This is a genomic window from Pseudomonas sp. GW823-FHT04A03, assembly GCF_058796615.1.
Map to the genome: position 1 here is coordinate 170497 of NZ_JBXAIV010000011.1, position 48009 is coordinate 218505.

Here is a 48009-nt window from a genome sequence, read left to right on the forward strand (position 1 = left end):
TCTTTGCCTCCAGCACGCTGATTATCCTGGCGGGCATCCTGACCGTGCTCGGTGCTTCCGAGCGCGCGGTGTCGCTGCTGGCGGATATTCCGATGGTGCAACAGGCCTCGCAGGGTATGTCGGAGATCAAGTTGCTGTGCCTGGCGCTGGTGTTCGTCTACGCCTTCTTCACCTTCAGCTGGTGCATGCGCCAGTACAACTTCGCCGCCATTCTGGTCGGCTCGGCCCCGATGATCGGTGAGCGGCAGGTGTCGGAGCAGGAGCGCAAGGCATTCGCCTCACGTGCTGCACGGGTGATTTCGATGGCGGCCAACCAGTTCAACTTCGGTCTGCGTTCCTACTACTTCGGGATGAGCATGCTGGCGTGGTTCGTCAGCCCGTGGCTGTTCATGTTGATGAGCGCAGGCGTGGTGCTGGTGTTGTATCGCCGGGAGTTTCATTCCGACGTGCTCGATGTAATGGTCTATACCCCTACAGAGGCGCCATTGCCCGAAGCGAATAAAGAGGCCGCTTGATGAGTATTCCGTTCTGGTGTGTGTTTATCAGTGCATTGTTGATCTACGTGGCGCGTATGCCGGTCGGCAAGGCCATGAAAGAGCAGGGCGGTTACAACAACCACCTGCCGCGTCAGCAACAGGCGCAACTCACCGGTTACGGGGCCCGGGCGCTGGCGGCACATCAGAACAGCATCGAAGCCTTCATCCTGTTTGCCGTTGGTGTGCTGATGGCGCATACCACGCAGACGGCGGGATGGCTGATCGATACATTGGCGATCATCTTCGTGATCTCGCGGATTTTCTATCTGTGGTTTTACCTGGCGGATATTCCCACGCTGCGCAGTCTGGTCTGGCTGGTCGGCTTAGTGTGTTCTTTGTTGCTGATGATTAGTCCGACTTTTAGAACTGTCTTGCTCTAAAGCGGCACTGGCAAAAAATGACAGGCAAAAGAAAACCCGCACTTGGCGGGTTTTCTTTTTTGCCATCGAGAAGCGGCTTATTGCTTCTTGGCAGCTTCTTCTTGCGCTGCAGCGTTCGATTCGGCCTGAGCTTTGGCAGCTTCGGCGTTTTCTTTCGCTGCGTCGTTCACTTTATCCTGAGCTTTGTTCATGTCTTGCTGAGCTTGTTCAGCATGTTGGTTGGCATCTTGAGCTTTGTCCTCGGATTTTTTATCGCAGGCAGCGAGACCGAGGGAAGCGGTCAACATCAAGGCAATAGCTAAAGTCTTACGCATGGGGTGTTTCTCCTTATGGAAAATAACTACTGGCCTTAAGAGCTCAGGCCCAAGGCTTAAGTTCCTCATTTCTTTCAGATATATAAGTTTGTTTTGCAATGGAACTTTTGCTGTTCTTTCCACTACTGGGAATAGCGACTAACAAGAGTAATTATCAAATGGCCGAAAACCCCGTTTTTGAGCGTGCGACACGGTTTCTCTCGGCCTTGCGCCACTGTCAGGTGCTGGGATTGAAAGTGCACAGCGCAAGTAGCGAAGGTCTGACGGTGGTGCTGCCCTACAGTGCGCAAATCGTTGGCAACCCGCTGACCGGCGTCGTCCACGGCGGGGCGATCACGTCGCTAATGGACACCGCGTGCGGCATGTCGACCCTGTGCGTCCTACCGGAATTCGAAGTCTGCCCGACCCTCGATCTGCGCATCGACTACATGCACGCCGCCGAGCCGCATAAAGACGTGTATGGCTTCGCCCAATGTTATCGAGTCACCACCGATGTGATCTTCGCTCGCGGTTTCGCCTATCAGGATGATCCCGAGCAACCGATTGCCCATGTCGTCGGCACCTTCATGCGCATGGGCAAGGGCCTTAAAGGCACCAAAGGCTTTGGTGGCGCGATCAAGGGAGAAAACCCATGAGCGATGATTTCAAGCAGCAACTGCAAGAGGCGCACGAGAGGGGTGACTACGCGCCGCTGTTGAAACTGATTCCCTACGCCGGACTCATCGGTGTCGAGTGTTCGCGGGTCGGCGATGACTTGCTGTTCAAGCTGCCGGCAAACAAGGACAACATTGGTAACCCTTTATTGCCGGCAATTCACGGCGGGGTGATTGCCGGGTTCATGGAGTTGTCTGCGGCCCTGCACCTGCTGATTTTCACCGGCGCGCCCGGTGTGCCGAAGATTATCGATTTCTCCCTCGATTACCTGCGGGCCGGGCAGTTTCGCGATACCTGGGCGCGGTGTCAGGTCTGCCGTCAGGGCCGGCGGGTGGCCAATGTGGCGGTCACGGCCTGGCAAAGCACCGAAAGCGAACCGATTGCCACCGCCCGCGCGCACTTCAAAATCGATGAGCCCTTGAAATCCTGAACCACGCCCCCAACTCACAGAACAACCCGCCGCCGACCAGCAAGGTCGCGGCCAATGCCATCTGATTGGAGTTTGATGACCATGAGTGTGGAAACTCAAAAGGAAACCCTGGGCTTCCAGACCGAGGTGAAGCAACTGCTGCACCTCATGATCCATTCGCTGTATTCCAACAAGGAAATCTTCCTTCGCGAATTGATCTCGAACGCCTCCGACGCCGTCGACAAATTGCGCTTCGAAGCCCTGGCCAAGCCTGAGTTGCTCGAAGGTGGCGCTGAACTGAAAATCCGTGTGAGCTTCGACAAGGACGCCAAGACCGTCACCCTCGAAGACAACGGCATCGGCATGAACCGCGACGATGTGATCACTCACCTCGGGACCATCGCCAAATCCGGCACCGCCGACTTCATGAAAAACCTGTCCGGCGATCAGAAGAAGGATTCGCACCTGATCGGCCAGTTCGGTGTGGGCTTCTACTCGGCCTTCATCGTCGCTGACAAAGTTGACGTGTACAGCCGTCGCGCCGGCACCGCCGCCAGCGAAGGCGTGCACTGGTCGTCGAAAGGCGAGGGCGAATTCGAAGTCGCCACCATCGACAAGCCAGAGCGCGGCACCCGCATCGTCCTGCACCTGAAATCCGGTGAAGACGAGTTCGCCGATGGCTGGCGTCTGCGCAATATCATCAAAAAGTACTCCGACCACATCGCGCTGCCGATCGAGCTGCCGAAAGAAGTGGCCGCTGCCGAAGGTGAAGAGCAGCCTGCGCAAGAATGGGAAACCGTCAACCGCGCCAGCGCCCTGTGGACCCGTCCTCGCACTGAAGTGAAGGATGAGGAATACCAGGAGTTCTACAAACACATCGCCCACGACTTCGAAAACCCGCTGTCGTGGAGCCACAACAAGGTCGAAGGCAAACTCGAGTACAGCTCGCTGCTGTACGTGCCGGCCCGCGCACCGTTCGATCTGTACCAGCGTGAAGCGCCGAAAGGCCTCAAACTGTACGTGCAGCGCGTGTTCGTGATGGATCAGGCCGAGTCGTTCCTGCCGCTTTACCTGCGCTTCATCAAAGGCGTGGTCGACTCCAACGACCTGTCGCTGAACGTGTCGCGGGAAATCCTGCAGAAAGACCCGATCATCGACTCGATGAAGTCGGCGCTGACCAAGCGCGTGCTGGACATGCTGGAAAAACTGGCGAAGAACGAGCCTGAGCAATACAAGGGCTTCTGGAAAAACTTCGGTCAGGTCATGAAAGAAGGCCCGGCCGAAGATTTCGCCAACAAGGAAAAGATTGCCGGTCTGCTGCGTTTCGCATCGACCAATGGCACCGACGGCGAGCAGATCGTCGGTCTGGCCGAGTACCTGGCGCGCGCCAAGGAAGGTCAGGACAAGATTTACTACCTCACCGGCGAAACCTACGCGCAGGTAAAGAACAGCCCGCACCTGGAAGTCTTCCGCAAGAAAGGCATCGAAGTGCTGCTGCTGACCGACCGCATCGACGAGTGGCTGATGAGCTACCTGAGCGAATTCGACGGCAAGAGCTTTGTCGACGTCGCCCGTGGTGACCTGGACCTGGGCAACCTGGACTCGGAAGAGGACAAGAAGGCCGCAGAAGAAGTCGCCAAGTCGAAAGAAGGTCTGGTCGAGCGCCTGAAAACCGCACTGGGCGATTCCGTTGCCGAAGTCCGGGTTTCCCATCGCCTGACCGATTCGCCGGCCATTCTGGCCATCGGCGAGCAGGACCTGGGTCTGCAAATGCGTCAGATCCTCGAGGCCAGCGGGCAGAAGGTGCCGGATTCGAAGCCGATCTTCGAATTCAACCCGAGCCACCCGCTGATCGCGAAGCTCGACAACGAAACCAGCGAAGAGCGTTTTGGCGACCTGTCGCACATCCTCTTCGACCAGGCCGCGCTGGCGGCTGGCGACAGCTTGAAAGACCCGGCCGCTTACGTGAGCCGCCTGAACAAGCTGCTGGTCGAGCTGTCCGCTTGATCAAACTGTAGAAAAACCCGCTTCGGCGGGTTTTTTCATTCTGGTGTTCAACCAATCAGGAGTCAGAAATGAGCCAAGTCACTGTACGTTCCGTGGTCTATCAGATTGACGGCCAGCCTTATGAAGGTCGCCTGGCGTTCGACGCCGAGCACAAAGGCGCACGTCCGGGTCTGTTGATGGCGCCGAACTGGATGGGTGTCAGCGCTGGCGCTGAAGAGATCGCCAAATCGGTGGCGGCCAAGGGTTATGTGGTGCTGATCGCTGACGTGTATGGCCAGGCCGTGCGTCCGCAGAATGCCGATCAGGCCGGTGCGGCAATGATGCCGCTGAAGAATGACCGCGCGCAGCTGCGCAAGCGTATGCAGGCCGCGTTCGAACAGTTGCAGAAGCAGGGCGAGGCGGCGGTCGATACCTCGAAACTGGCGGTATTCGGTTTCTGCTTCGGCGGCTGCTGTGCGCTGGATCTGGCCCGCACCGGTGCTGCAGTGAAAGCGGCAGTGTCGTTCCACGGCACGCTGGACTCGCCGAACCCGGCGGACGCGAAGAACATCAAGGGCTCGGTGCTGGTGTTGCACGGTGCTTCCGACCCATTGGTGCCGAAAGAGCAGTTGCCGGCATTCGAGGACGAGATGAACGCCGCCGGTGTGGACTGGCAGTTGCTGAGCTACGGCGGCGCGGTGCACTCGTTCACCGATCCGCACGCCAATGTTCCGGGCAAGATGATGTACGACGCGAAGACCGCAGCGCGGGCGTTCAAGTCGATGCATGACTTGCTGGAAGAAGTGTTCAAGGGCTGAATCGGCTGAACATACTCCCACGCCTGGCGTGGGAGTATTGGTTTACAGCGGTGTCGGTTCGCTGCGCGATTTAGGCAGTTCGATCCGCTCGACTTCCCCTGGCACTGTCGGCCAATCCCCGGCCGCCCACTTGCGCCGCGCTTCATCGATCGCTGCCGGATCACTCGCGACAAAATTCCAGTTGATCCGCCGTGGCCCGTCCAGTGGCGCACCGCCGAACAACACTGCGTGACTGTCGCTCTCGGCAAACAGGCTCATCTCTTCCCCGGCCGGAAATACCACCAGCGCATGGGGTTCGACCGCTTCGCCATTCAGCTGCACATCACCACTCAACACGTACAGCGCCCGCTCTTCATGCTCGGTCGGGATCAGCAGTGTGGTCGCGGTTTGCATCTTCAGTTCGGCATACAGCGTAGGAGAAAGCACCGGTACCGGTGATTCCAGGCAAAAGCCTGACCCGGCGATCATGCGGATCTGCACGCCGAGGTTATCGCTGACCGGCAAGGTCGCGGCCGGGTGGTGGCTGTAATGCCCCGGGCCTTGCTCGTGATCCTTGGGCGAGGCGAGCCAGATTTGCAGGCCGTGCATCTTGAAGCTTTGTTCCCACAGCGGTTCAGGTGTGCGCTCGACGTGAGCGATCGCCGTGCCGGCGGTCATCCAGCTGACATCGCCGGCGCTGACCACTTGATCCGAACCCAGGCTGTCCTTGTGCTGGATCTGCCCGTCGAACAAATACGTGAGGGTCGACAGACCGATGTGCGGGTGTTGTCGGATGTTCATGCCTTTGCCCGCCGGATAAACCGTTTCGAGCATGTGGTCGAAAAACACGAAAGGCCCGACGCTGCGGCATTTGGCTGACGGCAGCGGGCGCAGAATCGGCTGGCCTTCGACGTCTTCGGCGCGCGGGCGGATGATCAGGGGTTGGGTGTCCATGTTCCATTCCAGGCTTGGCGGGTAATGCGTGGAGCATAACCCGCCGGTGTCGTCGGGGTGATTACTGGCTGTCGAAGCCGACTGGTGCGTGGGTTTCGATGGTGACTTCGCTGGCGGTCATCAGCTTGTGGATCGGGCAACGATCGGCGACGCGCAGCAGTTCTTCGCGCTGGGCATCGGTGAGCACGCCCTTGAGGGTGAGAGTCACGTGCAGGGCGTATTTGCCTTTCTGTTCCTGGCTGTTGTCGCGTTTGACCTCAACGCCGACGCCGGTCAGCGGGATGTCCTTTTTCTTCGCGTACAGCTTCAGGGTCAGGGCCTTGCAGGCGCCGAGGGCGGCGTCGAAGTAATCGTGCGGCTCCGGCGCCGAGCCTTCGCCGCCGGCAGTCGTCGGGACATCTGCAAAAAGTTCATGCTCATCGATCTGTACGGTGTGGCGAAAACCTTCGGCGGACACGGTATTGACGGTAACGGTCATGTGAACCTCGCAAGCTGTAGGAAAAGGGTTTCGATCAAAAAAGACCTTGCAGGTATAGAGCATTCCCACACAGGCGCGTTCCACTTTCTTGCCGGGTGAACCCTCGTCGCCCGGCGAGGGTCTAGGCTATGCCTGTCTGCCGGAGAATGCTTGTGTCCGTGTTTCGTTTGAGCCTTGCCTGCCTGATGGTTTTTACCGGCGCCGCCAGTGCCCGGGATTACACCTACAGTGATGCGCACCTGCATTACGTGGATTTTTTCCAGGAAACCGCCGGCATGCCGAAATTGCTGACGGCCATGAAGGAAAACTCCATCGAGCACGTGATGATTTCCGGCATTCCCGTGGCGAAGAAATGGCACGAAGACGAGCCGAAGCGTCCGCGTTACTACGCCGGTGACGATGCCGATGCCTATTGGTACAGCGCGACTGACGTGATCGTCGCCGACGCGGTGCAGAAACTTGCCCCGGAGCAGCGCCAGTACTTTCACCCGTTTCTTTCAGGCTTCAACCCCAACGACAAGAACTCCGCCGCGCACATCCAGCGCATGCTCGATCTGTATCCCGGTATGTGGCAGGGCATCGGCGAGGTCTTCACCCGCCACGACGACCTCACGGCACTCACCTCGGGTGACACGCCGCGCGCCAACAACGAAGCCATGACCCGTATCTATCACCTGGCCGCCGAAAACGATCTGCCGGTGATGCTGCATTCCAACATCACCTCCAAGCGTGAGAAGAATCCGCTGTACCTGAAGGAAATCGAAGAGCCGCTGCGTAATCATCCGCACACCCGGTTTATCTGGGCCCATGCTGGCACCAGTGCCGAAATCCATCGTCATCAGACGCAGCTGGATTTTCTGCTGCCGACCCTTTCGCGAATGCTGGAGGCGTACCCGAACCTGTTCATTGATCTGTCGTGGAGCCTGCTGACGCCTTATCTGCTGGACGAAAAGGGCCAGCCGCGAGCTGAGTGGGTGCAACTGGTGGAGCGCTATCCGGATCGCTTCATGATCGGTTCGGACGTGGTCGGACGATTCAACAAACTCGGCAAGGAAATCCATGGCTTCAAGCCGTTTCTCGATGCCTTGCCTGAGGCCGTGGCGGAAAAAGTCGCAAGGGACAACTTCCTGGCGATCTTGCCGCGAACAGCGCTCAAGTCCGGCAAACCCGCGCTGAATCGTTAATGCGCCAGGTTCGAAGTATCAAGGCCTTTTGATATCACGTTTTGGTCTTACGCAATTTTCCAAAGGGCCGATACCTTCTAGAGCAACCAGCTGCAGGGTTGATGCAGCGCTTTTGGAAGGAACCAGAGCAATGAGTATCCGTAGTCTCAATATTGCGCCCCGGGCCGGGCTGGGTTTTGGCGTGCTGGCGCTGATGGTGTTTGCCCTTGGGGCGTTTGCCTTGCTGCAGATGTCGAACATGCGCGCGCAGTCCGACGAGGTCGACAATAACTGGCTGCCCAGCGTGATGGCGGTGGGCGAGATGAGCCAGGACATGTTGCGCCTGCGTGCGCTGACCATGCGCCTGTTGCTCAATCGCGATCCGCAGGCGCTGGATCAGAATGTGGCCAAGCTCAATGATTTGCGTGGTGTGCTGAGTGAAGCCCAGCAGCGTTACGACATCCTGATCGTCTTGCCCGAAGAGCGCGCGCTGTTCGACCGCTTCAAGGTTGCCGAACACAAGTACCTGGAGCTTCAGGCGCAGGTGATGACGTTATCTGCTCAGGGAGGAGTGGAAGAGGCGGCCGCCATTCTCAACGGGCAGATGAGCCCGCTGGCGGATGAAATTGCAGTGACCCTGCGTGAACTGGTCGAGCTGAACAAGCACAATGCCAACCTCGCCACTGAGGCCGCACGGCTGGTGTTCACCAACTCGCGGGTGTGGGTCGGGGTGATGATCGGCATCACCGCGCTGATTACCATCGCCCTGGCGTTGTTGCTGACCCGCAGCATCGTGCTGCCGCTGTCGCAATCGCTCAATGTGGCGGAAGTGGTGGCCGGTGGCGATCTGACCGGCGATATCAGCATTTCCGGAAAGGACGAGCCGGCGCGGCTGCTGCACGCGCTCAAGAGCATGCAGCACAACCTGCGTGACACCATCCGCCGGATCTCGGAGTCCTCCAGTCAGCTGGCTTCGGCCTCGGAAGAGTTGAGTTGCGTCACCGAAGACGCGACGCGGGGGCTGCACCAGCAGAGTCTGGAGATTGAACAGGCCGCCACGGCGGTCAATCAGATGACCGCTGCCGTGGAAGAGGTGGCGAGCAATGCCGTCGCGACTTCCGAGGCTTCCCGTGAGTCGGATCGCATTGCCCAGCATGGTCGCGAGCAGGTGCAGCAGACCGTCTCGTCCATCGAGTTGCTGGTGGACGATGTCACCGCCAATGCCTCGCAGGTGGAGGATCTGGCGCAGAAGGTCTACAGCATCAGCAAAGTGCTGGATGTGATCCGCTCGATTGCCGAACAGACCAACCTGCTGGCATTGAACGCGGCGATCGAGGCCGCGCGTGCAGGGGATGCCGGGCGGGGTTTTGCGGTGGTGGCGGACGAAGTGCGGGCGCTGGCCCATCGCACTCAGCAGTCGACGCAGGAGATCGAGCAGATGATCGGCGGCATCCAGCAGGGCACCGATTCGGCGGTCAGTTCGATGCAGCAGAGCAATGTCCGGGCGCGCTCGACGCTGGAACTGGCGAAGGCTGCTGGCGTGGCGCTGGAGGAAATCGCTTCGGCGTTCACCTTGATCAACGAGCGCAATCTGGTGATTGCCAGTGCGTCGGAAGAGCAGGCCGCCGTGGCGCGGGAAGTCGATCGCAACCTGATGAACATCCGTGACCTGGCGATGCAGACCTCGGCGGGGGCCAATCAGACCAGCGCCGCGAGCCAGGAGTTGTCACGGCTGGCGGTGGACCTGAACAGCATGGTGGCCAAGTTCTCGGTCTGATCAGCGTTCGACAGGCGAAAAAAAGCCCCGCGTTTGCGGGGCTTTTTGATTTTGCGTCGGATCAGCTGCCTTTGACCGTCTTGCCGTTGACCGTGCCGTCGAGGAGCATGATGTTGTACTCCTTGCCGTCGGTTTCGACCTGTTGCAGGCGAACCAGCAAGTAATCCCAGTCCTTGGCGAACCACAGGACGGTGATGCGCTTGCTTTGTGTCGGATCGCGGACGCGCTCGACCTTGATCGCATCGATCTGGCCGGCCTTGGTTTCGACTTTTTCCGAACCCAGCACGCGGAAGTCGTAGGTATCGACTTCGCCATCATCAACCACCTGATAGCTCATGCTTTTCTTGCCGGCGGCCACGTCATGCTGCAGCGCCAGTTGATAGGTGGATTTGTCGACCATGCCGCGGTTGAGCGGGATTTTCACCGCGTCGCCGCGGTCGGTGCCGGTCACCAGCTTGTTGGCCCAGTCGAAATCCAGGTCAGCCTTTTTCGCCTTGCCCAGACCACCGCGTTCGAAGTGGTAGGACTGTGGCAGCAGGGTGTCCTTGTCCAGGGTCAGGGTGCTTTCCTCGGACAGGCTGGCAATCATCATCGAGGCCTTGAAGCTGAGCTTCCAGACGCCGTTGGCTTCCTTGGTCAGGCTGCGTTCGGCAGTGCCGCTCATGGGCAGCTGCTTCCAGTCGGCAGTGTAGCTGGCGGAGAACGGTTGAAGGTCTGCTGCCTGGGCAAAAGGCAGGGCGAGCAGAGCGCAAGCGAAGAGCAGGGCGCGACGCATAAAATCTCCTAGTTTCGAATCAAGTGACCGCTGGCCCCGAGTAACTGGCCATCCAGTAAAGCACCTTGCTCGCCGAGGCTCAGCCGTCCTTCGGCGAACCAGCGTATGGCCATCGGGTAAATCAGGTGCTCCTGAGCGTGAACCCGTTGCGCCAGACTTTGCGGCGAATCGTGCAACTCTACCGGTATTACTGCCTGTACGACCAGTGGTCCGCCATCGAGTTCCTCGGTGACGAAGTGCACGGAGCAGCCGTGTTCGGCGTCGCCGGCCTCCAGCGCACGCTGATGCGTGTGTAACCCTTTGTATTTGGGTAGCAGCGACGGGTGGATGTTGAGCAGGCGACCCTGGTAGTGACGGACGAAGTCAGCGCTGAGAATACGCATGAAGCCGGCCAGTACCACGAGTTTGGGGTTGAATTCGTCGATCAGTTCGATCAGGGCGGTATCGAAGGCCTCGCGGCCCTCGAATCCCTTGTGATCCAGCGAGCGGGTGGCGATACCCGCGTCACTGGCGCGTTGCAGGCCGTAGGCGTCGGCGCGGTTGGAAATCACCGCAGCGATGCGGACCGGGCTGTCGCCGGTCCGCGTGCTGTCGATCAGGGCCTGCAAGTTACTGCCGGTGCCGGACAGCAGCACCACGACATCACAGGTCTGGGACATCAGTGAGCCTTGAGGTTCTTCAGTTCGACCTGAGCCGCGCCTTCGGCAGCGACAGCGATCTGACCGATGACCCAAGGCTGCTCGCCGGCGTCACGCAGGGTGTTCAGGGCAACTTCAACGTGCTCCTGAGCCACGCAGATCACCATGCCCACGCCGCAGTTCAGCACGCGGTGCATTTCGGTTTCGTCGACGTTGCCTTTCTCTTGCAGCCAGTCGAAAACGGCCGGGCGGTTCCAGCTGGCGACGTCAACCACGGCTTGAGCGCCTTTTGGCAGAACGCGCGGGATGTTGTCCAGCAGGCCGCCACCGGTGATGTGGGCCATGGCCTTGACGGCGCCGGTGTCCTTGATCAGCTTGAGCAGCGGCTTCACGTAGATGCGGGTCGGAGCCATCAGCAGTTCGGTCAGCGGCTTGCCGTCGAGCTGAACGGTTTCGATGTCGGCGCCGGACACTTCGATGATCTTGCGGATCAGCGAGTAGCCGTTGGAGTGCGGGCCGGACGATGGCAGGGCGATCAGGGCATCACCGGTGGCGACTTTCGAGCCGTCGATGATTTCGGCTTTTTCCACGACGCCGACGCAGAAACCGGCCAGGTCGTAGTCTTCGCCTTCGTACATGCCAGGCATTTCAGCGGTTTCGCCGCCGACCAGCGAGCAGCCAGCCAGTTCGCAGCCTGCACCGATACCGGTAACCACGGTGGCCGCTACGTCGACATTCAGCTTGCCGGTGGCGTAGTAGTCGAGGAAGAACAGCGGTTCTGCGCCGCACACCACCAGATCATTGACGCACATGGCGACCAGGTCCTGGCCGATGCTGTCGTGCTTGTTCAGGTTCAGCGCCAGGCGCAGCTTGGTGCCGACGCCGTCAGTACCGGAAACCAGCACCGGCTGTTTGTAACCGGCCGGGATCTCGCAGAGGGCGCCGAAACCGCCCAGGCCGCCCATGACTTCCGGGCGCGCAGTGCGCTTGGCGACGCTCTTGATGCGTTCGACCAATGCTTCACCGGCGTCGATGTCTACACCGGCGTCCTTGTAGCTCAGGGAGGGTTGCTTGCTCATGATCCAGGCCTTTAGGGGAGGGGATTCAGGGGTAACGACCGAGTTCAGCGGGAACGCCGAATCCGACAGGGGCGATTGCCTCACGCGAAGTTCGGGGTGCCCGGCTGTTGCCGGTCTGCGAAGGCGCGCGATTTTATCAGGCTTGAGGGGCAGCGGCCATCCTCACGCCGACGGGCAGGGGCATATCGATGGAAAAAATTTGCAATTGACCCTGTGGATGACATCACGGGTGCCTGTATAAGGAACCGTCTATCGTTAGGACTGTGCAAAAACTTACCGACCGCGTGTGAATGTTTTGCAACGGCCTGTGGTCACAGGCTTGCCACAACGGTACACGCGGCCTGTTCCAGCCGCTCTTGTCGACGGGAATTCTCCATGCGTTTTTGTAAATTGCTGTTAGTGGGTGGCTTGTCTCTGATCAGCCTGGCGACCCAGGCCGAAAATCTCAAAGGTCTTTATCAGGTGCGCGAACCGGTCACTGGCCAGTCGCCGGAGGAGCGCGATCGCGCGACCCAGGCTGCGCTGGATACGCTGGTGCTGCGCCTGACCGGCGACCCGAAGGCCCCGCAGAATCCGGGGCTGGCGCCGGTTCGCAAGGATCCGCAGCAGATCATCAGTCAGTTCGGTTTCGATGCCGGGCCGCCTGAAGTGCTGAAAGTCGATTTCGATCCGGGCACCACCGAGCAGGCGTTGCGCCGCGCCGGGCTGGCGCTGTGGGGCGCCAACCGGCCCTCGATCCTGAGCTGGTGGCTGAACGATTCGACCGAGGGTTCGAGCCTGGTGGGCGACGGTCAGGCCAGCGCCGCGCCGTTGCGCCGCGCCGCCCAGCACCGTGGATTGCCGCTGCGCCTGCCGCTGGCGGACTTGAGCGAGCAATTGGTTGCCACGGCACCGGCGCTTGAAGGTGCCGACCCGGCGCCGTTGCGTAATGCTTCCGAGCGCTACAACGCTGACGCCTTGCTCGCCGTGCATGCCCGCGAAGAAAGCGGGCAATGGCAGGCCAAATGGCAATTGTGGCTGGGCGATAAAAAAGAGGCGGGCAACGTGCAGGGCGCGGATCAGGCGGCCGTGGCCGATGCGGTGATGCTGGCGGTGACTGAACGTCTGGCGCCACGCTTTGTGGCCAAACCGGGCGCGTCCGGCCAGCAGACCCTGGAAGTGCAGGGCATGAATCTGGAGCACTACGCGGCGCTGCTGCGGTTACTCGAACCGTTCGGCGTGCGTCTGCAAAGTGTCGATGCCGATCGCATTCTGTATCGGGTCAACGGCAGTGCCGATCAGTTGCGGGCGCAATTGTCGCTGGCGAAGCTGCAGGAACTGCCTGCCGAGGCGCCGGCTCCGGTCGCTGCGCCTCAGCCTGCGGTCGCCGGGGAGGCGCCAGTTGCTGCGCCGACACCGACACCAGCAGCGCCGTCCTTGCGGTTCCGCTGGTAGGTTTTCTTTCTTATATATAAGCAATGGAGTGTCACATGGGCGATACGCGGCGTTGGTTCTGGCTCGGTGGGGTGCTCCTGCTTTGCGCGTTTGTCTGGTTGCTGCACCCGATTCTCACGCCGTTCCTGGTGGCGCTGCTGCTCGCCTATCTGTTCGATCCGCTTGTTGATCGTCTGGAGCGCCTGGGGTTGTCCCGCACTTGGGGTGTGATCACGGTGTTCGCGTTGTTCACCCTGATCGTCACCGCGTTGTTGCTGGTGCTGGTGCCAATGCTCGCCAAGCAATTGTTGCGGCTCTATGAACTGGCGCCGCAAATGCTCGACTGGTTGCAGCACACCGCTGTGCCATGGGCGCAATCGAAACTGGGGCTGTCGGACGGCTTCTGGAAGTTCGACAAGGTCAAAGCTGCCATCAGCGAGCATATGGGCCAGACCACCGACATCGTCGGTGTGGTGCTGAGTCAGGCGACGGCCTCGAGCCTGGCTCTTATCGGCTGGCTGGCGAATCTGGTGCTGATCCCGGTGGTGAGCTTTTACCTGCTGCGCGACTGGGACGTGATGATGGCCAAGATCCGCGGCCTGTTGCCGCGTGATCGAGAGGAGCGCGTGGTGGCGCTGGCGGGTGAGTGTCATGAAGTGCTGGGCGCGTTCGTGCGCGGGCAGTTGCTGGTGATGCTGGCGCTGGGTGTGATCTACGCGGCCGGCCTGATGATTGTCGGGCTGGAACTGGGCCTGTTGATCGGTCTGATTGCAGGGCTGGCGGCGATCGTTCCATACATGGGGTTCGTGATCGGCATCGGTGCGGCGTTGATTGCCGGGTTGTTCCAGTTCGGTGGCGATCTGTACCCGATGATCGGGATCGTCGCTGTGTTCATGGTCGGTCAGGCCCTGGAAGGCATGGTGCTGACGCCTTTGCTGGTGGGGGACCGGATCGGTCTGCACCCGGTGGCCGTGATCTTCGCGATTCTGGCCGGTGGCGAGTTGTTCGGCTTCACCGGTGTGCTGCTGGCGCTGCCGGTAGCGGCGGTGATCATGGTGCTGGTGCGCCACGTCCACGATCTGTACAAGGATTCCGACATCTATAGCGGGGTGGATGAGCCGGAGTTGTAATCGTGACGCGCGTGCTGCCCGGTGGATCGCCGGGTTGGCCCGTCTCATGCAGGCCATGGCGCCAAAGAAACTGTCATAAAACCAGCACGTTAACGCAAACCTTTGATTTTGCTTGGGGTCTGTCGCATTGTGCGCTCCGCTTCACGGGTATAAACTTCGCTCACTTTACACAGAGGCCACTAACGGTTCCTTGGGAACTGTTCAGTCAGCATGAAACCGATTCAGCTGCCCCTAGGTGTGCGTCTGCGTGACGACGCCACCTTCATCAACTACTACCCAGGCGCCAATGCCGCTGCACTCGGCTATGTCGAGCGTCTATGCGAAGCCGACGCCGGCTGGACCGAAAGCCTGATCTATCTGTGGGGCAAGCACGGGGTGGGGCGTACACATCTGTTGCAGGCCGCGTGCCTGCGCTTCGAGCAGATGGGTGAACCGGCGGTGTACCTGCCGCTGGCCGAGTTGATGGATCGCGGCATCGAAATCCTCGACAACCTCGAACAGTACGAACTGGTCTGCCTGGATGACTTGCAGGTGATTGCCGGCAAGGCGGACTGGGAAGAGGCGATGTTTCATCTGTTCAACCGTCTGCGTGACAGTGGTCGGCGTCTGCTGATTGCGGCGTCCACTTCGCCGCGTGAACTGCCGATCAAACTCGCCGACCTGAAATCGCGCCTGACCCTGGCGCTGATCTTCCAGATGCGTCCTCTCTCCGATGAAGACAAATTGCGTGCCCTGCAATTGCGCGCATCCCGTCGCGGTCTGCACCTGACCGACGAAGTCGGGCATTTTATTTTGACTCGCGGTACCCGCAGCATGAGCGCGCTTTTCGATCTGCTGGAGCAGCTCGATCAGGCCTCTTTGCAGGCTCAGCGCAAGCTGACCATTCCCTTCCTGAAAGAAACCCTGGGCTGGTAAAACCGGGGCTTTCAGCCGGTTTCGGCATATTTCAGGCGCCAGAAAACCCGCTTTCCTGTGGGTTGCACAGGCCGCGTCTCGATTCAAATAGGCTTAAGCGCTTAGATGTTAACGAGAAACCGAGAAGTCACAAAAAGATCGATTGAATTTGCAAATGAGGCTGATAGCGGGCATAGTCTCGGCTTCTTTACAACTATCAGCCACGGTCGTGCCCATGCTAAAGCGCTTCGCACCCCTCGTGCCTCTCGCACTCGTCACCCTGTTGTTCGGTTGCGCTGCTCATTCACCTGTTAATCAAGAGCAGCAACAACAGGCTAAAAATTCTGCCACCGCCCAGTCTTCCGTTATTTACCAGGAAGAGCTGGACACCGAAAAAGAACTCGCCGACTTCAACGGCAAGAAGCCTTACCAGCTTCCGGTTCTGGCCGACAGCATCCTCGAACGCGGCATGTCCCTGATCGGTACCCGTTACCGTTTCGGCGGTACCTCTGAAGCCGGTTTCGATTGCAGCGGTTTCATCGGCTACCTGTTCCGCGAAGAAGCCGGCATGAACCTGCCGCGCTCCACCCGCGAAATGATCAACGTGGATGCGCCGCTGGTTTCGCGCAGCAATCTTGAGCCGGGCGACCTGCTGTTCTTCGCCACCAATGGTCGTCGCGGTCGTGTAAGCCACGCCGGGATCTACCTGGGCGACAACCAGTTCATTCATTCCAGCTCTCGTCGCAGCGGCGGTGTTCGCATCGACAGCCTGGGCGACAGCTACTGGAGCAAGACCTTCATCGAAGCCAAACGCGCTTTGGCGAACGCTCCAACCGTGGTTACCGCTCGCAAGTAATCACGTCTTTGTCGCCACGCTCGTGGCGACAAGCGGTCCTTCAGGGGCAATAGACTTAAACTTTACAAGGTGAAGTTAAAGTCTTACTTGAAGTTTGCCGCGTAGCCGCTAGAATCCTGATCTATATTGATGGCAAACCGCCTGCGTCCCAACGCAGGCGGTTTTGTTTTCTGTCGAATCGGCAGTCAAAGCCTCAGCCAGATCAGGATGTTCTGCATATGACGATGTCGGCCCGCTTTGCCTTGATGTTCTTCGCAGCGCTGCTCAGTGGCTGCGCCAGTCGCACTCCGCCGCCTGCGCCGGTGGTTCGCGCTCCGATCGTATTCGGATCCTCCCAAGCCTTTTCACCCGCTGCCGAAGACGTGCTGTTCCGCGCGCTTGGGCTGGTGGGCACACCTTATCGTTGGGGCGGCAATACACCAGATTCCGGATTTGATTGCAGCGGTCTGATCGGCTTCGTCTACCGCGATGCTGCCGGCATCAGCCTGCCGCGTTCAACCCGCGAGATGATCGTCATGCAGGCGCCGAACGTCGGCAAAGAAGGCCTGCAAACCGGCGACCTGATCTTCTTCGCCACCAATGGCGGTTCACAGGTCAGCCATGCGGGGATCTACGTCGGGGAAGGCCGCTTCGTTCATGCGCCGGCCACTGGCGGCACGGTGAAGCTGGACAGCCTGTCGAAGGCGTATTGGCAGAAAGCCTATCTGAGCGCCAAGCGTGTTCTGCAGCCGGAGCACCTGGCGCATAACCCGTAATCCAGATACATAAAAACCGTGGGAGCTGAATGGCTCCCACGGTTTTTTTATGCCTGCAACAGATTAACGGGTCGCTGAAACCCGCCACACCTTGTTCCCCACGTCATCGGCGACCAGCAATCCACCTTGCTGATCGATCACCACGCCGACCGGACGGCCCAGCGCGTTCTCGTCCTTGTCGAGGAATCCGGTCAGCACGTCCACTGGCGTGCCGCTCGGTTTGCCAGCGGCGAACGGTACGAAGATTACCTTATAGCCACTGTGCGGTTTGCGGTTCCACGAGCCGTGCTGCCCGATGAATGCGCCTTCCTTGAACTGTGCCGGCAGACGATTGCCTTCGGCGAAGGTCAGGCCCAGTGACGCGGTGTGCGGGCCGACGGCGTAGTCGGGAGCGATGGCCTTGGCCACCATGTCCGGCCGCTGTGGTTCGACGCGCACGTCGATGTGCTGGCCGTAGTAGCTGAACGGCCAGCCATAGAAACCCCCGTCCTTGACCGAAGTGATGTAGTCCGGCACCAGGTCGCTGCCAATTTCGTCGCGCTCGTTCACGGCGGTCCACAGTGCGCCGGTTTGCGGCTCCCAGGCCAGGCCGTTGGGGTTACGTATACCCGAGGCGAAGATTCGATGGTTGCCGGTCGCGCGGTCCACTTCCCAGATCGCTGCGCGGCCTTCTTCCTGATCGAGGCCGTTTTCGCCGACGTTGCTGTTCGAGCCGACGGTAACGTACAGCTTGCTGCCGTCCTTGCTGGCGATGACGTTCTTGGTCCAGTGATGGTTGAGCGTGCCGCCCGGCAGGTCGACGACCTTGATTGGCTGGCTCTTGATTTCGGTCGCGCCGGGTTCGTAGTTAAAGCGCAGCAGGCGATCGGTATCGGCCACGTACAGATCGTTGCCGACCAGGGTCATGCCGAACGGCGAGTTGAGGTTCTGCAGGAACACCGTGCGGGTTTCGGCCACGCCGTCATGATCGGCATCGCGCAGCAGAGTGATGCGGTTCGGGCTGGGAACGCCGGCACCGGCACGGCCCATGACTTTTTTCATCACCCAGCCACGAATGCCCTTGCTGTCGTCGGGTTTGGGCGGGGCGTTGGTTTCCGCCACCAGCACGTCACCGTTGGGCAGCACATACAGCCAGCGCGGGTGATCGAGATTTTCGGCAAACGCCGCCACCTGCGTGCCTGCCGCTGCCGTCGGTTTGGCGCCGGCCGGCCAGCCGATGGCCGGGGCGATGTTCACCGTCGGGATCAGGGTCTTGTTCGGTTCGGGCAATCGGGGTGACGGGCCAGTGCCGTCGGAGACTTGCAGGCTGGAGGATTCACCACAGGCGGCGAGCCCTCCGGCGAGCACGATGACGAAAACGAGCTGGGGCTTGCGCATTGCTGATCTTCCCTATGAATGCATTCTTAATCATAGAGAAGCGCACAAGCCCGATGGTTCAACCCTCAGCCGCGGGCTTCCTTGAACAGCACGGCAATGCCGGGGTGATAGTTGCCGGCTTCGCTGCGCAATTTGCGATAGGCGTAGGGGAAATACCAGGCGACGGCGCAGGTGTGTTCCTTTTGCAGGTCGTCGACCATGTCCTGCAGTTCTTCCGGGCTGGCGCTGTGCTGGGCCTTTTGCGGGGCGACGAACAGGCAGCCGAGTTTCAGGTCGCTGGCGTAGCTGATGCGCTTGGCATCGCTGGTGATATCTACCAGGGCCTGCGTCAGATTCAGGCTGGTGACGCGTGGCCAGCGTTGGGTGGCCTGAATGAAGGCGCGATCCTCGGCGCCAGCGATAAACAGGTCGGCGCGAGCGTTGCGCTCGCCTTCTTCGTTTTGTTTGCGGGTGGCGGTGTCGCGCAGGGTGACCAGTTCGGCCATCCACGCAGCGGCCGACAGCAGGCCGAGGTTGGCTTTTTCGTCGTGCCAGTAAGGTGTGTCATTGTCGCCGCGCACGGCGTTGTAGCGGTCGATACAGTCAAACCAGCGTTCCAGCACCGGGCGCAGGAATTCCAGCCGCGGATTGCTGATGATCATGCCTTGCATGGTGCTCTCCCTTGTTATTGTGATGTGCTCTCTGCAGTCAAAAAGCATGGCTCTTTGATATCACTCATGACAGTGTGGCACAAGATTGGCGTCAGTTAATTGATCGGCGGCAGTTATTCGCCGCACAAGCCCCTCTTCAATTGACGCTCCACCCCCAACCCTCTAACCTTCGCGGCTTGTTTCAGGTGCTCTGTGGCGCATGTCGACAGAGTGAAACAGGGAAGCCGGTGAGGCGGGTCATCAAGCGATGAACCCTCACGAACCCGGCGCTGCCCCCGCAACGGTAAATGAGTAAAAGCTGCGTCTGATGCCACTGCGTAAAAGCGGGAAGGCGCGCAGCCAGGCGCAAGCCGCTCATGAGCCCGGAGACCGGCCTGATCCATCCAGCGGCATCACGGTGGGCGATGCCAGGCTTGTTGCCGTCTATTCTTGTGCCTGCCCGCCGTTATCCAGCCTCAACGGAGAGCTTCCCCATGACTGATTCCCCCGAACGCGACGAGCGCCACCTGGCGCGCATGCAGCGCAAAAAAGCCGTCATCGACGAACGCATCGCCAATTCGCCAGACGAATGCGGCCTGGTGCTGGTGCTGACCGGCAACGGCAAAGGCAAAAGCAGCTCGGCATTCGGCATGCTCGCCCGCGCCATGGGCCACGGCATGCAGTGCGGCGTGGTGCAGTTCATCAAGGGCCGCAACAGCACCGGCGAAGAGCTGTTCTTCCGCCGCTTCCCCGAGCAGGTACGTTTTCATGTGATGGGCGAGGGTTTCACCTGGGAAACTCAGGATCGTCAGCGCGACATCGCCGCCGCCGAAGCGGCCTGGGAAGTTTCCCGCGAGCTGCTGCGCGATCCGTCGATCGGTCTGGTGGTGCTCGATGAACTGAACATCGCCCTCAAGCACGGTTACCTCGATCTGGATCAGGTGCTCAGCGATCTGCAGGCGCGTCCACCGATGCAGCACGTGATCGTCACCGGTCGCGCCGCCAAGCCGGAAATGATCGAGATGGGCGACACCGTCACCGAAATGGGCATGATCAAGCACGCCTTCCAGGCCGGCATCAAAGCGCAGAAAGGCGTCGAACTTTGAATCAACCACGTCACTGCCCGGCGGTACTGATCGCCGCGCCGGCCTCCGGTCAGGGCAAGACCACCGTCACCGCCGCACTGGCCCGTCTGCATCGCAATCAGGGGCGCAAGGTCCGCGTATTCAAATGCGGCCCGGACTTTCTCGACCCGATGATCCTCGAGCGCGCCAGCGGTGCGCCGGTCTATCAACTGGACATGTGGATGGTCGGCGAGCAGGAAAGTCGTCGCCTGTTGTGGGAAGCCGCCGCCGAAGCCGATCTGATTCTGATCGAAGGCGTGATGGGCCTGTTCGACGGCACGCCATCGAGCGCCGACCTGGCCCGGCATTTCGGCGTGCCGGTGCTCGGCGTGATCGACGGCACGGCCATGGCGCAGACCTTCGGCGCACTGGCGCTGGGACTGGCGCGCTATCAGCCGGACTTGCCGTTTGCTGGCGTGCTGGCCAACCGCGTCGGCACCGTGCGCCATGCGCAATTGCTGGAAGGCAGCCTCACCGAAGGCCTGCGCTGGTACGGCGCGTTGTCCCGGGAAACTGGAATCGAACTGCCGAGCCGCCATCTCGGTCTGGTGCAGGCAAGCGAACTCAATGACCTCGACGTGCGCCTCGACGCCGCTGCCGAAGCGCTGGCCGGCACTTGCGAGGTAGCGCTGCCACCGGCCGTGGAATTCGCCGCGCCTGAAATCGTTGAGACCGAAAAACTGCTCGACGGCGTGCGAATTGCCGTCGCCCGCGACGAAGCCTTCGCCTTTACCTACGGTGCCAGTCTCGACTTGCTTCGGGCGATGGGCGCCGAGTTGAGTTTCTTCTCGCCGATCCGCGATACGCAATTGCCCGACGCCGACAGTTTGTACCTGCCCGGCGGCTATCCGGAATTGCACCACGTTGCCTTGTCGCAGAACGCCGACATGCTCAAAGCGATCCGCGCGCATCATGCGGCCGGCAAACCGCTGCTCGCCGAATGTGGCGGTATGCTGTACCTGCTCGACTCGTTGACCGATGTCGAAGGCACCCGCGCTGATTTGGTCGGCCTGTTGAGTGGCGATGCGGTGATGCAAAAGCGCCTCGCCGCACTGGCGCTGCAAGAGGTCGACCTGCCGGAAGGCCTGTTGCGCGGCCACACCTATCACCATTCCCTGACCACCACCGAACTGACGCCGATTGCCCGTGGCCACAGCCCCAACGGCGGTCGCGGCGCGGAAGCGGTGTATCGGGAAGGGCGGATGACCGCCTCGTACGTGCATTTCTATTTCCCGTCGAATCCGTCGGCGATTGCCGCACTGTTGGTGCCATGACCGACAACGCCTTCACTGACGCCGAGCGCGAAGCGGTCTACCGCGCCATCGCCGAACGCCGTGACATGCGTCACTTCAGCGGTGGCGCGGTCGAGCCGGAATTGCTGCGCCGCTTGCTTGAAGCCGCGCATCAGGCACCGAGCGTCGGCTTGATGCAGCCGTGGCGCTTCATCCGTATCAGCGACCGCGCGCTACGTGGCCAGATCCAGAACCTTGTTGAAGAAGAACGTGTGCGCACCGCCGAAGCCCTCGGCGAACGCAGCGACGAATTCATGAAGCTCAAGGTCGAAGGCATCAACGACTGCGCCGAAGTGCTGGTTGCCGCGTTGATGGACGATCGCGAGCGGCATATTTTCGGCCGTCGCACGCTGCCGGAAATGGACATGGCGTCGCTGTCCTGCGCAATCCAGAACCTGTGGCTCGCCGCGCGTGCCGAAGGCCTGGGCATGGGCTGGGTGTCGCTGTTCGAACCGCAGGCGTTGGCCGATCTGCTGAAACTGCCGGCCGGGGCCAAGCCGCTGGCGGTGCTTTGTCTGGGGCCGGTCAAGGAATTCTATCCAGCACCGATGCTGGTACTCGAAGGGTGGGCGCAGGCGCGTCCGCTCAATGAGCTGCTGTATGAAAATTTTTGGGGAGTGAGTCAATGAGTGTGGCGTTGTTGAGTGTCGCCGCGGTTGCGCTGGATGCGCTGCTGGGTGAACCGAAACGCTGGCATCCGCTGGTGGCGTTCGGCAATTTTGCCGGGCGTATCGAGCAACGTTTCAACGCCGGTGGTCGCGGCTGGCGCAGCCATGGCGTCACCGCGTGGGTGATTGCGGTGTTGCCGCTGACCCTGCTGGCCACGGCGTTTTCCTGGGCGCCTTACGTGGGCTGGATCGTCGAGATTGTTGCGCTGTATTGCGCCCTCGGCATGCGCAGCCTGGGTGAGCACGTCGAGCCGGTCGCCAAGGCCTTGCGCGCCGATGACCTGGAAGAGGCGCGCAAGCGTGTGGGTTATCTGGTCAGCCGTCAGACCGATGAGCTGGACAGCACCGCCGTCGCCCGCGCCGCCACCGAATCGGTGCTGGAAAACGGCAGCGATGCGGTGTTCGCTGCGCTGTTCTGGTTTGCCGTGGCCGGTGCGCCGGGCGTGGTGCTCTATCGTCTGAGCAATACGCTCGACGCGATGTGGGGCTATCGCAACGAACGCTTCGAGCGTTTCGGCTGGGCGGCGGCAAAAATCGACGACGTCCTCAACTACATTCCTGCGCGGCTGGTGGCGTTGACCTACGCGCTGCTGGGCAAAACCCGACTCGCACTGAAATGCTGGCGCACCCAGGCGCCGAAATGGGACAGCCCGAACGCCGGCCCGGTGATGGCCGCCGGCGCGGGTGCCTTGGGCGTCGAACTGGGTGGCCCGGCGATTTACCACGGCGAGCTGCACGAGCGTCCGCAACTGGGCGAGGGCGTGCCGGCGGATGCCGATTCCATTGATCGCGGCTGGCAATTGGTCCAGCGCGGGGTATGGTTATGGCTGCTGATTCTCTGCGTGGGGGCTGAATTCTATGCTTGAGCACGGTGGCCGGTTGCGCAGGGCGGCGCTCGAATACGGCATCGCGGAAGAAGACTGGCTCGACCTGTCCACGGGGCTTGCGCCGTGGCCGTTTCCGGTCCCGGAGATTCCGTTGCGGGCCTGGGCGCGTTTGCCGGAAAACGATGACGGTCTGGAGCAGGCCGCCTGCGATTACTACGGCGCCAGCCAAGTGCTGCCGGTAGCCGGTTCGCAGATGGCCATTCAGCTACTGCCGCGATTGCGCCGGGCCGGCAAGGTCGGCGTGCTGTCGCCGTGTTATGCCGAGCATGCCGAAGCCTGGCGGCGCAGCGGCTATATCGTGCGTGAAGTGCTAGAGCAAGAAGTCGACTTTTTTCTCGACAGCCTCGACGTGCTGGTGGTGGTCAATCCGAACAATCCAACGGGCCTGAACCTGACCCCGGCGCGCCTGCTCGACTGGCATGCGCGGCTGGCCCAGCGCGGCGGCTGGCTGGTGGTCGACGAAGCGTTCATGGACAACACGCCGCAGCTGAGTCTCGCCCCGCATGCGCATCAAGTGGGGTTGATCGTGCTGCGCTCGTTCGGCAAGTTTTTCGGTCTGGCCGGTGTGCGGCTGGGCTTCGTGCTGGCCGAGCGCAAGTTGCTCCGGTTGCTGGCCGAACAGGTCGGGCCCTGGGCCGTCAGCGGGCCGACCCGAGTACTCGGCCAGGCCTGTCTGCGTGACACCGAAGGACACACCCGCCAGCGGATCCGCAGCGATGAGGCCAGCGAGCGGCTGGCTGCGCTGCTCGAACGTTCTGGTTTCAAACCGCAGGGAGGCTGCGCGCTGTTTCAGTGGCTGATCACCGAACAGGCCGCCGCGTTGCACGATTTCATGGCTCGTCGCGGCATTCTCCTGCGCCTGTTCGCGCACAACAGCAGCCTGCGTTTCGGGCTGCCCGCCGATGCCGCCGACGAGGCGCGCCTTGAGCAAGCCCTGCAAACATTCGCCCTGCAACGCTCTATGGAAAACAAACCAGCATGACCACTTTAATGGTGCAGGGCACCACCTCCGACGCCGGCAAAAGCACGCTGGTGACGGCGCTGTGCCGCTGGGCGACCCGTCAGGGCGTTGCCGTGGTGCCGTTCAAGCCGCAGAACATGGCGCTCAACAGCGCGGTGACTGCCGACGGCGGCGAGATCGGCCGCGCGCAAGCGGTGCAGGCTCAAGCGGCGTTTCTCGAGCCGCACACCGACATGAACCCGGTGCTGCTCAAACCCAACAGCGACACCGGCGCCCAGGTCATCATTCATGGCCGCGCGGTCACCAGCATGAACGCCGTCGCCTATCACGACTACAAAGCCATCGCCATGCAGGCAGTGCTCGCTTCCCACGAGCGCTTGAGCGCCGCCTATCCGCTGGTGATGGTCGAAGGCGCGGGCTCGCCGGCAGAGATCAATCTGCGCGCCGGCGACATCGCCAACATGGGCTTCGCCGAAACGGTGGATTGCCCGGTGCTGCTGATCGCCGACATCAATCGTGGCGGCGTGTTTGCCCATCTGGTGGGCACGCTGGAACTGCTGTCGCCGAGCGAACAGGCGCGAGTCAAAGGCTTCATCATCAACCGCTTTCGCGGTGACATCGCCTTGTTGCAACCGGGCCTCGACTGGCTGGAGCAACGCACCGGCAAACCGGTGGTGGGCGTGCTGCCGTACGTGATGGACCTGCATCTGGAGGCCGAGGACGGCATCGACCAGCGCCAGACCGATAAGGTCGAGCAAGTCCTGAAAGTGGTGGTGCCGGTGCTGCCGCGCATCAGCAATCACACCGATTTCGATCCACTGCGTTTGCATCCGCAGGTGGATCTGCAATTCATCGGCCCGGGCCAAGCGATTCCGCCGGCCGATCTGATCATCCTGCCGGGCTCGAAAAGCGTGCGCAGCGACCTTGCGTATCTGCGCGCCAATGGCTGGGAAACCGCCATCAGACGTCACCTCCGTTACGGCGGCAAGCTGCTGGGAATCTGCGGTGGTCTGCAAATGCTCGGCGAGCAGGTCCACGATCCGCTGGGCTTGGAAGGCGCGCCGGGTTCCAGCGCCGGTCTCGGGCTGCTGGCCTTTGAAACACAGCTCGAAGCCGAGAAACAGTTGCGCAATGTGCGCGGGCGTCTGGCGCTGGAAGACGCTGAGGTCAGCGGTTATGAAATTCATGCCGGCGTGACGACGGGATCTGCGCTGGAAAATGCTGCTGTGCATCTGGACGATGATCGTTGCGACGGCGCGCAAAGTCTCGACGGGCAGATTTTCGGCACCTACCTGCATGGCCTGTTCGAATCGCCGGCGGCCAGTGCGGCGCTGTTGCGCTGGGCCGGTCTGGATGATGTGCAGGAAGTGGATTACCACGGCCTGCGCGAACGCGATATCGAGCGCTTGGCGGATCTGGTGGAGAAGCATCTCGATACCGATCTGTTGTGTGAACTCTGTGGCATCCAGGCTGGATGTGATGACCTCTTCGCGGGCAAGCCCGCTCCCACAGGGTGCTGAGGTGTACTCAAATGCCATGTTTGGCCTAAATCCATTGTGGGAGCGGGCTTGCCCGCGAAGAGGCCAGTTGTCTCAACGAATTTTTTTCAGGATGCCTCCATGCTCCAACTGATCCTAGGCGGCGCTCGTTCCGGCAAAAGTCGTCTGGCCGAAAAACTCGCCACTGACAGCGCACTGGCCGTGACCTACATCGCCACCAGCCAGCCGCTGGACGGCGAGATGAATGAGCGCGTCGCCCATCATCGCGCCCGCCGTCCCGCCGAATGGGCGTTGATCGAAGAGCCGCTGGAACTGGCCCGTGTACTGCGCGAAACCGCCGGCCCCGAGCGCTGCCTGCTGGTGGATTGCCTGACGCTGTGGCTGACCAATCTGCTGATGCTCGATGACGCCGAACGCCTCGCCGCCGAACGCGAATCCCTGCTCGAATGCCTGGCGTCGCTGCCGGGTGAAATCATTTTTGTCAGCAACGAGACCGGAATGGGTGTCGTGCCGCTGGGCGAATTGACTCGCCGCTATGTCGATGAAGCCGGTTGGCTGCATCAAGCTCTGGCCGAGCGTTGTCAGCGAGTCGTCCTGACGGTCGCCGGCCTGCCCCTGACTTTGAAAGGACCTGCGTTATGACCCAAGCCTGGTGGCTGAACCCGTGCAAACCGGTGGATACGGACGCCGTTGAAAACGCGGCGGCGCGTCAGCAGCAATTGACCAAACCCGCCGGCTCCCTTGGGCAGCTCGAAGCGGTGGCGGTGCAACTGGCCGGATTGCAGGGCCAGGTCAAGCCAACACTGGATCAGGTCTGGATCGCAATTTTTGCCGGTGACCATGGCGTTGTCGCCGAAGGCGTTTCTGCGTTCCCGCAGGAAGTCACCGGGCAGATGCTGCTGAACTTCGTCAGCGGCGGCGCGGCGATCAGCGTGCTGGCGCGGCAACTCGGCGCGCAGCTGGAAGTGGTGGATCTGGGCACTGTGAACCCGTCGCTGAACCTGCCGGGCGTGCGTCACCTGAACATCGGCCCGGGCACGGCGAATTTCGCCAAGGGCGCGGCGATGACTCAGGCCCAGGGCGAACTCGCCTTGCAGGGCGGTCGCGACAGCGTGCTGCGCGCGAAAGCGGCGGGCGCGCAATTGTTCATCGGCGGTGAGATGGGCATCGGCAACACCACGGCCGCCAGTGCGCTGGCCTGTGCTTTGCTGGATTGCCCGGTGGCTCACTTGACTGGACCGGGCACCGGGCTGAATGCCAAAGGCGTCAGCCACAAGGCGCAGGTGATCGAGCGGGCGCTGGCGCTGCATGTGGCGCAACGTGGCGATGCGTTGCAGACCCTGTTCAATCTCGGCGGCTTTGAGATTGCGGCTTTGGTCGGCGCGTATCTGGCGTGTGCTCAGGAAGGTGTGGCGGTGCTGGTGGACGGGTTCATCTGCACGGTCGCCGCGCTGGTGGCGGTGCGGCTGAATCCGGCCTGCCGTGAATGGCTGCTGTTCGGTCATCGGGGGGCCGAGCCGGGGCATCGTCATGTGCTGGAAACCCTTGGCGCTGAACCGCTGCTGGAATTGGGCTTGCGTCTGGGCGAGGGCAGTGGCGCCGCGCTGGCGGTGCCGTTGTTGCGTCTGGCCTGCGACCTGCACGGGCAGATGGCGACCTTCGCCGAAGCCGCGGTGGCGGATCGCCCGGCATGACCTTGCGTCTGGATCTGCTGCGCCACGGTGAAACCGAACTCGGCGGCGGCCTGCGCGGCAGCCTCGACGACGCGCTGACCGAAAAAGGCTGGGCGCAGATGCGCGAGGCGGTGAGCGGGCAGGGCCCGTGGGATCGGCTGGTCAGTTCGCCGTTGCAGCGTTGCGCGCGGTTTGCTGAAGAGTTGGGCGCGCAGCGGGATCTGCCGTTATCTCTGGACAAGAATCTGCAAGAGCTGCATTTCGGTGCCTGGGAAGGGCAGAGCGCGGCGGCGCTGATGGAAACCGATGCCGAAGCGCTTGGGCTGTTCTGGGCTGATCCCTATGGGTTTACTCCACCGCAGGGTGAGCCGGTCAGCGATTTCTCTGCGCGGGTGCTGGCGGCGGTCATGCGCTTGCAGGCGGCGCACGCGGGTGAGCGGGTGTTGCTGATCAGTCATGGCGGCGTCATGCGTCTGCTGCTGGCGCGGGCCCGCGGTTTGCCTCGCGAACAACTGCTCAATGTCGAAGTCGCTCACGGCGCGCTGTTTTCGCTGATCGTCGAGGCCGACGGTTCGCTCAGGGAAATGTGCTGACATGCTGCCCCTGTGGATCGCCCTGCAATTTCTCAGCAGCCTGCCGATTCGTCTGCCGGGCATGCCGGCGCCTGAACAGCTCGGGCGCTCGTTGCTGTTTTATCCGCTGGTGGGCTTGCTGTTCGGTGTGATTCTCTGGGCGCTGAACATTGCGCTGGCGGGCGCACCATTGCTGTTGCACGCGGCGCTGTTGCTGACGGTGTGGGTGCTGCTCAGCGGCGCGTTGCACCTCGATGGCCTGGCGGACAGCGCCGATGCGTGGCTCGGCGGTTTCGGTGATCGCGAGCGTACGCTGACGATCATGAAGGATCCGCGCAGCGGGCCGATCGCGGTGGTGACGCTGGTGCTGGTGTTGCTGCTCAAGTTCGCCGCGTTGCTGGCCTTGATCGAACAGCAGCAGGGCATGGCATTGATCATCGTGCCGCTGATCGGGCGAGCGGCGCTACTCGCACTGTTCCTCACCACAACCTATGTGCGGGCCGGTGGATTGGGGCAGGCGCTGGCCGATCATCTGCCGCGCAAGACGGGTTGGCAGGTGCTGGCGGTGAGTGCGACGGCGTGTGTGGTGATCGCCGGATTCAGCGCTGTTGTGGCGCTGCTGCTGGCGGTCGTCGTGTTCATCTGGCTGCGGCATTTGATGGTGCGACGACTGGGTGGAACCACCGGTGATACGGCCGGTGCGTTGCTGGAATTGCTGGAGATGTCAGTGCTGGTCGGGCTGGCCTTGTTTTGATAAGTAACTTTGATCTGTAACTTGATTTAACACAGTCGCGGGTATATACACGCATCATGCTTCCTTCTCAGTGTTTGTGCACCAACCTGCGACGCGCCGCTCGTGGCGTCAGCAGGCATTACGACGGCGCTCTCGACGGCTTCGGGATCAACGTTGCCCAGTATTCTTTGCTGTGCAACCTGCAGCGGCTGGATCAGCCGAGCATTTCCGAACTGGCCGAAGCGATGGGCCTGGACCGCAGCACCCTCGGGCGCAATCTACGGGTGCTGGAAGGCGAGGGCCTGGTGGCGTTGGCCGAGGGCGAGGACATGCGCAACCGCATCGTCCGGCTCACCGAAACCGGTGCGCAACGCCTGGCAGCGGCCTTGCCGGCCTGGGAAGCGGCGCAACAGCGGTTGATCGACCGACTGGGTGCCGAGAAGCGTGAAACCTTGCTGCGGCTGTTGGATGAACTGGCCTGAGGGCCGGTTTTTTCCGAATCTAAGCGGGTATATACCCGCGACTGGAGAATAACAATGAGTTCGATGTGGCGTACGTGCGGTTGGGTGTTGCTGGGGAGTGCGCTGATTCTGGCGTTGTCGTTGGGCGTGCGGCACGGTTTCGGTTTGTTTCTTTCGCCGATGAGCACCCAGTTTGGCTGGGGCCGTGAGGTGTTCGCTTTCGCCATCGCGTTGCAGAACCTGATCTGGGGTCTGGCGCAACCGTTTACCGGCGCACTGGCTGACCGCTTCGGCGCGGCAAAAGTGGTGCTGATCGGCGGCGTGCTCTACGCCTTGGGCCTGGTGTTCATGGGGCTGTCGGAAACGGCGTTGGGCCTGTCCCTGAGCGCCGGCTTGCTGATCGGCATCGGTCTGTCCGGCACCTCGTTCTCGGTGATCCTCGGTGTGGTCGGCCGCGCTGTACCACCGGAAAAACGCAGCATGGGCATGGGCATCGCCAGTGCTGCCGGTTCATTCGGCCAGTTCGCCATGCTGCCGGGCACCCTCGGGCTGATCGGCTGGCTCGGCTGGTCGGCGGCGTTGCTGGTTCTGGGTTTGCTGGTGGCGCTGATCGTGCCGCTGGTGAGCATGCTCAAGGACAAACCGCTGCCGGTGCTCGGTCATGAACAAACCCTGTCCGAAGCGCTGCGCGAGGCCTGCTCGCATTCCGGGTTCTGGCTGCTGGCGTTCGGCTTTTTCGTCTGCGGATTTCAGGTGGTGTTCATTGGCGTGCACTTACCGGCGTATCTGGTCGATCAGCACCTGCCGGCCAGCGTCGGCACCACGGTGCTGGCATTGATCGGTCTGTTCAACATCTTCGGCACTTACACCGCCGGTTGGCTCGGCGGGCGGATGTCCAAGCCGCGTCTGCTGACCGGGCTGTATCTGCTGCGCGCCGTGGTGATCGTGCTGTTTCTGTGGCTGCCGGTGACGACGACCTCGGCCTATCTGTTCGGCATGGCCATGGGCTTCCTGTGGCTGTCGACGGTGCCGTTGACCAACGGTACGGTGGCGACCTTGTTTGGCGTGCGAAACCTGTCCATGCTCGGTGGTATCGTGTTCCTGTTCCATCAGTTGGGTTCGTTCCTTGGCGGTTGGCTGGGCGGGGTGGTGTATGACCGAACCGGGAGTTATGACTTGATCTGGCAAGTGGCGGTTCTCTTGAGTCTGTTGGCGGCCGCGCTGAACTGGCCGGTGCGCGAGCGCCCGGTCGAGCGCCTGCAACCGCGTGCGAGCGCTGCATGAACCATTTCTGGCCGCAGATCGTCGTCACCGCACTCGGCGCCGCGTTGCTGGCGCTGGTGTGGTGGGGCTGGCATCAGGGCGGGCTGGCGCTGATGCAGTTGGGCATGGGTGCTTGCTAGACCGGCGGGAGGGCGAGTAACGTCGAGGTCTGACGATTGCTCAAGGATGCCCGACATGCTCAAGCGCTGGTGTGCTGTTCCCGCGTTGCTGATGGCGTTGACCGGACTGGCCCAGGCCGCGGACTGTCCGGATCTGTTGCAAGGTTCGTTGCCCAAGCTGCGGGCCAAGGAATCCATCGACCTGTGTCAGCGCTACGCCGACAAACCGCTGGTGGTGATCAACACGGCCAGCTTCTGTGGTTTCGCGCCGCAGTTCGAGGGGCTCGAAGCGCTCAATCAGCGCTACAAGGCCCAGGGCCTGGAAATGCTCGGCGTGCCTTCCAATGACTTCAAACAGGAGTCCAAGGACAGCGCCGAGACCGCCAAGGTCTGCTACGCCAACTACGGCGTGACGTTCACCATGACCGAGCCGCAGAAGGTGCGGGGTGACGATGCGACTCACTTGTTCCAGGTGCTGGCCAAACAGAGCAGTGCACCGAAATGGAATTTCTACAAATACGTCATCGACCGCCAGGGCAAGGTGATCGCCAACTTCTCCAGCCTGACCAAGCCGGATGATCCGGAATTTCTCGCAGCCATCGAGAAAGCCATTGCTTCCCAGCCGCTGAAACCCTGATCGACGCCCATCAAAAAGCCCCGCCTCTGTTGAAGAGAGCGGGGCTTTTTAGTGGGCGAGGCCTCAAATGGTAAAGAGCTCAGCCTCGCCGTACAGCATCAGAAGCGGTAGGTTGCGCCGACACCGAAGCCGTTTGCCGAGTTTTCATACTGGGAGTTGTAGGTCTGGCCGCGATCGTTTTCGTTGCGGATGTTGACCTTCTCTTCCTTCAGGTACGAGTAGGCGACGTCGATGGTCAGGTCTTCGGTCGGGCTCCAGCCGGCACCGATGCTGAAGATGGTCCGGTCGCCGGTCGGGATGCGTGGCGAACGGTCGACGTTGTTGGTTGGCGACTGGTCGAAGGTCAGACCGGTACGCAGTACCCATTCCTTGTTCAGCTGGTAGGACGTACCGATGGCGTAAGCCCAGGTGTCATGCCAGTTCTGTTCTTCGGTGATCTCGCCGAACTGGCCAGCCAGCAGAGGCTGTACGCCGGAGTTCTTGACGGTGATCTTTTCCAGCTGGCTCCAGCGGGTCCAGGTAGTACCGGCGTAGACGTTCCAGCGATCGTTGATCGCCTGAGTGACCGAGAGGTCCACGGATTCAGGTGTGGTGATCTTCAGCGAAGCATCGTATTTCTGGTTCGCACCCAGGCCGATTGCGCCCAGCACGTTGTAGTTGACCTTGGTGTTGCCTTCGAGCTTGTAGTCGACTTTCGAGTGGTAGGTCAGACCCAGGCGAGTGGTGTCGGTAGCCTGTACCAGCACGCCGATGTTGTAGCCCAGCGCGGTGTCGTCACCCTTGATCTTGACCTTGCCGTCCGGCGCAGCCTGAGTGATCGACAGGTTGGATTCCAGCGCACCGTCGATACGGTTGATGGTTGGACCGAAACCGATCGACACGACGTCGTTGAATTTGTAGCTGACAGTCGGCTGGAAGGTGATGACCTGGACTTCGGACTTGCTGCCGAAGTAACGGCCGGCAAAACCGTTTTCATAGTCGGTGATCAGGCCGAAGGGTACGTACACACCCAGGCCGAATGCCCAATGCTCGTCGATCGGCTTGACGTAGTAGCCCATAGGTACGGAGGTGAAGGGCACCATATCGCCTTTGTTGCTGCCGCCGTTAGGGCTGGAGCTGCCATCGCTGATATCGGTTTTTGCGTCGAGGAATGCAACACCACCAGTGACTTGTTCGCGCGTGATGCGCGACATGCCGGCAGGGTTGCCATAAACAGTGCTTGCGTCGTCGGCAGAAGAAGATCGCCCGGCGTACCCAGTCCCCATCCCGCTGATGCTGTGTTCGTTGATGGCAAAGCCAGCTGCGAAGATCTGGGTGGATGCCACGGTTACGGCAAGGCTAAGGGTGGTTTTGAGCATGACTTTTTTCATTATTAGAACTCCTGGTGATCACCGGGGCGAAAATTACCAACATTTTCGTCCCAGCGCTATAGTCCGTATGCCTTGAGTTAGAGCGGTTTTGTAGGACAATCCGACCAGATTCGCCACCCGTTGGGCGATGTTGCGAAACCGGCGGGTCAGCAAGCGACCTGATTCAGCGGTGAAACACAGGTTTGCCAGGCGCAGGTGAAATCGCGCAGACGACCTTGAGGCTGGAAGGTCTGACGCCAGATGCGCGCCATGCCCAGCAGATCGCCCGGCTCGGGGAGGACGGGGTTTTGTTCTTCGACCAGCAGCCATGCGATGGCGGTGGCGTAACGCAGGTTGACGGTCAGTTCGAGGTGCGGGCCGCTGAGGAAGGCATGCTGGCTGGCGAGGCCCCGCACCAGGCTGGCGCGTTCCGGATCCAGCGCCAGGTAATGATCCCAAAGGGCCTGGTGACGATGTTCGGCAATCCGGTACAGGCCGTGGCCACGGCGGTCATGCAGGGCGGAACCGAGGGCGGACTGGCTGGCGGCAATGCCCAGCAACAGGGATTCGGCAGTTGCGCAGTGGCGTCCGAGGTAGATCAGCGTAGGACGGATCACGTAGCGGCACAGTTCGCTGGCAGCGATACCCATAAAACCCTCGGATCTTGTTGTCGGGCGGCGAGACCTGAAGGGGAGCTTGGCAGCTGTGGATCGACTCAGGCTCGCCGGAAGCGGATCACGCCGCTTGAGTTGAAGTGTAGTGTCATATTCGCGACGTAAAGGCCTGTTTTTAAAATATTTCCGGCGAGGCGTTATAACCGTTATATCGGTTAGTGATTAGGCAGAAATTGGCAAAAGTGAAACATCGGGCAATAAAAAGCCCCGCATTTTCAGCGGGGCTTTTGCTTTTGCAGCCATTTCGGCCTCTCAGGCGATCAATGCCTGACGGGTGCGATCAATCACGGCCTGCAGCGGTTCGGCGCTGGAGTATTGATCGGGGTACAGACGCTCGCTGTGGCGGGCGATCCCGTGTTCATTGACCACGGTGAAGCTGAAGCAGCCTTTGCGAGCGGCCATGATCAGGCAGTTCATTGGAGCAAAAGCGTTGGTTAGGGTGCGAATGGCATCCTGAGTCTGGATTTGAGTCGACATAGTTATTAGGTGTTCCTACAAATGACACGGATAAGAACCGTGCAACGTTAAAACGTTCCAGTAACGCCAACCACCATTGGTCGAACGAAGAACCCGACTGGAACAAGGCAGCCAGTTCGAGCGCTATAAAAGTTGGCGCGCTTGGGCTGGCAGGTAGGTACTTAGGAGGACAGGCAACACATCGAGGGCAGAGGTTCTGGGCCCGGGGTGAAGATCCTGATCAATTTGCAGGTTGGTTCGGTCAGAGTAAGTGGTCTTCGCAACACCCTTTGCATTCGATTCAAAGGCTGTGTTGTCGCAAGATTTACCTGGAAACCATCGAGGGGTCGGTCCCGCTTTTGTCGGTGGAGGCTTCTGTGAGAGAAGGCTGACCGTGGGGTGTGTTCGACCGGAATTGACTTTCAGCTTGGTACTAACGCCGCGGATACTAACGGAACGATCAGCAGAAGGCAAACCCCGCTGGTCAAAAAAATACGAGGATATTGCCCAGGCCCCCGGCCTGCCCCGATCTGGCTCACATCGTGACCGTCGGTCGCCACGACATGACCGGCGCTGAAGCTCGGCGCAGGCGCTTATCCCCAGCCCGAATGCCAAAACGACTCGAAAAGGCGCATCGATATAACCGTGTAACAGGTACTTGTGCACATTAGTTGCGCAGACTGTAACGGCGCTGTCACAACGATCCTGACCCCGATGACTGCCTGCATCGAAAGTTTAAGTCAATGAAAAACATCGCTTTTTTTAACTGGTGAAAAAATCGTCAGTTTGACTGCGAGCCCCATTCCACAAGGCTTTGCGGCGACTGGAGGACGGTTGTCCACTGAGTTATCCACAGCTTCTGTGGATTGTCCCGAGCGCTTGCTCTAGCACGGGCGTGCCGGGTTTTTTTCGACTTTACCTGTGCGAAAAAAAGAGTAGAGTGGCGCGCCTTCCGATCTGTCCCACAGTGCTTTATGAAGTTTCGTTCAGCTACAGAATCTGTTACCTCCCAACCCCCTCGTGTTACCGCTCCCAAGCGATTTTCCGTGCGCGTGGCCGAGTGGCTGCTGGACAGCCCGCGTCTGGGCGACAGCCAGAATGCCAAGCACCTCGCCGGCCGCCTGCTCAAGCAACCAGCCCGGGAAGGAGTGGTCGCGGCGCAAAGTCGTCTCGGTCAGTTGATGTGCCGCGAGTGTGGCAATGCCCGGGATCGCCGGATCGGCCAGGACTTGCTGCGCCAGGCCGCCCGCGCCGGTGACCGACGCGCGCAACAGGAACTCGGACTGATCGAAGACTGAGCTGTCCAAGACCTGGCGCCTTGGTTAACCTTCAGGCTTTATCGGATCGGCGGGAATCACTATGGCGATGGACTTGACCAGCATCCTGCTGGGGCTGGCAGGCGCGGCGGTGCCACTGCTGGCACTGGCCTGGCAACTGCAACGCCGGGCCAGTCAGAACCAGTCTGAAGTCGCGTTGCTCGAAGAGCGGCTGGCCATGGCACAGATGGCCCAGGACGGCCTCACTGCACAACTTGAAGCCAGCCGCGATGAAATCGCCGACCTCGGCCAGGCCAATGCCTCCAAACAAGCGGATCTTGCGGCCGTACGCCGGGAAGTCGAGCTGCTGCAGATCGAGCGCGACGACGCCCGTGACGCTGCCCACGCCTGGAACATCGAACGCGCCAACAAGGAAGCCGAATTACGGCGCCTGGACGCCCAGGCGGCTTCGCTGAATGCCGAATTGCGCGAGCAACAGGAAAGCCATCAACAACGGCTGGATGACCTGCAGGGTTCCCGCGACGAGCTGCGCGCCCAGTTCGCCGAACTGGCCGGCAAGATCTTCGATGAGCGCGAACAACGCTTCGCCGAAACCAGCCAGCAGCGCCTCGGCCAATTGCTCGACCCGTTGAAGGAACGCATCCAGTCGTTCGAAAAACGTGTCGAGGAAAGCTATCAGGCCGAAGCCCGCGAGCGCTTCTCGCTGGCCAAGGAGCTGGAGCGCTTGCAGCAACTGAACCTGCGCCTCAGCGACGAAGCGACCAACCTGACCCGCGCCCTGAAGGGCCAGAAAACCCAGGGCAACTGGGGTGAGCTGATTCTCGAGCGTGTGCTTGAGCACGCCGGGCTGGAGAAGGGCCGCGAGTACCAGACCCAGGTCAATCTCAAGGGCCCGGACGGCGAGCGTTTCCAGCCGGACGTGATCATTTATCTGCCGGGCGACAAGCAGGTGGTGGTCGACTCCAAGGTCAGCCTCACCGCGTATCAGCAATATGTCGCGGCGGACGACGAGGCCATCGGCCAGATCGCCATGAAGCAGCACGTGCTGTCCCTGCGCAGCCACGTCAAAGGCTTGGCCGGCAAGGATTACAAACGTCTGGAAGGTTTGCACAGCCTCGATTTCGTCTTGCTGTTCGTGCCCATCGAAGCGGCGTTTTCAGCCGCGTTGCAGGCCGAGCCGACGCTGTTTCAGGAAGCCTTCGACCGCAACATCGTGATCGTCAGCCCGACCACGCTGTTGGCCACTTTGCGAGTCATCGACAGCCTGTGGAAGCAGGAGCGCCAGAGCCAGAACGCCCGGGAAATCGCCGAGCGCGCCGGTTGGCTGTACGACAAGTTCGTGTTGTTCATTCAGGATCTGGACGAAGTCGGCAATCGCTTGCAGCAACTGGACAAGGCCTACAGCGCGGCGCGCAACAAGCTGACAGAAGGGCGCGGCAACCTGGTCAGTCGCAGCGAGCAGCTCAAGTTGCTCGGCGCGCGAGCCAGCAAAAGCCTGCCGGCGGATCTGCTGGAACGCGCAATGACCGACGCCGACGGCCTGGTCGAACTGCCTGAATAAGCCGCTCTGCTATAGCGGCAAATAGCGACTCAACAACGCCCGCAACGCCGCCGGTTTCACCGGTTTGGCCAGATAATCCAGTCCCGCCGCGTGCACCTGCGCCACCGTTTCCGGATGCCCGTCGGCGCTGATCACTACGCCCGGCACCGGCTCGCCCAGTCTTGTGCGCAACCAGGCCATCAGATCGGTGCCGGTTTCGCCGTGATCGAGGTGATAGTCGACCAATGCCAATTGTGGGCGCACGCCGTCGTCGAGCAGCGCCGCACATTCTTCGCGGTTGCGCGCGGTCCAGACCTGGCAGCCCCAGCGTGTGAGCAGGCTGTTCATGCCGATCAGAATGCTGTCTTCGTTGTCGATGCACAACACCTGCGCACCGCTGTGCAATTTGCCATTGATTTCCACCGCTGCCGGCGCCTGCACGGTCTGCGCTTTGGCCAACGGCACGCGGACACTGAACACGCTGCCGCGCCCCGGCCATGAACGCACGCGCAAGGTATGGCCGAGCACGCGGCACAGACCGTCGGCGATCGCCAGACCCAGGCCCAGACCTTTTTCGGCGCGGGTCTGGTGACTGTCGAGGCGTTTGAATTCCTCGAAAATCACTTGCTGTTTGTCCTCCGGAATCCCCGGCCCGCGATCCCACACTTCCAGACAGATTTCGCCTTTTCGTCGACGCACGCCCAGCAGTACCGGGCCTTTTGCGTAGCGGAACGCGTTGGTGAGGAAATTCTGCAGAATGCGCCGCAGCAACTTGATGTCGCTGTCGATGCGCAGCTGGCTGCCCCGTACCCGGAAACTCAAGCCCTGTTCCTGAGCCAGCGCCTTGAACTCCGCGCCGAGAATATCGAACAGCTCATTGACCGCGAACGGCTTGCGATCCGGGTTGATCTTGCCGTTTTCCAGGCGGGAAATGTCCAGCAGGTCGCTGATCAGGTCTTCGGCCGAACGCAGCGAGCTGTCGAGGTGTTGCACCAGTTTCTGCGCTTCGCCGCTCAAGCCGTCGTCCTGATGGGAGAGGGCGGCGGAGAACAGCCGCGCCGCGTTCAACGGCTGCATCAAATCGTGGCTGACCGCTGCGAGGAAACGGGTCTTGGACTGGTTGGCCGCCTCGGCGTTGCCCTTAGCTTCGGTCAGCGCGACGTTGAGTTGCGACAGTTCCTGAGTCCGCTCGCTGACCCGTTGCTCCAGCCCTTCGTTGGCTTCAGTCAGGGCCTGCTCGGCTTCGCGGAACGCGGTGATGTCCGTGAAACTCATGACGAAGCCGCCGCCCGGCATCGGGTTGCCGATCAGCTCGATCACCCGGCCGTTGGGGAACAGCCGCTCGGAAGTGTGGGCGCGGCCCTGACGCATCCAGTGCAGGCGCCGGGCGACGTGGACTTCCGCTTCGCCGGGGCCGCACAAACCACGTTCGGCGTTGTGGCGAATGATGTCGGCAATCGGCCGGCCAACGCTGATCAAACCGTCCGGATAGTTGAACAGCTCCAGATAGCGACGGTTCCAGGCCACCAGTTTCAGTGACTGGTCGACCACGCTGATGCCCTGGGTAATGTTTTCGATGGCGCCTTGCAGCAGCGCGCGGTTGAACTGCAGCACTTCCGAGGCTTCGTCGGCGATCCGGACGACGTCCTCCAGCTGCATTTCCCGACCTTCGATGGCGGCTTTTACTACAGCTCGCGTCGAAGAGGCGCCGAGGACACCGGCCAGCAATCGCTCGGTGTGGGCGATCCATTCGCCGTCAGCGTTCTGGTTCGGGTTGAAGCCTTTGCCCTGGCGATAGGCGAAGCGAATGAAACTCTGCCGCGCGCGCTCTTCACCGACAAAGCGCGCGGCCAGTTGCAGCAGGTCGTCGATCTGCACCGCCAGCATCGAACGTGCGCTCGGCCGTGCGTTGATTTCCTGACCGATAAAGCGTCCGGCCTGCCAGTGCTCTGACACCCGTGTACGCGACAGCACCGAGACCCAGGCGAACAACGTGAAGTTGCCCGCCAGCGACAGCACCACGCCTTGGGTCAGCGGGGTAATCGGCAGGTTCAGCGGGTTGCTGTGCAGCCAGGCGAGGCCGGGGAAACTGTCCAGCGACCAGCCGAGGCTGCGCGCAGCGATCGGCAAGATAAGGGTGTAAAACCACAGGAACGTGCCGGCGGCGAGGCCAGCAAACACGCCGCGGCGGTTGGCCTGTTTCCAGTACAGCGCGCCGAGCATCGCCGGGGCCAGTTGGGTCACGGCGGCGAAGGCAATCTGGCCGATGGTCGCCAGGCTTGCGGTCGATCCGAGCAAGCGGTAGCTGACGTAGGCCAGCAACAGAATCACCACGATGCTGACCCGACGTACCGAGAGCATCCACTGGCGGAACACTTCAAACGGGCGCTCGGCATTGTTGCGGCGCAGCAGCCACGGCAACAGCATGTCGTTGGAGACCATGGTCGACAGCGCCACACTCGCCACGATCACCATGCCGGTGGCCGCCGATGCGCCGCCGATAAACGCCAGCATCGCCAGCGCCGGGTGAGCCTGGGCCAACGGCAGGCTGATAACGAAGGAGTCGGGGATGACCGAGCTGGGCAGCATCATCTGACCGGCCAGGGCGATAGGGACTACAAACAACGCGGCCAGTGCGAGGTAGGCGGGGAAAACCCATTTGGCCAGACGCAGATCCTGCGGGTCGATGTTCTCGACCACCGTCACGTGGAACTGTCGGGGCAGGCAGATGATCGCCATCATCGCCACGCCGGTCTGCACCACCATCGACGGCCAGTTGATGGTTTCTTTCCAGTATTCCTCAAGGCGCGGGGCGAGCATTGCCTGATTGAACAGGTCGTCGAAGCCGTCATACAGGCCATAAGTGACGAAGGCGCCGACGGCGAGGAAGGCGAACAGTTTGACCAGCGACTCGAAAGCAATCGCCAGCACCATGCCCCGGTGGTGCTCGGTGGCATCGAGGTTGCGCGTACCGAAAACGATGGTGAACAGCGCCAGCACCAGCGACACGATCAGCGCCGTATCCTGGGCGCGGGTGCCCATGGCGTCGGCGCCGGCACCGATCAGCAGGTTTACGCCGAGGACGATGCCTTTGAGCTGCAAGGCTATATAAGGGAGGACGCCCACCAGACAGATCAGCGCGACGACCACCGCCAGCGACTGGGATTTACCGTAACGGGCGGCGATGAAGTCGGCGATGGAGGTGATGTTCTCCTGTTTGCTGATCATCACCATTTTCTGCAGCACCCACGGCGCACCGAGCAGCAGCAGGATCGGCCCCAGATAAATCGGCAGAAATGACCACAGTTGTTCGGCGGCCTGGCCGACCGCGCCGAAAAACGTCCAGCTTGTGCAGTAGACCGCAAGCGACAGGCTGTACACCCAGGCGCGCACCCGCGGCGGCAGCGGTGTGCTGCGACGGTCGCCGTAGAAGGCGATGGCGAACATGATGGCCATATAGGCCAGGGCGACGGCGGCGATCAGCCCGGTGGACAACGACATGGAACACTCCCGACAGAAAACGACCGGACTCGCGCCCGGTCAGACAGTCTCGCACGGGCGCGGCGGTTAGTCAGTGTCGACCAAGGTCGTGGCGCGGCGGGGTGTCGCAGGAGCAGAACCGGGCAGTTCTGTGGTCAGTCCGGTTTGAGCGCGATGTCGATAAGCCGGTGCAGTTCTTCGACTTCCAGCGGCGCTGCCGAAAACAGAATGCGGAACACCACCGGGGACACCACCAGATTGATCAGCCTATCCACGCTCGGCGCCGTTTCCTCGGGGTGGCGCTCGATGATGGTCTGCAATTGCGCGCCGATGATCGTAAAGCAATAGCCCGGCGTCGCGCTCGCCTGCACGTCGCGCATCATGTTGCGCCCGGGTTCTGAACTCATTTCGTCGAGATATTGTTCCGCCCACGCGCGGATATCGCTGCGCAGGCTGCCGGTTTCAGCCGGCTCGCTGTCGGGGCGCATGCGGGCGAGGGCGACGTCGGCCAGCAAGGCCGCCAGATCTCCCCAGCGCCGATAAATCGTCGACGGCGTCACCCCGGCGCGCGCCGCGATTTGCGGGACGGTCACCGTTGAGCGCTCCTGTTCTTGCAGAAGCGCGCGGACTGCCGAGTGAATCGACTCTTGCACCCGGGCACTGCGACCGCCGGGGCGTAAACCTTCTTTAATAGCCATGCGGCAGACCTTAACACAAAGAATTTGCTTTAAGCGGCGGCCGAGAGCACACTCCGCAAAAGCAAAAAATTAGCTTTTGCGGAGTGTGCCCATGACCAGCCTTGCTTCCCACCGTTCCAGCCTGTGGTTTCTGGCGATCACCTTACTGAGTTTTCTCGCCGCTTCCACTGCGCCGACGCCGTTGTATCACCTGTATCAGGATCAGCTGCATTTTTCGGCAGCGGTACTGACCCTGATTTTCGGCGTCTACGCGCTGAGTCTGTTGGCCGCGTTGCTGACGGTCGGGTCGCTGTCGGATCACCTGGGACGCAAACCGGTGATCTTCGCCGCCGTGACGCTCAATGCGCTGGCGATGCTGCTGTTTATCTACGCCGACAGCGTGGGCTGGCTGATCGGCGCGCGAGTGCTGCAAGGTTTCTCCACCGGCATGGCCACCGCCGTGTTGAGCGCGACACTGCTGGATACCGACCGTCAGCAGGGGCCGTTGATCAACAGCGTTGCGCCTTTGCTGGGTATGGCGTTGGGCGGCATGGGTTGCGGCTTGCTGGCCGAGTTCGCTCCGGCGCCATTGCAGTTGACCTATTGGTTACTGCTCGCGCTGTTTGTGTTGCAGGGCATTTATGTCTGGCGCCTGCCGGAAAGCGTTTCGCCGCAGGCCGGGGCGTGGGCCTCTTTGCGGCCAACCCTGCACGTGCCGGTTCAGGCGCGTTCGACGCTTTGGCGAGTGTTGCCGTTGAACACTGCGACCTGGGCGCTCGGCGGTTTCTACGCCTCGCTGGCACCGTCGCTGGTGCGCACGGCTACTGGCTCCACCTCCAACCTGATCGGCGGCGCCACCGTGGCGGCGCTGACCGTGACCGGTGCGCTGATGATCTTCACGTTGCGCAATCGTCCTGCCTCCCGGGCGCTGCAACTCGGGGCGAGCCTGCTGCCGGCCGGCATCGTGCTGATTCTGTTGGGCGTGCACAGTGCCAGTCTGTCGCTGTTTTTCTTCGGTACGCTTGTGGCTGGTTGTGGCTTTGGCTCCGGTTTTCTCGGTGCGGTGCGCAGCCTGGTGCCGCTGGCATTGCCTCATGAGCGCGCCGGGTTGATGTCGGCGTTCTATGTGCTGAGTTATCTGGCGTTCTGCCTGCCGGCGTTGCTGGCCGGGCATTTCACCCACAGCGTGGGTCTGCTGGCCACCACCGATGTGTATGGCGCGGTGCTGATTGTGCTGGCGGTTGGTGCGCTGCTGATGAGTTTTCGGACGCAAACGGCGAAGACCTGCAGCGCGCCATAAGCCTGCGGTTTCGGTTAGCCTTGGCCAGCCCCTTCTTCTCACGGATCGACGCATGAAGATTATCCGCAGCAAGACCTTCACCGCCGAGCGCGCCTGGGGCGCGCTCGACATCGCCAACATGAACGGCATCACCACGCGTCTGCACTGGACGGATCAGCCCTACAAATGGCACGTCAATGACGGTGAAGAAGTGTTTGTGGTGCTCGACGGTCAGGTGCTCATGCACTATCGCGAAGCAGGTGAGGAGAAGCAGGCCTTGCTCGACGTTGGCGATATCTTCTACGCGTACCATTGGTACTGAGCACGTCGCTCATCCTCAGGGCGCGGCGCGGATTCTGGTGATCGAAACCGAAGGAAGTGTCTGACTGCATATCTACAAAACAGATAACAGTTAGAGATATTACCCGTTATATAGATATTCGATTCGGTTCTACCATGGGCTCAACCTCACCTGAGGACAGGAGTTCATGATGATTTGCCCCAACAGCGCCAAACCCGGCATCAAGCCATTCAGCCAGCTTCAGCACCCGCGTGAAGTGATCCGCCAATTCACCCCGAACTGGTTCGCCGCGACCATGGGCACCGGCGTGCTGGCCTTGGCGCTGGCGCAATTACCCGTTTCCATTCCCGGCCTGCACGCCGTGGCCGAAGGGCTGTGGCTGTTCAACATTCTGTTGTTCGTGCTGTTTACCGCTGCCTACGCCGCGCGCTGGATTCTGTTCTTCGACGAAGCGCGGCGGATCTTCGGGCATTCCACGGTTTCGATGTTCTTCGGCACCATTCCCATGGGCCTGGCGACCATCATCAACGGCTTTCTGCTGTTCGGTCTGCCGCGCTGGGGCGGCGGTGTCATTCATCTGGCCGAAGTGCTGTGGTGGCTGGACGTGGCGATGTCGCTGGCCTGCGGTGTGCTGATCCCCTACATGATGTTCACCCGTCAGGAACACAGCATCGATCAGATGACTGCCGTCTGGCTGCTGCCGGTGGTGGCGGCAGAAGTGGCGGCGGCCAGCGGTGGACTGCTGGCGCCGCATCTGGCCGATGCCCACTCGCAACTGGTGGTGCTGGTGACGAGCTACGTGCTCTGGGCCTTTTCCCTGCCAGTGGCGTTCAGCATTCTGACCATCCTGTTGCTGCGCATGGCCTTGCACAAACTGCCCCATGAAAACATGGCGGCCTCGAGTTGGCTCGCCTTGGGCCCGATCGGCACCGGCGCTCTGGGCATGTTGCTGCTGGGCGGTGACGCGCCAGCGATCTTTGCGGCCAATGGTCTACCGGGCATCGGGGAAATCGCTTCGGGCCTGGGGCTGGTCGCTGGGATCACACTGTGGGGCTTCGGTTTGTGGTGGATGTTGATGGCGCTGCTGATCACTTTGCGTTACCTGCGTGACGGCATTCCGTTCAACCTCGGCTGGTGGGGCTTCACCTTCCCGCTGGGCGTTTATTCGCTGGCCACCCTGAAACTGGGCAGCACGTTGCACCTGACATTCTTCAGTGTGGTCGGCTGCGTACTGGTGACGTTACTGGCGGTGATGTGGCTGATCGTCGGTAAACGCACGCTGCAAGGTGCGTGGCGCGGCGAGCTGTTTGTTTCACCGTGCATTGCAGGTTTGAAGAAATAACCTGCAAAGATTAGGTAATGTGTGGCCTGGATCGCGGTTCGAGATTCTTATAAGCGTAGCCAGGCCACTCGCTACCTTCTCTTTCCAAAAACAACAGGGTCACACGGAAGATGAGTCACCCCTCACAGTTCAACCTGCTGCGCACCCGGCGCTTCCTGCCGTTTTTCATCACCCAGTCGCTGGGCGCGTTCAACGACAACGTGTTCAAGCAGTCGCTGATCCTCGCCATTCTCTATCGGCTGACCATCGAAGGTGACCGCTCGATCTGGGTCAACCTGTGTGCGCTGCTGTTTATCCTGCCGTTCTTCCTGTTTTCGGCGCTGGCCGGGCAGTTCGGGGAAAAATTCGCCAAGGATGCGTTGATCCGTCTGATCAAACTGGCAGAAATCGCCATCATGGCCGTGGGATCCGTCGGCTTCCTGTTCGATCACCTATCGCTGATGCTGGTGGCGCTGTTCGCCATGGGCACGCACTCGGCGCTGTTCGGGCCAGTGAAGTATTCGATCCTGCCACAGGCATTGCGCGAAGACGAACTGGTCGGTGGCAACGGGCTGGTGGAGATGGGCACGTTCCTGGCGATCCTGGCCGGGACCATCGGCGCCGGCGTGATGATGTCGTCGGCCATTTACGCGCCGGTGGTGTCCGCTGCGATTGTCGGCATCGCCGTGCTGGGTTATCTGGCCAGTCGCAGCATTCCTCGCGCCGCAGCGGCGACCCCGGAAATGCGCCTGAACTGGAACATCTTCAGTCAGTCGTGGGCGACCTTGAAACTCGGCCTGGGGCAGACGCCAGCGGTGTCGCGTTCGATTGTCGGCAATTCGTGGTTCTGGTTTGTCGGGGCGATTTATCTGACCCAGATCCCGGCTTACGCCAAGGAATGGATGCACGGCGACGAAACCGTGGTCACCCTGATTCTTACCGTGTTTTCGGTCGGCATCGCACTGGGTTCTATGCTGTGCGAGAAACTTTCCGGACGCAAAGTCGAGATCGGCCTGGTTCCGTTTGGCTCGTTCGGCCTGACGGTTTTCGGGCTGTTGCTGTGGTGGCATTCCGGTGGAATTCCAGAAAGTGCCGTCGGACACAGCTGGACCGAAGTGCTCGGTTTTGGCCATGCCTGGGCGGTGTTGTTTGATGTGCTGGGCCTCGGGATCTTCGGCGGTTTCTACATCGTGCCGCTGTACGCGCTGATCCAGTCGCGCACCGCCGAGAACGAACGGGCGCGGGTGATTGCCGCCAACAACATTCTCAACGCGTTGTTCATGGTGGTTTCGGCGATTGTCACCATCGTGTTGCTGAGCGTGGTCAAGTTGTCGATTCCTCAGCTGTTCCTGGTGGTGTCGCTGCTGAACATCGGCGTCAACGCCTACATCTTCAAGATCGTCCCCGAGTTCAGCATGCGTTTCATGATCTGGCTGCTGAGCCATTCCATGTACCGCGTCGAGCATCGCAACCTTGAGGCGATTCCCGATGAGGGCGCGGCGTTGCTGGTGTGCAACCACGTGTCGTTCGTCGATGCGTTGCTGATTGGCGGCGCGGTGCGTCGGCCGATTCGCTTTGTCATGTACTACAAGATCTACAACCTGCCGGTGCTGAACTTTATCTTCCGCACGGCGGGGACGATTCCTATCGCCGGACGCCAGGAAGACATCCAGATTTACGAAAAGGCCTTCACCCGGATTGCCCAGTATCTGAAGGACGGTGAGCTGGTGTGCATCTTCCCGGAAGGCAAGTTGACCGCCGATGGCGAGATCAACGAGTTCAAGGGCGGGCTGACGCGGATTCTCGAAGAGACGCCGGTGCCGGTGATTCCGCTGGCGTTGCAGGGGTTGTGGGGGAGTTTCTTCAGTCGCGATCCCGATAAAGGTTTCTTTCACCGGTTGTGGTCGCGGGTGACGCTGGTGGCGGGATCGCCGGTTGCCGTTGAAGCGGCACAGCCAGCGGAGTTGCAGGCGTTGGTCGGGGAGTTGCGCGGTACAGTCAGGTAGTTGGTTGGAAAGCCGCCATCCCTGACGGATGGCGGCAACGGCTCAGGCGCTGACCTTGAGCCCGATCAGTCCGGTGACGATCAACGCCACACTGGCCAGGCGAATCAATGCCATCGATTCGCCAAACAGGATGATCCCGGCAATCACCGTGCCCACGGCACCGACGCCAGTCCAGATCGCATAGGCCGTGCCCAGTGGCAATTCCTTCATTGCCAGACCCAGCAGGCCAAGGCTGACTGCCATGGCGGCAACGGTAAGAACGGTCGGAAGCGGACGGGTGAAACCATCGGTGTATTTAAGGCCGACGGCCCAGCCGACTTCGAACAGGCCGGCGAAAAACAGAATGATCCAGGACATGAAAGACCTCCATCGATTGACGGGGCCGTCCCCAGATTGAAAACTCGATTGAGCCGCAGGGTCGTCCCCGCGTGGCGCACATACTACCTAAAAATGTGCGCCGCGCATTGATCCGGGATCAGTCGGCCGTCTGTTGCGCCAATGTCTCTCGGTCTTCTTTTTCGCTCATCCGCCGGAAGTAGGTCGAAAGCAGCGCCCCGGAAATGTTGTGCCAAACACTGAACAACGCGCTCGGCACCGCCGCCAGCGGCGAGAAATGCGCACTGGCCAGCGCAGCCCCCAACCCCGAGTTCTGCATGCCGACTTCCAGAGCCAGGGACTTGCGCTGCGGCAGCGGCAGGCCGAACAGGCGCCCGGTGAAGTAACCCAGCAGATAACCGAAGCTGTTGTGCAGCATCACCACGGCCATGATCAGCAGGCCGGATTCGGCGATTTTCGCCTGACTGGCGGCAACCACGGCGGCAACGATGATCACGATGCTGACGACTGAAACCAGCGGCAACACTTCCACCGCGTGGCGCACCTTGTCCCCAAGCACACGTTGCGCGACCACGCCGAGGACGATCGGCAGCAGCACCACTTGCAGGATCGACCAGAACAACTCCATGAACGAAACCGGCAACCAGGCCGAGGCCAGCAGCCAGATCAGCGCCGGGGTCAGCAGCGGGGCGAGGAGGGTGGTGACGGCGGCGATGGCCACCGACAGCGCCAGGTCGCCACGGGCCAGCCAGGTCATGACGTTCGAGGAGGTGCCGCTCGGGCAGCAACCGACCAGAATCACGCCGACGGCGATTTCCGGCGGCAGATGAAAGATCTGGCAGAGCAACCATGCCATCCCCGGCATGATCACGAAATGCGCAACCACGCCCAGGGCCACACGCCACGGATGGCGGGCGACGGCGGCGAAATCGTCGAGTTTGAGGGTCAGGCCCATGCCGAACATCACCAGCCCGAGCAACGGCACGATCGCGCCTTTGAGGCCGAGGAACCAGGCCGGTTGCAGGAACGCGATCACCGCGAAAATCAGAACCCAGTAAGCGAAGGTGTTGCCGACAAAACGACTCAGTGCAGCCAGTGCGCGCATGGCCTGTTCCTTATTATGTGAAAACGCCACCGAAGCGGTGGCGTTTGAAGATAACCCAAAGACTGCGCAGAGGCTTAGATGCCCTGCGGAGTCTCTTCGCCGCCCAGTGCTTCAACCAGCGCCGGCAGGAAGTCGCCGAACGTCAGCATCATCAGGGTGAAGCTGGCGTCCAGTTGGCCGAGGGCTTCGTCGCCGCCGTCCTGTTCCGCCTGATCCTGCAACAGATCTTCGAATTTCAGGCGCTTGACGGTCATCTTGTCGTCGAGCATGAACGACAGTTTGTCCTGCCAGGCCAGCGACAGTTGAGTCACCACTTTGCCGGTGCTCAGGTGCAACTGGATTTCTTCGCTGGTCAGGTCCTGACGCTTGCAGCGCACGATGCCGCCGTCTTCGTGGGTGTCGCGCAGCTCGCACTCGTCCAGCACGAAGAAGTCCGGGGCGGCTTGCTGGGTGGTGACCCATTCGGTCATCACGGCAGTCGGCGCGGTTTTCACGGTCAGCGGACGAACTGGCAGGGTGCCGATCACTTCACGCAGGGTGGAGAGCAGATCTTCGGCGCGTTTCGGGCTGGCCGAGTTGACCAGGATCAGGCCCTGTTTCGGTGCGATGGCGGCGAAGGTCGACGAGCGGCGGATAAAGGCGCGCGGCAGGAAGGCCTGGATGATTTCATCCTTGATCTGGTCGCGTTCCTTCTTATAGACCTTGCGCATCTGCTCGGCTTCGATCTCTTCGACCTTTTCCTTGACCGCGTCACGCACGACGCTGCCCGGCAGGATGCGTTCTTCTTTACGGGCGGAGATCAGCAGAAAGTCACCGCTGACGTGCACCAGTGGAGCATCTTCGCCCTTGCCGAACGGCGCGACGAAACCGTAGGTGGTCAACTCCTGGCTTGCACATGGACGCGCCAGTTTGGTGGCCAGTGCAGTTTCCAGCGCCTCGGCATCGACAGGCAGGTCTTGGGTCAGGCGATAGATAAGCAGGTTTTTGAACCACATGGGGTGAGTCTCTCCTTTATACAAAGGGGGGCATTATTGTCTTCGCCGGGTCATAGGCCAACCCTTCTCTAAGCCTTTGGAAGGGCTAAGAAAATTAATTAAAAAAGTGCTTGCCAGAGGTTGGGTCGCTCCGTAGAATGCGCGCCACACCGAAGCGAAGGGTGATTAGCTCAGCTGGGAGAGCGTCTGCCTTACAAGCAGAATGTCGGCGGTTCGATCCCGTCATCACCCACCATTCGTTTCAAGTGTTTAGCGCAGCGGTAGTTCAGTCGGTTAGAATACCGGCCTGTCACGCCGGGGGTCGCGGGTTCGAGTCCCGTCCGCTGCGCC

48 protein-coding genes, 2 tRNA genes, 1 pseudogene and 1 riboswitch (1 of these 52 only partly in view) are annotated in these 48009 nt (G+C 61.1%); of the genes and pseudogenes, 35 read left to right on the plus strand and 16 right to left on the minus strand.

Annotation, left to right across the window (positions count from 1 at the left end; all coding sequences use genetic code 11):
- Positions 1–515, plus strand: partial view of a DUF599 domain-containing protein gene (locus AC1Q9F_RS23690; RefSeq protein ID WP_085608854.1) — the 3' portion only. The gene continues 223 nt to the left of window position 1, outside the view; 515 of the gene's 738 nt are visible here — the last part of the coding sequence; the start codon falls outside the window, past its left edge; its stop codon occupies positions 513–515.
- Positions 515–916 (plus strand): MAPEG family protein, encoded by a 402-nt coding sequence (locus AC1Q9F_RS23695; protein ID WP_127797328.1) that lies wholly within the window; start codon positions 515–517, stop codon positions 914–916. Before AC1Q9F_RS23690 ends, AC1Q9F_RS23695 begins: the two co-directional genes overlap by 1 nt.
- A gap of 77 nt (positions 917–993) precedes the next feature.
- Here AC1Q9F_RS23695 and AC1Q9F_RS23700 read toward each other — a convergent pair whose 3' ends face one another.
- Entirely contained in the window at positions 994–1230 is a 237-nt protein-coding gene (locus AC1Q9F_RS23700; protein ID WP_007959016.1) for a hypothetical protein, read from the minus strand.
- Positions 1231–1388: 158 nt separating this feature from the next.
- On the opposite strand from AC1Q9F_RS23700, the gene AC1Q9F_RS23705 reads away from it, so the two are divergent.
- The 4 genes from AC1Q9F_RS23705 (at position 1389) to AC1Q9F_RS23720 (ending at position 5097) form a co-directional block, all read left to right on the plus strand.
- A complete protein-coding gene (locus AC1Q9F_RS23705; protein WP_134825919.1) occupies positions 1389–1865 on the plus strand; it encodes a PaaI family thioesterase in 477 nt (158 codons plus the stop codon).
- The gene (locus AC1Q9F_RS23710; RefSeq protein ID WP_492620995.1) at positions 1862–2314 is read left to right on the plus strand and encodes a PaaI family thioesterase; all 453 of its coding nucleotides are present in this window, start codon (positions 1862–1864) and stop codon (positions 2312–2314) included. The genes AC1Q9F_RS23705 and AC1Q9F_RS23710 overlap by 4 nt, the downstream gene beginning before the upstream one ends.
- An 81-nt stretch (positions 2315–2395) precedes the next feature.
- Positions 2396–4300 (plus strand): molecular chaperone HtpG, encoded by a 1905-nt coding sequence (gene htpG / locus AC1Q9F_RS23715; RefSeq protein WP_179692222.1) that lies wholly within the window; start codon positions 2396–2398, stop codon positions 4298–4300.
- Between the two features lie 68 nt (positions 4301–4368).
- A complete protein-coding gene (locus AC1Q9F_RS23720) occupies positions 4369–5097 on the plus strand; it encodes a dienelactone hydrolase family protein (protein WP_179692221.1) in 729 nt (242 codons plus the stop codon).
- A 42-nt stretch (positions 5098–5139) separates the two neighbouring features.
- Here the strand turns inward: AC1Q9F_RS23720 and AC1Q9F_RS23725 are convergent, their stop codons facing one another.
- Both AC1Q9F_RS23725 and AC1Q9F_RS23730 read right to left on the minus strand, forming a co-directional pair.
- On the minus strand, positions 5140–6030 hold the full coding sequence (locus AC1Q9F_RS23725; protein WP_492620994.1) for a pirin family protein: 891 nt from the start codon (positions 6028–6030) through the stop codon (positions 5140–5142).
- 61 nt (positions 6031–6091) lie between these two features.
- Entirely contained in the window at positions 6092–6508 is a 417-nt protein-coding gene (locus AC1Q9F_RS23730; RefSeq protein WP_492620993.1) for an OsmC family protein, read from the minus strand.
- A gap of 128 nt (positions 6509–6636) precedes the next feature.
- Here AC1Q9F_RS23730 and AC1Q9F_RS23735 point away from each other — a divergent pair, with 128 nt between their 5' ends.
- Together AC1Q9F_RS23735 and AC1Q9F_RS23740 are read left to right on the plus strand one after the other, a co-directional pair.
- Positions 6637–7692 carry an amidohydrolase family protein gene (locus AC1Q9F_RS23735; protein ID WP_492620992.1) on the plus strand — a complete coding sequence of 352 codons (1056 nt, stop codon included), beginning with the start codon at positions 6637–6639 and terminating at the stop codon, positions 7690–7692.
- Between the two features lie 130 nt (positions 7693–7822).
- Positions 7823–9448, plus strand: a complete 1626-nt coding sequence (locus AC1Q9F_RS23740) for a methyl-accepting chemotaxis protein (RefSeq protein ID WP_492634788.1) — start codon at positions 7823–7825, stop codon at positions 9446–9448.
- 61 nt (positions 9449–9509) lie between these two features.
- Here the strand turns inward: AC1Q9F_RS23740 and AC1Q9F_RS23745 are convergent, their stop codons facing one another.
- The 3 genes from AC1Q9F_RS23745 to purM are packed head-to-tail and all read right to left on the minus strand — an operon-like array spanning position 9510 to position 11940.
- The gene (locus AC1Q9F_RS23745) at positions 9510–10223 is read right to left on the minus strand and encodes a DUF3108 domain-containing protein (RefSeq protein ID WP_085747072.1); all 714 of its coding nucleotides are present in this window, start codon (positions 10221–10223) and stop codon (positions 9510–9512) included.
- Positions 10224–10231: 8 nt separating this feature from the next.
- On the minus strand, positions 10232–10882 hold the full coding sequence (purN, locus tag AC1Q9F_RS23750; protein ID WP_492620991.1) for a phosphoribosylglycinamide formyltransferase: 651 nt from the start codon (positions 10880–10882) through the stop codon (positions 10232–10234).
- The gene (gene purM / locus AC1Q9F_RS23755; protein WP_007950393.1) at positions 10882–11940 is read right to left on the minus strand and encodes a phosphoribosylformylglycinamidine cyclo-ligase; all 1059 of its coding nucleotides are present in this window, start codon (positions 11938–11940) and stop codon (positions 10882–10884) included. Before purM ends, purN begins: the two co-directional genes overlap by 1 nt.
- Before the next feature lie 375 nt (positions 11941–12315).
- On the opposite strand from purM, the gene AC1Q9F_RS23760 reads away from it, so the two are divergent.
- From AC1Q9F_RS23760 to AC1Q9F_RS23780, 5 genes are all read left to right on the plus strand, one after another.
- On the plus strand, positions 12316–13374 hold the full coding sequence (locus tag AC1Q9F_RS23760) for a DUF2066 domain-containing protein (protein WP_492620990.1): 1059 nt from the start codon (positions 12316–12318) through the stop codon (positions 13372–13374).
- Positions 13375–13409: 35 nt separating this feature from the next.
- Positions 13410–14483 (plus strand): AI-2E family transporter, encoded by a 1074-nt coding sequence (locus AC1Q9F_RS23765; protein ID WP_192564041.1) that lies wholly within the window; start codon positions 13410–13412, stop codon positions 14481–14483.
- Positions 14484–14693: 210 nt separating this feature from the next.
- Complete coding sequence (hda, locus tag AC1Q9F_RS23770) at positions 14694–15398, plus strand: DnaA regulatory inactivator Hda (RefSeq protein WP_007950396.1); 705 nt, start codon at positions 14694–14696, stop codon at positions 15396–15398.
- A gap of 214 nt (positions 15399–15612) precedes the next feature.
- Positions 15613–16233, plus strand: a complete 621-nt coding sequence (locus AC1Q9F_RS23775; RefSeq protein ID WP_007950397.1) for a C40 family peptidase — start codon at positions 15613–15615, stop codon at positions 16231–16233.
- Between the two features lie 218 nt (positions 16234–16451).
- Entirely contained in the window at positions 16452–16988 is a 537-nt protein-coding gene (locus tag AC1Q9F_RS23780; RefSeq protein WP_007950398.1) for a C40 family peptidase, read from the plus strand.
- Between the two features lie 63 nt (positions 16989–17051).
- Here AC1Q9F_RS23780 and AC1Q9F_RS23785 read toward each other — a convergent pair whose 3' ends face one another.
- Together AC1Q9F_RS23785 and AC1Q9F_RS23790 are read right to left on the minus strand one after the other, a co-directional pair.
- Entirely contained in the window at positions 17052–18365 is a 1314-nt protein-coding gene (locus AC1Q9F_RS23785) for a PQQ-dependent sugar dehydrogenase (protein WP_207985456.1), read from the minus strand.
- 65 nt (positions 18366–18430) lie between these two features.
- Positions 18431–19015, minus strand: a complete 585-nt coding sequence (locus AC1Q9F_RS23790) for a hypothetical protein (protein ID WP_115077050.1) — start codon at positions 19013–19015, stop codon at positions 18431–18433.
- A 166-nt stretch (positions 19016–19181) separates the two neighbouring features.
- A riboswitch (cobalamin riboswitch) is annotated at positions 19182–19407 on the plus strand.
- A gap of 81 nt (positions 19408–19488) precedes the next feature.
- Between AC1Q9F_RS23790 and cobO the strand changes: the two genes are divergently transcribed.
- The 14 genes from cobO to AC1Q9F_RS23860 all read left to right on the plus strand — a co-directional run bounded on the left by cobO (position 19489) and on the right by AC1Q9F_RS23860 (position 30883).
- Complete coding sequence (gene cobO / locus AC1Q9F_RS23795) at positions 19489–20100, plus strand: cob(I)yrinic acid a,c-diamide adenosyltransferase (RefSeq protein WP_007950401.1); 612 nt, start codon at positions 19489–19491, stop codon at positions 20098–20100.
- Entirely contained in the window at positions 20097–21392 is a 1296-nt protein-coding gene (locus AC1Q9F_RS23800; protein WP_492620989.1) for a cobyrinic acid a,c-diamide synthase CobB, read from the plus strand. Before cobO ends, AC1Q9F_RS23800 begins: the two co-directional genes overlap by 4 nt.
- Positions 21389–22039, plus strand: coding sequence for a 5,6-dimethylbenzimidazole synthase (gene bluB, locus AC1Q9F_RS23805; protein ID WP_085608843.1), 651 nt, complete (start codon positions 21389–21391; stop codon positions 22037–22039). The genes AC1Q9F_RS23800 and bluB overlap by 4 nt, the downstream gene beginning before the upstream one ends.
- Complete coding sequence (gene cbiB, locus AC1Q9F_RS23810) at positions 22036–22944, plus strand: adenosylcobinamide-phosphate synthase CbiB (RefSeq protein WP_492620988.1); 909 nt, start codon at positions 22036–22038, stop codon at positions 22942–22944. The genes bluB and cbiB overlap by 4 nt, the downstream gene beginning before the upstream one ends.
- Positions 22937–23947: a threonine-phosphate decarboxylase CobD gene (gene cobD / locus AC1Q9F_RS23815; protein ID WP_492620987.1), complete on the plus strand. Its 1011-nt coding sequence runs from the start codon at positions 22937–22939 to the stop codon at positions 23945–23947. The genes cbiB and cobD overlap by 8 nt, the downstream gene beginning before the upstream one ends.
- Positions 23944–25446 (plus strand): cobyric acid synthase, encoded by a 1503-nt coding sequence (locus AC1Q9F_RS23820; protein ID WP_492620986.1) that lies wholly within the window; start codon positions 23944–23946, stop codon positions 25444–25446. Before cobD ends, AC1Q9F_RS23820 begins: the two co-directional genes overlap by 4 nt.
- Before the next feature lie 99 nt (positions 25447–25545).
- Entirely contained in the window at positions 25546–26067 is a 522-nt protein-coding gene (cobU, locus tag AC1Q9F_RS23825) for a bifunctional adenosylcobinamide kinase/adenosylcobinamide-phosphate guanylyltransferase (RefSeq protein WP_492620985.1), read from the plus strand.
- A complete protein-coding gene (gene cobT / locus AC1Q9F_RS23830) occupies positions 26064–27119 on the plus strand; it encodes a nicotinate-nucleotide--dimethylbenzimidazole phosphoribosyltransferase (RefSeq protein WP_492620984.1) in 1056 nt (351 codons plus the stop codon). The genes cobU and cobT overlap by 4 nt, the downstream gene beginning before the upstream one ends.
- Entirely contained in the window at positions 27116–27691 is a 576-nt protein-coding gene (gene cobC / locus AC1Q9F_RS23835) for an alpha-ribazole phosphatase family protein (protein ID WP_492620983.1), read from the plus strand. Before cobT ends, cobC begins: the two co-directional genes overlap by 4 nt.
- A gap of 1 nt (position 27692) precedes the next feature.
- A complete protein-coding gene (locus tag AC1Q9F_RS23840) occupies positions 27693–28424 on the plus strand; it encodes an adenosylcobinamide-GDP ribazoletransferase (RefSeq protein WP_492620982.1) in 732 nt (243 codons plus the stop codon).
- 56 nt (positions 28425–28480) lie between these two features.
- Positions 28481–28885, plus strand: coding sequence for a MarR family winged helix-turn-helix transcriptional regulator (locus tag AC1Q9F_RS23845; RefSeq protein ID WP_007950413.1), 405 nt, complete (start codon positions 28481–28483; stop codon positions 28883–28885).
- Between the two features lie 54 nt (positions 28886–28939).
- Complete coding sequence (locus AC1Q9F_RS23850) at positions 28940–30148, plus strand: MFS transporter (protein WP_492620981.1); 1209 nt, start codon at positions 28940–28942, stop codon at positions 30146–30148.
- A complete protein-coding gene (locus tag AC1Q9F_RS23855) occupies positions 30145–30267 on the plus strand; it encodes a hypothetical protein (protein WP_279382190.1) in 123 nt (40 codons plus the stop codon). Before AC1Q9F_RS23850 ends, AC1Q9F_RS23855 begins: the two co-directional genes overlap by 4 nt.
- Before the next feature lie 55 nt (positions 30268–30322).
- Positions 30323–30883 carry a glutathione peroxidase gene (locus tag AC1Q9F_RS23860; protein ID WP_039769833.1) on the plus strand — a complete coding sequence of 187 codons (561 nt, stop codon included), beginning with the start codon at positions 30323–30325 and terminating at the stop codon, positions 30881–30883.
- Between the two features lie 98 nt (positions 30884–30981).
- On the opposite strand, the gene AC1Q9F_RS23865 is transcribed toward AC1Q9F_RS23860, so the two are convergent.
- From AC1Q9F_RS23865 to AC1Q9F_RS23875, 3 genes are all read right to left on the minus strand, one after another.
- Positions 30982–32253 carry an OmpP1/FadL family transporter gene (locus tag AC1Q9F_RS23865; protein WP_492620980.1) on the minus strand — a complete coding sequence of 424 codons (1272 nt, stop codon included), beginning with the start codon at positions 32251–32253 and terminating at the stop codon, positions 30982–30984.
- Between the two features lie 146 nt (positions 32254–32399).
- Complete coding sequence (locus AC1Q9F_RS23870) at positions 32400–32882, minus strand: hypothetical protein (protein WP_492620979.1); 483 nt, start codon at positions 32880–32882, stop codon at positions 32400–32402.
- Positions 32883–33158: 276 nt separating this feature from the next.
- Entirely contained in the window at positions 33159–33383 is a 225-nt protein-coding gene (locus AC1Q9F_RS23875) for a hypothetical protein (RefSeq protein ID WP_007950419.1), read from the minus strand.
- Between the two features lie 953 nt (positions 33384–34336).
- On the opposite strand from AC1Q9F_RS23875, the gene AC1Q9F_RS23880 reads away from it, so the two are divergent.
- Together AC1Q9F_RS23880 and AC1Q9F_RS23885 are read left to right on the plus strand one after the other, a co-directional pair.
- Positions 34337–34660: an SEL1-like repeat protein gene (locus AC1Q9F_RS23880; RefSeq protein WP_207985470.1), complete on the plus strand. Its 324-nt coding sequence runs from the start codon at positions 34337–34339 to the stop codon at positions 34658–34660.
- A 175-nt stretch (positions 34661–34835) separates the two neighbouring features.
- Positions 34836–36200 (plus strand): DNA recombination protein RmuC, encoded by a 1365-nt coding sequence (locus AC1Q9F_RS23885; protein ID WP_207986183.1) that lies wholly within the window; start codon positions 34836–34838, stop codon positions 36198–36200.
- A gap of 9 nt (positions 36201–36209) precedes the next feature.
- Here the strand turns inward: AC1Q9F_RS23885 and AC1Q9F_RS23890 are convergent, their stop codons facing one another.
- Entirely contained in the window at positions 36210–39680 is a 3471-nt protein-coding gene (locus tag AC1Q9F_RS23890; RefSeq protein WP_492620978.1) for a hybrid sensor histidine kinase/response regulator, read from the minus strand.
- 134 nt (positions 39681–39814) lie between these two features.
- Positions 39815–40357, minus strand: coding sequence for a TetR/AcrR family transcriptional regulator (locus AC1Q9F_RS23895; protein ID WP_492620977.1), 543 nt, complete (start codon positions 40355–40357; stop codon positions 39815–39817).
- A 91-nt stretch (positions 40358–40448) separates the two neighbouring features.
- On the opposite strand from AC1Q9F_RS23895, the gene AC1Q9F_RS23900 reads away from it, so the two are divergent.
- The 4 genes and pseudogenes from AC1Q9F_RS23900 (at position 40449) to AC1Q9F_RS23915 (ending at position 45243) form a co-directional block, all read left to right on the plus strand.
- Positions 40449–41636 (plus strand): MFS transporter, encoded by a 1188-nt coding sequence (locus tag AC1Q9F_RS23900; protein WP_492620976.1) that lies wholly within the window; start codon positions 40449–40451, stop codon positions 41634–41636.
- A gap of 52 nt (positions 41637–41688) precedes the next feature.
- Positions 41689–42001 (plus strand): annotated as a pseudogene (locus tag AC1Q9F_RS23905) (cupin domain-containing protein).
- Positions 42002–42106: 105 nt separating this feature from the next.
- Positions 42107–43258 (plus strand): TDT family transporter, encoded by a 1152-nt coding sequence (locus AC1Q9F_RS23910; RefSeq protein ID WP_207985473.1) that lies wholly within the window; start codon positions 42107–42109, stop codon positions 43256–43258.
- 110 nt (positions 43259–43368) lie between these two features.
- Complete coding sequence (locus AC1Q9F_RS23915) at positions 43369–45243, plus strand: MFS transporter (protein ID WP_492620975.1); 1875 nt, start codon at positions 43369–43371, stop codon at positions 45241–45243.
- A 42-nt stretch (positions 45244–45285) separates the two neighbouring features.
- Here AC1Q9F_RS23915 and sugE read toward each other — a convergent pair whose 3' ends face one another.
- From sugE to rdgC, 3 genes are all read right to left on the minus strand, one after another.
- A complete protein-coding gene (sugE, locus tag AC1Q9F_RS23920; RefSeq protein WP_039769847.1) occupies positions 45286–45600 on the minus strand; it encodes a quaternary ammonium compound efflux SMR transporter SugE in 315 nt (104 codons plus the stop codon).
- A 118-nt stretch (positions 45601–45718) separates the two neighbouring features.
- Positions 45719–46684: a bile acid:sodium symporter family protein gene (locus tag AC1Q9F_RS23925; protein WP_492620974.1), complete on the minus strand. Its 966-nt coding sequence runs from the start codon at positions 46682–46684 to the stop codon at positions 45719–45721.
- 74 nt (positions 46685–46758) lie between these two features.
- On the minus strand, positions 46759–47679 hold the full coding sequence (rdgC, locus tag AC1Q9F_RS23930) for a recombination-associated protein RdgC (RefSeq protein WP_007950430.1): 921 nt from the start codon (positions 47677–47679) through the stop codon (positions 46759–46761).
- A 159-nt stretch (positions 47680–47838) separates the two neighbouring features.
- Here rdgC and AC1Q9F_RS23935 point away from each other — a divergent pair.
- A tRNA-Val gene (locus AC1Q9F_RS23935) sits at positions 47839–47914 on the plus strand.
- 19 nt (positions 47915–47933) lie between these two features.
- Positions 47934–48007: transfer RNA gene (locus AC1Q9F_RS23940), tRNA-Asp, on the plus strand.
- Positions 48008–48009 lie beyond the last annotated feature (2 nt).

Excerpts from the sequence above, each read along its gene's own strand:
- htpG (WP_179692222.1), top strand. The coding sequence starts at position 2,396 with ATGAGTGTGGAAACTCAAAAGGAAACCCTGGGCTTCCAGACCGAGGTG.
- cbiB (WP_492620988.1), top strand. The coding sequence starts at position 22,036 with ATGAGTGTGGCGTTGTTGAGTGTCGCCGCGGTTGCGCTGGATGCGCTG.
- AC1Q9F_RS23875 (WP_007950419.1), bottom strand. The coding sequence starts at position 33,383 with ATGTCGACTCAAATCCAGACTCAGGATGCCATTCGCACCCTAACCAAC.
- AC1Q9F_RS23725 (WP_492620994.1), bottom strand. The coding sequence starts at position 6,030 with ATGGACACCCAACCCCTGATCATCCGCCCGCGCGCCGAAGACGTCGAA.
- AC1Q9F_RS23710 (WP_492620995.1), top strand. The coding sequence starts at position 1,862 with ATGAGCGATGATTTCAAGCAGCAACTGCAAGAGGCGCACGAGAGGGGT.
- AC1Q9F_RS23855 (WP_279382190.1), top strand. The coding sequence starts at position 30,145 with ATGAACCATTTCTGGCCGCAGATCGTCGTCACCGCACTCGGCGCCGCG.
- AC1Q9F_RS23900 (WP_492620976.1), top strand. The coding sequence starts at position 40,449 with ATGACCAGCCTTGCTTCCCACCGTTCCAGCCTGTGGTTTCTGGCGATC.
- AC1Q9F_RS23765 (WP_192564041.1), top strand. The coding sequence starts at position 13,410 with ATGGGCGATACGCGGCGTTGGTTCTGGCTCGGTGGGGTGCTCCTGCTT.
- AC1Q9F_RS23840 (WP_492620982.1), top strand. The coding sequence starts at position 27,693 with ATGCTGCCCCTGTGGATCGCCCTGCAATTTCTCAGCAGCCTGCCGATT.
- AC1Q9F_RS23890 (WP_492620978.1), bottom strand. The coding sequence starts at position 39,680 with ATGTCGTTGTCCACCGGGCTGATCGCCGCCGTCGCCCTGGCCTATATG.
- AC1Q9F_RS23865 (WP_492620980.1), bottom strand. The coding sequence starts at position 32,253 with ATGAAAAAAGTCATGCTCAAAACCACCCTTAGCCTTGCCGTAACCGTG.
- AC1Q9F_RS23780 (WP_007950398.1), top strand. The coding sequence starts at position 16,452 with ATGACGATGTCGGCCCGCTTTGCCTTGATGTTCTTCGCAGCGCTGCTC.
- AC1Q9F_RS23775 (WP_007950397.1), top strand. The coding sequence starts at position 15,613 with ATGCTAAAGCGCTTCGCACCCCTCGTGCCTCTCGCACTCGTCACCCTG.
- AC1Q9F_RS23720 (WP_179692221.1), top strand. The coding sequence starts at position 4,369 with ATGAGCCAAGTCACTGTACGTTCCGTGGTCTATCAGATTGACGGCCAG.
- cobT (WP_492620984.1), top strand. The coding sequence starts at position 26,064 with ATGACCCAAGCCTGGTGGCTGAACCCGTGCAAACCGGTGGATACGGAC.
- AC1Q9F_RS23705 (WP_134825919.1), top strand. The coding sequence starts at position 1,389 with ATGGCCGAAAACCCCGTTTTTGAGCGTGCGACACGGTTTCTCTCGGCC.
- AC1Q9F_RS23870 (WP_492620979.1), bottom strand. The coding sequence starts at position 32,882 with ATGGGTATCGCTGCCAGCGAACTGTGCCGCTACGTGATCCGTCCTACG.
- AC1Q9F_RS23895 (WP_492620977.1), bottom strand. The coding sequence starts at position 40,357 with ATGGCTATTAAAGAAGGTTTACGCCCCGGCGGTCGCAGTGCCCGGGTG.
- AC1Q9F_RS23860 (WP_039769833.1), top strand. The coding sequence starts at position 30,323 with ATGCTCAAGCGCTGGTGTGCTGTTCCCGCGTTGCTGATGGCGTTGACC.
- AC1Q9F_RS23845 (WP_007950413.1), top strand. The coding sequence starts at position 28,481 with ATGCTTCCTTCTCAGTGTTTGTGCACCAACCTGCGACGCGCCGCTCGT.
- AC1Q9F_RS23740 (WP_492634788.1), top strand. The coding sequence starts at position 7,823 with ATGAGTATCCGTAGTCTCAATATTGCGCCCCGGGCCGGGCTGGGTTTT.
- cobD (WP_492620987.1), top strand. The coding sequence starts at position 22,937 with ATGCTTGAGCACGGTGGCCGGTTGCGCAGGGCGGCGCTCGAATACGGC.
- bluB (WP_085608843.1), top strand. The coding sequence starts at position 21,389 with ATGACCGACAACGCCTTCACTGACGCCGAGCGCGAAGCGGTCTACCGC.
- AC1Q9F_RS23745 (WP_085747072.1), bottom strand. The coding sequence starts at position 10,223 with ATGCGTCGCGCCCTGCTCTTCGCTTGCGCTCTGCTCGCCCTGCCTTTT.
- AC1Q9F_RS23700 (WP_007959016.1), bottom strand. The coding sequence starts at position 1,230 with ATGCGTAAGACTTTAGCTATTGCCTTGATGTTGACCGCTTCCCTCGGT.
- AC1Q9F_RS23785 (WP_207985456.1), bottom strand. The coding sequence starts at position 18,365 with ATGCGCAAGCCCCAGCTCGTTTTCGTCATCGTGCTCGCCGGAGGGCTC.
- AC1Q9F_RS23880 (WP_207985470.1), top strand. The coding sequence starts at position 34,337 with ATGAAGTTTCGTTCAGCTACAGAATCTGTTACCTCCCAACCCCCTCGT.
- AC1Q9F_RS23820 (WP_492620986.1), top strand. The coding sequence starts at position 23,944 with ATGACCACTTTAATGGTGCAGGGCACCACCTCCGACGCCGGCAAAAGC.
- purN (WP_492620991.1), bottom strand. The coding sequence starts at position 10,882 with ATGTCCCAGACCTGTGATGTCGTGGTGCTGCTGTCCGGCACCGGCAGT.
- AC1Q9F_RS23910 (WP_207985473.1), top strand. The coding sequence starts at position 42,107 with ATGATTTGCCCCAACAGCGCCAAACCCGGCATCAAGCCATTCAGCCAG.
- hda (WP_007950396.1), top strand. The coding sequence starts at position 14,694 with ATGAAACCGATTCAGCTGCCCCTAGGTGTGCGTCTGCGTGACGACGCC.
- AC1Q9F_RS23915 (WP_492620975.1), top strand. The coding sequence starts at position 43,369 with ATGAGTCACCCCTCACAGTTCAACCTGCTGCGCACCCGGCGCTTCCTG.
- AC1Q9F_RS23850 (WP_492620981.1), top strand. The coding sequence starts at position 28,940 with ATGAGTTCGATGTGGCGTACGTGCGGTTGGGTGTTGCTGGGGAGTGCG.
- AC1Q9F_RS23735 (WP_492620992.1), top strand. The coding sequence starts at position 6,637 with ATGCCTGTCTGCCGGAGAATGCTTGTGTCCGTGTTTCGTTTGAGCCTT.
- cobO (WP_007950401.1), top strand. The coding sequence starts at position 19,489 with ATGACTGATTCCCCCGAACGCGACGAGCGCCACCTGGCGCGCATGCAG.
- AC1Q9F_RS23730 (WP_492620993.1), bottom strand. The coding sequence starts at position 6,508 with ATGACCGTTACCGTCAATACCGTGTCCGCCGAAGGTTTTCGCCACACC.
- AC1Q9F_RS23695 (WP_127797328.1), top strand. The coding sequence starts at position 515 with ATGAGTATTCCGTTCTGGTGTGTGTTTATCAGTGCATTGTTGATCTAC.
- rdgC (WP_007950430.1), bottom strand. The coding sequence starts at position 47,679 with ATGTGGTTCAAAAACCTGCTTATCTATCGCCTGACCCAAGACCTGCCT.
- sugE (WP_039769847.1), bottom strand. The coding sequence starts at position 45,600 with ATGTCCTGGATCATTCTGTTTTTCGCCGGCCTGTTCGAAGTCGGCTGG.
- cobC (WP_492620983.1), top strand. The coding sequence starts at position 27,116 with ATGACCTTGCGTCTGGATCTGCTGCGCCACGGTGAAACCGAACTCGGC.
- AC1Q9F_RS23760 (WP_492620990.1), top strand. The coding sequence starts at position 12,316 with ATGCGTTTTTGTAAATTGCTGTTAGTGGGTGGCTTGTCTCTGATCAGC.
- cobU (WP_492620985.1), top strand. The coding sequence starts at position 25,546 with ATGCTCCAACTGATCCTAGGCGGCGCTCGTTCCGGCAAAAGTCGTCTG.
- AC1Q9F_RS23925 (WP_492620974.1), bottom strand. The coding sequence starts at position 46,684 with ATGCGCGCACTGGCTGCACTGAGTCGTTTTGTCGGCAACACCTTCGCT.
- purM (WP_007950393.1), bottom strand. The coding sequence starts at position 11,940 with ATGAGCAAGCAACCCTCCCTGAGCTACAAGGACGCCGGTGTAGACATC.
- AC1Q9F_RS23790 (WP_115077050.1), bottom strand. The coding sequence starts at position 19,015 with ATGCAAGGCATGATCATCAGCAATCCGCGGCTGGAATTCCTGCGCCCG.